The following is a 57,671-nucleotide window of genomic DNA, read 5'->3' as shown; positions in this document are numbered from 1 at the left end:
ACGCCCTTCTCCACGTCGCGTACGGCGAGCACGACCGAGGCCCCGCGCTCGGCGAGCGCCTTGGCGGTCTCGTACCCCAGCCCGGTGTTGGCCCCGGTCACCACCGCCACCCGCCCACGCTGGTCCGGGATGTTCGCCGTCGTCCACGTCTCGCCCATGTCACGCCTCCAGCTATAGTACCGGAAGTATCTTGTACCGACGACGTTAAGATACTTCCGGTACGTTGTCAACGTACCGGGGGTACTTAAGTTAGGCTGGCGGCGTGACATTCCAGCGGGCGCGAACCGAGGAGCAGCGGGAGGTCCGCCGGCGGGCGATCCTCGACGCGGCGTCGGCGATGCTCGACGAGATGCCGGTGGCCGCCGTCACCCTGAACGAGCTCAGCCGCCGGGTCGGCCTGGCGAAACCGAACGTGCTGCGCTACTTCGAGTCCCGCGAGGCGGTGCTGCTGGAACTGCTGGACCGCTTCCTGCGGGAGTGGCTGACGGAGCTGGCGGACGAGCTGGCCGACGGCGTCGACACGAACCTGCCCATGGCCGGGCGGGCGACGGCGGTGGCCGCGATCCTCAGCCGCTCGCTCGCCCGGCGATCGGTGATGTGCGACCTGTTCGGCGCGCAGGGCAGCGTCCTGGAGCACAACGTCTCCGTCGAGGTCGTGGCGCGCTACAAGCGCGCCTCCCTGGACCGCCTCGCGACCATGACCGGCCTGGTGCGGAAGCACCTGCCCGAGCTGGGCGAGAACGCGACGCTGTTCAGCCTCCAGACCATGGTGCTGGCCGGCGCGCTGTCGGCGTACAGCACACCGCCGCCGAGCCTCGCGGCGGCCTACCGGGCCGAGCCCGAACTGGCCCGTCTGCACCTGGAGATGACGGACTCCCTGAACATGGCCCTGACCGCGACCCTCCTGGGCGTGCTGCCCCGCGACTGACCGGCTGCCCCGCGGACCACACGCCCTGCGGGGCAGCCGGATCGTCAGCACCAGGTGAGCGTCGAGTTGACCCGCGTGACGTTGCTGATCGTGTTGTTCGCCCCGCCGCACGGGCTCTGGGTGATGTTCGTGTTGGTGACCGTCAGGTTCTGGAAGCGGATGCCGGACGAGATCGGGAACTCGGTCCGCGAGGCGATCCGCACCTCGCCGCCGCCCGTCACCGTCCCGGACACCCCGGCGATGGTGACGTTGTAGCAGTTCTCCACGAGGATCGAGTTGTTTCCGGTGTTCGAGATGGTCACCCGGTCGACGACCGCGCCGCCGGACTCCGACACGCAGAAGATCCCCCGCCCGCCACCGGACGCGATCACGGTGCCGACCCGGATGTTCGTCGGGTACGAGCTGCCGATCCGGCCGTTCCGGTTGGCCATCCGGAACGCCGCGTACCCGGTGCCGGCGCCGGCGCCCTGCGCGTCGACGGTGCCCACAGTGGCGTTGATCGTGTCGTTGAGCAGCAGACCGGAGTAGCCGGTGTTGCGCGCGGTGACGGTGCCGATGGTCAGGCCGTCCACGCCGTACGTCTCCACGCCGTGCGCGCCGGTCCCCGACACGTAGACGGTGTCGATGCGCACGTTGCGCACCTTGACCGCCCGGTCACCGCCGTGGTTGTCGATCCGCACCCCCAGGCCGCCGGACAGCCGCATGTCGATCTGCCCGAGCGTCAGGTTGTTCACGTTGCGCATGAAGATCCCGTACAGCGGCGCCCCGGTGAGGGTCAGGTTCTGCACCTCGACGTCGGTGGTCCCCCGCGAGTAGACGGGCGCGTAGTCGCCCGACCCCGAGCCGGTCACGTTGATCGTGCCGCAGACCGCGAGCGTCGTGTACGACGGCAGCGACAACCGCGACCCCGCGCCCATCGAGCCGGAGCCGCGCACCACCACCCGCTGCTTGGCGGTCCGGCCGGCCGGCAGCGAGTTCACCGCGGCCTGCATCGCGGCGAGCATGTCCCCGCCCGAGTACACCGTCGACGAGCCGTTACGGGCCGTCCAGGTGCCGCCGTTCAGCACGGCCTCGGCCTGGTAGGAACCGCTGCCACACCCGGTGGACGGCGGCGGCGTGGTCGGCGTGCCGCCGGCGCCCACCCGGACCATCTGCCACTGCTGGTTGGTGCCGTTGAGGTCGGCGTACTGGCTGATCCTGGCGCCGTCGGCGGTCGACCGTTCCCAGACCTCCAGGGCCTTCCCGGAGTGCCTGTTGATCAGGCGGATGTAGCCGCTGTCCGAGTCGAGGACCTGGAACTGCTGGTTGGTGCCGTTGAGGTCGGGCCACTGCCGGAACTCCGCGCCGTCCGCGACGTTCCACTCCCACAGGTCCACCACCTTGCCGCTGTGGCGGGCCTTCAGGCGGTAGTAGCCGCTGCCGGAGGAGACGAACTGGAACTGCTGCCACTCGCCGTCGTTGCGGGACCACTGCTGGATCGCCGCGCCGTCGCTGGTCGAGGTGTCCCGGACGTCGAGGACCTTGCCGCTGTTGCGGTTGACGAGCACGTACCAGGCGCTGGTGTCGATGGTGGCCGCCTGCGCCGGCGGTGCGGCCGCCACGGCGACGCCGGCCACGGCGGCCAGCGCCGCCACCAGGACGAGCGCCAGGCCGGCGCGCCGGCCCCGTGCTGCGCGGGGCAGCGACGTCACTGCGGGGTTGAGCATCGTTCGACCTCCGAGAAGGGGTACGCCGAGTCCGGCGCAGCGGTTGTCGGGTCGCCTACTCCAGGTGGAAGGTGGCGGCGCCCCGGTCCGCGCCGGTGCCCACCGTTTCGAGCTGGAGCAGTCCGTCCCGATGGCGGACGTACCGGCCGGGGTAGTTCTGCGACTCCAGCGAGAGCCCTTCGGCGGCGGCCAGCCCCGGGCGGCGCTGGAAGCTCGCGTCGCCGTCGAACAGGGTCGAGCCGTCGTCGCGTTCGACGTAGAGAGCGAAGGCCCGGTGACGCAGGTAGTAGCCGGGGAAGTTCGTCGACTCCAGCGAGACCGATCCGGCGCCGGCGAGGCCGGGGACGATGCGGAACTGCGAGTCGGCGAGGTTCGTGACGTTCGGCTCGACCCGGGCCCGGTAGTCGTAGTGCCGGATGTAGCTCGCGGTCAGATCGTGTGAGCGCAACCGGACCGGGGTGGCTCCGTCGGGTACGGGGATGCCGAGGTTCGGGGTGCCGTCGGCGTTCCAGTACAGCTTCTGGATCCGGGTCCGCCGGTTCGGGTCGTCGAGCGGGTCGCCGCTGATGTCCCGGTAGTTGCGATCGTGGTAGACCAGGATGTCGCTCTGCCCGTCCTCGGAGACGGTGAAGGAGTTGTGGCCGGGGCCGTACTGGCCGGTGGCGGCGTTGCTGACGAACACCGGAGTGGGGCTCTTGCTCCAGGAGGCGGCGTCGAGCAGGTTCGCGCCGGCCGACGCGGTGAGCATGCCGAGGCAGTAGTTCGCGTCGGTGGCGCTGGCCGAGTACGTGAGGAAGACCCGGCCGTTGCGCTGGATCACCGCCGGTCCCTCGGCCACCCGGTAGCCGCGGGTCTCCCAGTCGTACGCCGGTACGACCAGCCGGGCCACCGGGCCGTTGATCTGCCACGGCTCGGCGCCCATCCGGGCGAGGTAGACGTTGGAGTTGGTGGAGATGCCCGGCTCCTGCTGGGCCCAGGTCAGATACCGCACCCCGTTCACCACGAACGTCGAGGCGTCCAGACTGAACGTGTCCCACGGCGTGGTGATCCGGCCGCGTTCGGTCCACGAGCCGGTCAGCGGGTTGGCGCCGGCGTTCTCCAGCACGTACATCCGGATCCGCCACACGTCGTCGGTCCGCCCGGCGGCGAAGTAGACGTACCACCTGCCGCCTATGAAGTGGATCTCCGGGGCCCAGATGTGGGCGCCCATCTCGCCGCTGGTGTGCCGGCGCCAGATCGTCGTCTCGGCGGCGGTGGCCAGCCCTTGCAGCGTGGTGGCCCGCCGCAGCACGATCCGGTCGTACTGCGGCGCCGTCGCGGTCATGTAGTAGTAGCCGTCGGTGTGCCGGACGATGTGCGGGTCGGCCCGCTGGTTCACCAGCGGGTTGGTGTAGCTCACCGCGGGCGCCGCCTGCGCGGGGCCGGGCACGGCGAGGCCGGCCGAGGTGGTGAGCAGCGCGAGCGCCGCGGCCAGGATCGGCCGCAGACGCCGGCGGGCCGGTTCGACGGTACGGGCCGAGCCGTCGGTCCGGGCCGGTTCGCCGGTACGGCGGCGGGCCGGGTGGAGAAAGTGCCGAGGCGACATCTGCGCCCTCCCAGGTGGCCGGTTCAGTACACGTAGGGCCAGGCAGCGGCGTCGTAGCCGATGCGGTTGACGCCGAGCAGCGACGCGCCGTCGTCGGCGTAGTAGTGGTAGAAGAGGACGTCGCCGTCGGTGTCCGCGAGGACGGCCTGGTGGCCGGGGCCGTGCACGCTGCCGTGCGAGGCCAGGATCTGCGTGCCGCCCCCGGCGAGCATGTCCCGGCCCGCGCGGTCCACGAACGGCCCGGTCGGGCTCGCCGAACGACCGACCATGATCCGGTACGTGCTGGCGGCGCCCTGGCAGCAGCGGTCGAACGAGACGTACAGGTAGTACCAGGAGCCGCGCTTGACCAGGATCGGCGCCTCGATGCCGGGGCCGTAGGCGGCCACGCTGTGCATGGTGCTGCCGAGCCGGCGTCCGGTGGACGGGTCGATCGGGATCATCTTGATGCCGGACCAGAACGAGCCGAAGCTGAGCCACCAGCGGCCCTGGTCGTCGACGGTGAGGTTGGGGTCGATGGCGTTGAAGTCGTCAGTGGTCCGCGACTCGACGACCAGTCCCTCGTGGGTCCAGCTCCCGGAGTTGCCGGTGGGGCTGGTGGCCAGGAAGATCGCCGAGCGGTTGGAGCCGAACGTCGACGCCGAGTAGTACAGGTGGTAACGCCCGTTGCGGTACGACAGGTCGGGGGCCCACAGGTTGCGGGCGCCGCCGGTGTACGTGGTGGTCCACGGCGCGCCACCGGGGAAGACGGCGCCCGCGTTGCGGAAGGTGACCCGGTCGGCGGAGGTCTTCAGCGCGACGTTGTCACCGGTGTGCGCGACGAGGTAGGTGCCGTCGGGCCGCTTGACCACCGTCGGGTCGTGGACGCCGACGTCGCCGGACACCCGGCCGGGCTGCGGGTAGGCCGGCGCCGGGGTGGTGGGCGCCGGGGTGGGCGTGCCGCCGCCCAGCCGGATCAGCTGCCACTGCTGGTTGGCGCCGTCGAGATCGGCGTAGCCGGCCAGCCGGCCACCGTCGGCGGTCGACCACTGCCACACGTCGACGACCTTGTTCCACTGCCGGTTCACGAACCGCACGAACCCGCCGGCGGAGTCCTGCAACCGGAACTGCTGGGTGGCCGACGAGCGGTCGGTGGTCTGCACGAGCTGGGTGCCGTCGCCGCCGGCCGGCAACTCCAGCACCTTCCCGCTGTGCCGCGACCGCACCTTGTAGAACCCGCCGCCGGCGTCCACGAACTGCCACTGCTGCACGGCGAGGTCGTTGCGCGTCCACTGGTTCACCGGCGCGTTCTCCGCCGTCGACCAGTCGTACAGGTCCATCGCCTTGCCGCTGTGCCGGTTCACGACCACGTACGACGCGGACGTGTCGACGGTCGCCGCCGACGCCGGGGGCATCCCGGCCACCACCCCCGCGGCGAGGACCAGCGCCGCCGGGACCACGACCGCCGCCGTACGCGTCCTCCGAGCGGTCCCTGTCACCGAGAACCTCCTGCGCCTGGTCGTCACCGGCCGGCCGTGGCGGCTCGCCTCACCCGTGACGCTCGTGGCAACGGCATTACCTTCAAGTTACGGCAATGTTCTCGTTAACATAGACGGGTGTCAAGGTAATCATTCCGGGGCGGCCGTCGCGTCCACGATGGAGACGGGCGTGCCCAGCTCCACCGTCCGCGACACGGTGCAGAGCCGGTCGTGCGACTGCCGCAGGGAACGTGGCAGCACCTCGCGGGCCCGGTCACCGTCCGCGCCGTCCGGGAACGTCACCGCGAACGTGACGGTGAGGTTCTCCATCCGGTTCCCGGCCTCCGGGTCGCGGATCTTGTCGCCGCTCACCGTGACGGCGAACCGGGTCGGTTCGGCGCGCCGGCTGGTCACGTGGTCGACGTCGACAGCGGTGCAGCCGCCGAGGGCCGCCAGCAGCAGTTCCACGGGCGTGAAGGTCGCGTCCTCCCCCGTACCCATCGCAAGCTCGCCGCCACGGGCGTTGCGCGCCACGTATCTGCCCACGCTGGTGCGCTCGATCTCCACCGACCGGAAGGTGTCGTCACTCATGGGACGAACCTACCGAAAAGTGTTCCGCGAACGTGCGGTACACCGGCGTGCCCGGCAACCCGTCGCGAACGGCGAACACCACGAGGTCGAACCGATCGACCACCCGGAGCGCGTCGGCGAACGCGCCCGCCACCGTGGCCGGGTCGTTCCGGAACACCCCGCAGCCCCACGCGCCCAGCACCAGGGTCCGGTGCCCGTGCACGGCCGCGACCTCCAGTACCCGCCGGGCACGCCGCGCCAGCACCGCCGGCACATCGGCGGCGTGGTCCGGCTGGTTGCGCATGATCGCGCCCAGGTTGGGCGCCGCCGCGGTCAGGAAGGACGTAGTGTACGGCCGGTCGAGCAGGTTGCCCTTGTCGTCGCGGAACACCGGCACGCCCGGGGAGTGGACGACCCGGTCGCTGTACCGCAGGTCCCGCTGCGCCCGGTGGAAGGCGTAGAAGTCCGGCGCCGCGAGCAGGCACGGGTAGAGCGCCGACGAGCGGGCGATGCTCTCCTCCTGCGCCTGCGCCCCGCCCAGGAACCCGCCACCCGGGTTCTTCGCCGACGCGAACACCAGACACGCCGCGCCGGACCCGAGCCGGTGGGCGGCCTGCAACGTCGACTCGTACGTCACCTCCACGGCGCCGGCGCCCGGCTGCGCGCCATCGAGGTGCAGGACTTCGTCCGGCAGGTGCTCGCGAGTGCCGGCGACCGCGGCGCGTACCGCCGCCCCGATCTCGACGTCGTCGCCGGCGTCGTCGCGATAGCGTCCGGCTTCGGCGATCGCGACCGTCTGCCGGGCGATCTCGCGGAGACGGCCGCTCATCCGGCATACCCATCGATGTCGTGCATGATCGGCAATCTAGGCAAGCCCACCCGCGGCGGGCAACCGATTAGTGGCCGCCGGCCGACCCCACGGGCGTCGACCGGGTCCACCCGAGACGCTGCGAGCAGAGCGGGTCGCGCAACCCGTCCCGCACAGGGCATAGTGGCCCGCGGCTCCATCGACCGATGTTGCCCGCTCTCGGCGAAGGTGGTGGGAAGTGACGACGCGCTCACGTGTCCGATGGGCCCGGGCGGCCGCACTGTCCACGCTGGCCGGAGGAGCGCTCGCGGTGCCGGCGGCACCGGCGACTGCCGCGCCGGAGACGGTGAGCATCCTGAGCGTGTCGGCGGAGAACGTGAAACCCCGCGAGACGGTGCGCGTGCAGTTCCGCGTCACCAACAGCGGACGCCGGGCCGAGACGGCCATCGTGGTGGTCGGCGGCGGCCTGCGGTGCACCGCCGGCTGCCGGGCGGAGCCGAAGCTCGGTCCCGGCCAGAGCCAGACCTTCGACGCGACGCTCGTCGCCCCGGAGGCCCGCCCGGGCGAGACCACCGGTCTCAACATCTCGATCGGTGTGCGGCTCGCCGGGCAGAACAGCTACGCCTACAAGATGGTCTACGTCCACGGCCCGGGTGCCTCGCCCACCGGCGGGGCCGCACCGGCGGCCGGGGTGAGTGGGGTCTCCGGCCGGGTCCGCGACGCCGAAGGAAAGGCGATCGGCGGCGCGGACCTGACCATCCGGGACAGCGCCGGTCACGAGTACCGGACGACCAGCAACCGCAGTGGCCAGTTCTCGATCACCTCCAGGGCCGGCCGGACGATCGCCGAGGGATCCATCACGGTCCGCGCGTCCATGGACGGCTACCGCACCGCCCGCGCGACCGTGCGGGGCAGAGCCGGTGACGTCGCGACCGTGCGACTGACCCTCTCCGCGGTGGCGTCGCCCACCACGACCCCGCCGTCGCCCACCGCGGAGGCGAGCCCTCTCGCCGCGGCGGCCGAGGACGCCGTCCCCGGGACGACGCCGCCCACGTTCACGGCCGCCAGTGACGAGGGCGGCAGCACGTCGATGTTCCTCCTGGGCGGCCTGCTGGTCGCCGCGGGCCTGGGCGCGCTCGCACTGGTGCTGGTGCGGCGGAGGAACGCACCGAGTGCGGTGGCGGAGGCGGCCGCTCCCCCGGCGGCCTGGCTGCCGGCGCCGCCCGCGGGGAGCATGGCCGATGCTCCGACGGCGATCCTGCACACCGGGCCGGCCGCCGGCGGCTCCCCGCACTCGTACTCCCCGCACTCGTACGGCACGTCCCCGCAGGGCGGCGGCCACCAGCACGGCTACCGAGGCTGAAGATCGTCGCCGGCCGGGGACTCGCTCCGGTGGCGGCCACTGTACCGGTCGAGTAGGCTCGGGCTATACCGGTCCAGGAGCCTGCCCATTCTCGTTGAGAAGTCTCCTCCGATGAGCCTCTCACGGAGCCGTCGCAACATCGATCCCAGCGACGGCCAACCTCCGATAATGGCGATCCGCGATTCCGCGCGCTCCATGACCACAAGGCTGTCCCGCCAATTCCGTGACCTCCTGACGCGCCCAGGATCGTTTACGGACTTTTAACCGAGCGCCCTACGGGCCGCGCTTTCCGAGCCGATCGGCACCGCCCGACGACGCGCCTCCTCGCTGGCTTGATGCCTGTTCAGGGCCGCTTTGGCCGCCCACGCGACCGAGGACGTAAAAACGGGTTTCGGATCTGTTAACAGCTCGCACTCACGCCGCCGGTTCACATCTTTGAAGATCAGCATGCGCCGACGAAGCGTTGCAGGCCCTCCGGCCACATGCTCTACTGAGCGCAGCCTCAGGCTGAAATCCCGTCGACGAATACCTTCTTATCGGAAGGATAGTGCTTTGACGTTTGTCTATCTGGATTCCGGCGACTCCGAGCAGATACGGGCAGCCGCCGAGGACGGTCTCATCAGAGGTTTCACGACCAATCCCACGCTGCTGCGGCAGGTGACCGACGATCCGCTCCGTCACTGCTCCGAGCTTCTCGGCAAGTACGACCGGCTGGAGGTCTTCTACCAGCCGACCGGGGCGTACGGAGACCTCGAGGCGGAGAGCTGGGCGGCCTGGCGGCTGGACCCGCAGCGGATGACGCTGAAGCTGATGTCGACACCTTCCGGCATCGCGCTGGCCCGCCGGCTCGCCGACGGTGGCGCGCAGGTGGCGCTCACCGCCGCCCAGAGTTCGACCGTCATGATCGTCGCCGAGGCGATCGGGTGCGAGGCGGTCATCCCGTACGTCGACCGAGCCTGGCGGGACCAGCGCACCGAGAGCCACCTGGTGCGCTCGCTGGCGCAGGTACGCCACGGCGCCACCCGGATCATCGCCGCCTCGGTGAAGAACGCCGGCCAGTTCGTGCAGGCGTACCGCGACGGCGCCGACGCCGTCACCGCGCCACTGGACGTCCTGCGTGCCGTGACCGCCGACGCGGCCGCGATCGAGGCGGAACAGGCGTTCACCGCCGAGTACGCCGACACCGCGTTGCCGCTGCCCTGACCGTCTCCGAGAGCGGGGGAGAGAGAAGTGCCGAAGCATGCGTACGAAGCCGTCCTGTTCGACATGGACGGCGTGGTGGTGGACACCGAACGGACGGTGGCCGCGTTCTGGCGGCTCCTCGCCGCCGAGCACGGCTTCACCATCAGCGACGAGGAACTGGAGGAGCACGTGTTCGGCCGGCACGCCGACCACACCCTCAAGGTGCTCTTCCCGGCGATCCCGGCCACCGACCACGGACCGGTGTACGAACGGCTTCGGGTCAACGACCAGACGCTGCGCTACGCGGAGATACCGGGGGCGACCCGCCTGATCGGCGAGCTGCGCGCCGCCGACGTGCCGGTCGCCCTGGTCACCGGCGCGCAGGACTGGAAGGCCACAGCCGTCCTCGCCCAGTTGGGTCTGGCCGCCTCCTTCGACGTCCAGATCCGCGCCGACGACATCGCCGTCGGCAAGCCGGATCCGGGCTGTTACCGGCTCGCGGCTCGGCGCCTGGGCGTCGACATCACCCGCTGTGTGATCTTCGAGGACGCCTTTAGCGGGGTGGCCGCGGCGGTGGCCGCCGACGGCACCTGCGTCGCGATCGGCCCGGCAGTCCGGGCGAGCCGGCTCACCGCCATCGGGGCACTCACCGTCGTACCCGACCTCCGGCAGACCCGCTACGAGCCGGGCCGGTTGCGCGTCGACCCGGTGACCGAGCTGCCCTTCACCCAGGTTCGCGCGCGTACGCCCTGATCCGGCACACCGGCTCCACGCCTCCCCCTTTCCACCGGCGGCGTCGGCCGCCGTGGAACCACCCTGCCCAGAAGGGGCGACATGTCCAGTCTGATCAATGTGCCGACGACGCGCGCGGCATCCTCGCCCGGCGCCGTCGCCGGTTCACCCACCGACGAGGTCCTGCGCCGGTCCCATCTGGTCGGCGGGAACCCGACGCTGACCCGGGCCGGCGGCGGGAACTTCTCCGCCAAGGGCGTCGTCGGCGACGTTCCGGTGCTGTGGATGAGTTCCTGGGGCTGCGACGGCGCCGCCACCACGGCCGAGGACTTCCCCGCGCTGCGCCTGGACGATCTGCTCGAACTGCGCCACGCCGTACCCCTGGACGGTCCCGCCATGGTGGAGCGGATCGCCGCCACCGCGCTGACCGCCGACCAGCGACCGCCCGGCATCGAGACGCTCACCCACGCCTTCCTCCCGGCGGCACACGTCGACCACTGCCATCCCGACGCCGTCATCTCGTTGACCTGCATTCCCGACGGCCGCGAGCGGGCTACCGCCGAGTTCGGCGACGAGGCGATCTGGTTCGACTACCGGCAGTTCGACATGGGCGTGGCGCAGGAGCTGGCCGACCGGGTCGCCGCGCAGCCCGGCTGCCGGTTCGTCCTGCTCGCCAACCACGGCATCTTCACCTGGGCCGACACCAGTGACCAGTGCTACCGCAACTCGCTCGAAGCGGTGGCCCGGGCCCGGCGGGCCCTCGGCGCCGCCGCGCGCGGACGGCCGGGAGACCTCGGCGGGTCCGCCGTGCGGCCGCTGGTCGCCGGCCAGGCGGACGACCTGCTCGACGAACTGCTCCCGGTCCTGCGGAGCGCCATGCGTGAGGACCGGCGTGGCATCGTCCTGAGCACCGACACGAGCCCGGAAGCCGTCCGGTTCGTCTCCTCCGTACGCGGGCCGGAACTCACCCAGGCCGGGCCGGGTTGTCCCGACTCGCTGGTGACAGTCGGCTACCGTCCCCTCGCACTCACCCCCACCGACCTGACCGCACAGGGGGTGCGAGCCGCGATCGAGCGCTACCGCAGCGCGTACGCCGCGATGTTCGAACGTCACGCCGACGCGGCGGCCCGCCGGCACGGTCCCCGCCGTGACCTGCCCCGGGTGGTGCTGCTGCCCGGGCTCGGCGTGGTGGCCGGGGGCGCCGACCCGGCGCAGGCGGCCATCTGCGCCGAGCACTTCGCCCAGACCCGTTCGGTGATCGAAGCCGCAGACGCGGCCGGGGGCTACCGGAGCCTCACCGAACGGCAGGGCATCGCCGACGAGTACTGGCCGCTGATGCGGTTGAAGCCGCTGTTGCGGACGGCACCGGGCCGGCTGGCGGGCTCGGTCGTACTCGTCGCCGGTGCGACGGAGGCGACCGGCCGGGTCGTCGCCGATCTGCACGCCGCCGGCGCGAACGTCGCCCTGGCCGGCGGTGGCGAGCCGTCGCGGCCGGACGTCGTACACCTCCGAGCGCGACTGTCCGCTCCCGACGCGGTCGTCCGCGAGGCGGTGCGCGCCTTCGGCGGCTTCGACGTACTCGTCGATCTCACCGGCGTCGACGACCGCCTGCTCCACGCGGCCGCGGCGGTCTTCGCCCGCCAGGGCACCCCCGGAATCTTCTGCACGGCCGAACCCACCGGTGGCCGTGTGTACGACGGCGAGCACGTCGACGTGCTCGTCGAGGAGGACCTCAGCATGGTCGCCGAACGAATCATCGTCGCGGCCACAGAACCCCCACAGGGGAGTACGGAGGATGCGTCGTGACCGAGAAGACCTACGACACCTGGTCGGGAACACGGGACCTGTTACCGCCGGGGCATGTGCTGCTCAGCTCGTGCTTCGACGCCCACCACACCATCGGTGGCGGCCTGTTCTCGATCGGCAAGACGGTCGAGGTGATCGACCGTGTGTCCAGTACGGGCATGTGTGCCGACGACTCGCTGCTCTACCGGTGCCTGTGGAGCGCCGAGGGCAGCCCTGCCGAACTGGTCGCGTACGACAGCGCCGGGGTGCGGCGGTACCAGCGGCTCGACGACGTCTCCACGCCGCACGACATCCTCTGCGTGAACGACCAGGTGCTGGTGGTCGCCACCACCCAGAACGAGGTGCAGTCGATAGGCCGCGACGGCGAGGTGCTGTGGCGCTGGCGGGCTCCGGGTGAGCCGGACAGCTGGCACCTCAACAGCCTGGCCCGGTACCACGACCGGATCGTCGTCTCCGGTTTCGGACCGTTCCTGCGGCGACGCGGGTGGGACGAGAACGGCAAGCCCTCCACCGGCAGGGTGGTCGCGCTCGACACGGGTGAGCCCCTGCTCGGCGGCTTCCGAGCGCCGCACCATCCGCACTACTCCGACGGGATGTGGCTGGTGTGCGACTCGGCCGCCGGAGAACTCGTCGAACTGCCCGACTCCATCCGGCGTCCCACCCGCCGGCTGCCCCTGCCGGGCTGGCCACGTGGCCTCGCCGTCACCCCGGATCACCTGTACGTCGGCATCAGCCCTCACCGGTACCTGGACTCCTCCGTCGACACCGCGGCGGTGGCGGTCGTCGACCGGGCGCAGTGGAGGGTGCTCGGCGTCATCAAGCTGCCCGCGCGGGAGATCTACTCGCTGGCCGTCGTCCCGGAGGCCCTCGCCGAGGGCGCCCGTCACGGCTTCAACGCCAACAACACCCGGACACACGAGCAGGGCCAGCGCCAGTTGTTCGACCAGCTCGGCAAGCGGCCGCGGCAGCTCTGGGCGGTCGGCGACCACCTCCGCGAGGAGGAGTGCCGGATCACCGTCACGCCCGAGGAGCCGATCTACGAGGAGATCGAGGCGGGCAGCCTGCTGAGCGTCGCCTGCCTGATCCAGAACACCGGCGCCGGGATGCTCACGCCGGCGCCGCCGAAGCCGGTCCGCGTGGTGTCCCGGTGGTACGACGCGGACGGCGAGCCGGTGCCGGGCGCGGTCGCCAAGTCCGCCCTGCCCCGGTCCCTGCCGCCGGAATCGGCGACCCGGGTGCTGGTCCGGGCACGTGTCCCGGAGGAGGCCGGGCGGTACCGGCTGCGGATCACCCTGGCGCAGGACGACGGTCTGGTCTTCGACGAGCTGCACGCGGACAACCTGACCGAGATCGAGTTCGACGTGGTGCCGGACGGCGTACGCGACGACGCGCTGGCCGAGTTCGGCCTGTACCCGTCGGAGGTCCGCACCGCGCGGATGGCGAACACCGTCGAGGAGTTCCTGCACTCACTGCTGCATCACCCCGACGGCGCACCACGCGCGCTCAGCAGGGCGCTGATCGCCGACCGCGGTGCGGCGGCGTTCGGGGACGCGGTCGCCGCCGTCCTGGGTTGCTCCCCCGACTCCATCCGGTACGTGGTGAACCAGGCGCTGGACGGTGCGAGCGACCTGACGCTCACCGGCGCCGAGGCGATCGCGCTGATGATGCACCGGCTCGGCGTCACCGTCGCCTTCACCTACGCCGGCACGTCCGAGCTGGCCCTGTGCGACGCCACTGCCCGGCTCGGCATCCTCCGCAACGGCAGAGGTGACCGGGAGAGCGTCTTCCAGGCCGCCGGCGCCAGCATGTTGCGACCCGGCCACGGTGCCGCCATCGTCCACGCGGCACGGGGCCTGACAAACGCTCTCGGGGCGGTCGGCGCGGCGCGCCGCAACGAGGTCGGCACGCTGGTGGTGGTCGGAATGCCGTCCACCGCCTCCGCGCCGTTCCTGCCTCCGCACGGCGAGCCGCGGCTCATCGAGGCATCCGGCGAGTTCGCCAAGGCCGCGTTCGAACTGGGCCCGGTTCCCCCCGCCGACGCGCCGGCCGAGCGGGCCGCCGCCGCGGCACACCTCGTCGACGTTCTCCACCGGGCCGACCTGGCGATCCGCCAGGCCCCGTGCGGACCGGTGCTGCTCGGGGTACCGCAGGACGTCGCGGAGAGCAGTTGGGTGCCACTGGAGCGTGTGCTGCAGTTCCGGCCGGCGGACCCGCACCGGCCGGTCGACCGGGACACCCTGCGGGAGGCCGCCGCCCGGCTGAGCGGCGCCGGCCGCCCGGTCGTGCTGATCGACGACTACGCGCTCCGGCACGAGGGGATGCGGCCCGCGCTCGCCGCGTTCAGCAGGGCCACCGGCAGCGCGGTGCTCCAGGTCAAGTACCGGCGCGGCCCGATGCTCTTCGAACGCGTCGACGAGACGGAGGTGCCCGGCTTCGTCGGCTGGTACGACCCGAACGACCAGGCGCACCGAAGGATCATGGAAGCGACCGACATGATCGTCACGGTCGAGGACCGCAACATGTATCCCCGCGTCATCGGCGAGCTGCCGCCGGGACCGAAGATCGCCCTGACGTCCAAGCCCGCGGGCGTGCTCAAGAACGGCTACCTCACCGGCGACGACCTCCTCGTCGACGGCGACGTGGTCGGCTCGCTCCACGAGCTGGCCGCAGTGCTCGGTGACCGCAACGGGGCCCCGCGCTGGTACGCCGAGTCGGTCCGGGAGCCGTCCCCGCCGCGCCACGTGGTGCCGACGGCGGCCTTGACGGTCCGCGAAGGACTGGCCCGGGCCGTCACCGCGGTGGCCGGCGAGCAGGACCGCCCGGTCACGTTGGTCGACGACAGCCAGATGTTCGGCGGGTTGCTCGCCGAGGTCTACGACCTGCTGCCGGCCGGAGTCCGGGTGTTCGGCGACCACGGCGGCTTCGTGGGCGGCGGCACGGCCACGGCGACCGGCCTGGCCGTGGGCGAGGCCGGCGTGAGCGTCATCTGCACGGTCGGCGACCAGGGTCTCACCAACGGCATCCAGGGTCTGGTGTCAGCCGTGCAGGAGAACGCGCCGATCACGTTCGTGGTCTGCAACAACGGCGGCAGCGTGTCCCTGCGCAAGCAGTCGCGCGGACAGACGCTGCTGAACTCCGGCTTCCACCAGTACCTCGACAACGCCGCCGGGATGCGGTACGCGGAGATCGCCGAGGTGCTGGGCATGCAGGCACGCCGGGTCGATCTGACGAACTGGCTGGACGGCGAGCACGCGGCGACGCGCCTGACCGACTTCCGGCAGGCCCTGTCGTCGGCCGTGAACCACGCCGGACCGTCGCTCATCGAACTGGTCCTGCCGTCGGACCCGGAGTTCTGGACCGGCGTCTGGATCACCGAGGGCTTCGAACCGCTGGCGAAGCCGGCGGTCAAGGTCGAGGACGCCGCCCATGCGTGAGGTGACTGTCGGTACCGCCGATCTCGCGGCGTACCAGCAGATTCTCGGCCCCGAGCGCAGCACCGCGCTGCGCTCGGGCGCCGAGCGCCTCGCCGGCCTGCTGGGCGGGCGGACGGTGTGGAACGTGAACTCGACCGCCGCGGGAGGCGGCGTGGCCGAGCTGCTGCACTCCCTGGTCCCACTCGCGACGGCGCTGGGTCTCCCGGTCCGCTGGCTGGTGATCGACGGCGATCCGCGGTTCTTCGCCGTCACCAAGCGGCTCTGCACCCTGGTCTACGGTTCACCGGGCGACGGCGGCCCGACCGGGGAGCCGGAGCAGGAGCACTACCGCCGGGTGCTGCGGGCGAACTCCGAGGACCTCGCCGGCTTCGTACGCCCCGGCGACGTGGTCGTCGTGCACGAGGCGCAGCCTGCCGGCCTGGTGCCCGCCGTGGCGGAGATGGGTGCCCGGGTGGTCTACCGGGCGCACACCGGTTGCGACGTGCCGAACGAGAACACCGCGCGCGGCTGGGCCTTCCTCCGCCCGTACGTGGAGAAGGCCGACGCCTCGGTCTTCCTCATCGCCGATCACGTGCAGGGCTGGGCGCCGAACCCGCACGTGATCGCCCCCTCGATCGACCCCTGCTCGCCGAAGAACGTCACGCTGAGCCCGGCGGAGACCGTCGAGGTGCTGCGCGCGGCCGGCGTCCTGTCCGGTGGGAGCGGCAGGCCGGTCACCGTCTCGCGCGGCGGCCCGCCCGTCGAGATACGGCACCCGGTGGTCGCGGTCCGCGACGGCGCCCCGCCCGACGCGGGCGCTGCGATGGTCGTGCAGGTCTCGCGATGGGACCGGCTCAAGGACATGGCCGGGGTCCTCCGGTCGTTCGTCGCCGCCGACGTGCCGGACAGCTACCTCACCCTGGCCGGCTCGGACGTCACAGGCGTCTCGGACGACCCGGAGGCGGCCGAGATGTTCGACGAGTGCCGGCGCGAGTGGGCGCAGTTGCCGCAGCCGATCCGGGCCCGCGTGCAACTGCTGTGCCTGCCGATGACGGACATGCGGGAGAACGCGCTCGTGGTGAACGCGTTGCAGCAGCACGCGACGGTGGTGGTGCAGAAGAGCCTCGCCGAGGGCTTCGGACTCACCGCCACCGAGGCGATGTGGAAGGCCCGGCCGGTACTCGCCAACGCGGTCGGCGGGCTGCGTACACAGGTCGTCCCGGACGAGTCCGGCCTACTGCTGGAGCCGTCCGACACGGCCGGCGCCGCCGCGTCGATCGCCCGCGTCCTCGGCGATCCGCAGCTCGCCGCGCATCTCGGCGCCGGCGCCCGGCGCCGGGTGCGCGAGCACTACCTGCCGGACCGCCACCTGCTGCGGTGGGGCCGGCTGATCGAGAACCTGCTGCCGGAGGGAGGGCGCTGATGCGCCGGCTCGGCAAGAACGGACCCGCCACCTTCGACCTCGGCCTGGGCTGTATGGGCATGTCCCAGTTCTACGGCCCCGGCGACGACACCGATTCCCTGCGGACCATCAACCGCGCCCTGGACCTGGGCGTCAACCTGCTGGACACCGCTGACATGTACGGCCCGTACACCAACGAGGAGCTGATCGGCCGGGTCCTGCGCACCCGCCGCGAGGAGGCGCTGGTCGCCACGAAGTTCGGCAACGTCAAGGACGACACCGGCCGGGTGGTCCGGGTCGACGGCACCCCGGCGTACGTGCGGCGGGCCTGCGAGGGATCCCTGCGGCGGCTCGGCGTCGACGTGATCGACATCTACTGTCAGCACCGGGTGGACCGCAACACCCCGATCGAGGAGACCTGGGGTGCGCTCGCCGAGCTGGTGGCCGAGGGCAAGGTCCGGGACCTGGCCATCTCCGAGGCCGCCGAGGACACGGTGCGCCGGGCGCACGCGGTGCACCCGGTGGCGGCGGTGCAGACGGAGTTCTCGCTGTTCAGCCGCGATCCGCAGCGTGGTCTGCTGCACGCGCTGGACGACCTGGGGATCGGGTTCATCGCGTACGCGCCGCTGGGCCGCGGCCTGTTGTCCGGGCGGTACGACGCCGACGCCCGCTTCCCGGACGACGACTTCCGCAGCGGCCTGCCCCGGTTCACCGGTGAGAACCTGCGGCGCAACGCGGCGACGGTGCGCGGCATCCGGGAACTCGCCGATCGCCGCGGTCTCACAGTGGCGCAGCTCGCCCTGGCCTGGGTGCTGACCCAGGGGCCGGACATCGTCCCGATCCCGGGAACGAAGACCGTCGGCCGGCTGGAGGAGAACATCGTGGCCGCCGACGTACGGCTGACCGACGAGGAGCTGGCGCTGCTCGACGGCATCGCACCGGTCGGCGCCGCCGCGGGTGACCGGTATCCGGACATGTCCGGCGTGGACATCTAGCGGCGCGACGGGAGATCGTCATGGACACCGAGGACTGGTGGCGCACGGCCGTCATCTACCAGATCTACCCGCGCAGCTTCGCCGACTCCGACGGCGACGGCGTAGGCGACCTGCGGGGCATCATCGAACACCTCGACCATCTGAACGGGGCGCCCGGATCGCTGGGCGTCGACGCGCTGTGGCTGTCCCCGTTCTACCCGTCGCCGCAGGCCGACTTCGGCTACGACATCAGCGACTACACGGCTGTCGATCCGGCGTACGGCACCCTGGCGGATTTCGCCGAACTCGCCGACGAGGCGCACCGGCGTGGCATGCGCCTGCTGGTCGACCTGGTCATGAACCACACCTCCGACCGGCATCCGTGGTTCGTCGAGTCCCGGTCGAGCCGGTCGAATCCCAGGCGGGACTGGTACATCTGGGCCGACGACCGGGACGGCGGGCCGCCGAACAACTGGCTCAGCTCGTTCGAGCGGTGCGGGCCGGCCTGGACGCTCGACCCGGCCACGGGCCAGTACTACCTGCACAGCTTCACCCCGCAGCAGCCCGACCTGAACCTGCGCAACCCGCAGGTGCGTGCGGCGATCCGGGACGTGTGGCGGTTCTGGCTGGACCTGGGCGTCGACGGGTTCCGCATCGACGTGGCGCATCGGCTGTTCAAGGACGCCGCGTTGCGGGACAACCCGGAGCCGCTGGCCGCGTACCGGCGACACCACAGTCATCCCGAACTGCGCCAGTTCAACATCGACCTGCCGGAGTGCCACGACCTGCTCCGCGAGCTGCGCGCCGTCCTCGACGGGTACGGGCCCGGCCTGCTGCTGGGCGAGGTCCCGATCAGCGACGACACGCGGCTGGTGCGGTACTTCGGCGCCGACGGCATGCACACCGCCTTCCACGTCGCCTTCTGGGAGCAGCCGTGGGACAGCGCCCGTTTCCGCCGCACGGTCGACGGCCTCTGCGCCCTGGCCGCACCCGACGCGTTGCCCACCTACGCGCTCGCCACGCACGACATCTCCCGGACGGTCAGCCGGTACGGCCTGCGGCAGGCTCGCGTGGCCGCGCTGATGCAGTTCACCCTGCGCGGCCTGCCCTGCGTCTACTACGGCGAGGAGATCGGCATGGCCGACTCCCGTCCGCCACAGGCCCTCGACGTCGACGACCGGGACGGGCAGCGGGTGCCGATGAACTGGGAGCCCACCGGTTCCGGGTTCACTGCCGGCACCCCGTGGCTGCCGTTCGGGCCCGACATCGAGACCGCCAACGTCCGCGTGCAGGACGACGATCCGGCATCGATGTTGAACCTCTACCGCCGTCTCATCCGGTACCGGCGCGACTCCAAGGCGCTGCGGTTCGGCGATTACGAGTCACTGCCCTCGCCGAAGGACACCTACGTGTACCGGCGGCGCGCCGGCGGCGACGAACTGCTCGTCGCGCTCAACTTCGCCGACCGGCCGATCGTGGTGGGTCTCGGCGAGGGCACCGCCCGACTGGAGCTGTCGACCGACGCCGACCGCGAACCGGAGACGGTGCGGCTCGCCGCGGTGTCACTCGGCGCCCTGGAGGGAGTGGTGCTCGGTGTCCGCTGAGCTGGCCAACTGGGCGGGCAACCTGCGGTTCAGGGCCCGCCGGGTACACCGCCCGACGACGCTGGACGAGGTGCGGGCGGTGGTGGCCGAGGCGGACCACATCCGCGCGCTGGGCACCCGGCACTCGTTCAGCGACATCGCCGACACCGCCGCCGACCTGGTGTCCCTGGAGGACATGCCGCCGGTGACGACTGTCGACGCGCGCAACGCCACTGTCACCGTCGGCGGCGGCGTACGCTACGCCGGGCTCGCCCGCGAGTTGCACGCCGCCGGGTTCGCGTTGCCCAACATGGCGTCGCTGCCGCACATCTCGGTCGCCGGGTCCTGCGCCACCGGCACGCACGGGTCCGGCGTACGGAACACGATCCTGGCCGGCGCGGTGCGGAGCCTGGAACTGGTCACCGCGGGCGGTGAGCTGGTCACGGTACGGCGGGACGACCCCGACTTCGCCGGCGTGCCGGTGAACCTGGGCGCCCTCGGCGTCGTCACGAGCCTGACGCTCGACGTCGAACCGGCGTACGAGGTGAGCACGACGGTCTACCTCGAACTGCCGGTCAGGGCCGGGCTGGACCACTTCCGGGAGCTGATGTCGGACGCGCACAGCGTCTGCCTCTTCACCGACTGGGGAGCGCCGGTCTTCAACCAGGTGTGGGTGATGGCACGTACCGACGATCCCCAGCCGAAGTCGCCCGGCCGGGAGTGGTTCTCCGCCACCCCGGCCACCCGCGACCTGCACCCGGTGAGCACCCAGTCGGCCGCCGCGTGCACCGGACAGCGGGGCGTGCCCGGTCCGTGGCACACCAGGCTGCCGCACTTCCGGCCGGAGTTCACGCCGAGCTCCGGGGAGGAGCTCCAGTCCGAGTACGCGGTGCCGGCCGGGCACGCCGTCGCCGCGCTGGAGGCGCTCGGTGAGATCGCCGGCGTGATCCATCCGGTCCTGCAGATCTGCGAGGTCCGTACGGTGGCTGCTGACGAGTTCTGGCTCAGCCCCGCGTACGGGACCGACGTGGTCACCATCCACTTCACCTGGATTCCGGACGCCGACCCGGTACGGCGGACCATCCGCGCGGTCGAGGCGAGCCTCGAACCGTTCCGCGCCCGGCCCCACTGGGCCAAGCTCACCGAGATGCCGCCCGAACGGATCCGAGGGCTGTTTCCCCGCCTCGCCGACTTCCGGGCACTGGCGCACCGGTACGACCCCGGTGGCAAGTTCCGGAACGACTTCACGGACCGGTACCTCGGACCGGCCGCCCGGCGGGGAGGACATGGAGACGGAGGCTCGCGGTGACGCTGCGCGTGTCGCACCTGGACGAACTCGAGGCGGAGAGCATCTTCGTGATGCGGGAGGTGGTGGCGGAGTTCGAACGGCCGGTGTTGCTCTTCTCCGGCGGCAAGGACTCGGTGGTGATGTTGCGGTTGGCGGAGAAGGCGTTCACCCCGGCGCGGATTCCGTTCCCCGTGATGCACGTGGACACCGGCCACAACTTCCGCGAGGTGCTGGAGTATCGGGACGCCCGGGTGACGGCGCTGGGGTTGAGCCTGATCGTGGCCTCGGTGCCGGAGGCGATCGACGCCGGCCTGGTACGCGAGCCGGCGGACGGCACGCGCAACCGCATCCAGACACCCGTGCTGCTGTCCGCCGTGGAGAAGTACCGGTTCGACGCGTTGTTCGGTGGGGCGCGCCGAGACGAGGAGAAGGCCCGGGCGAAGGAGCGGATGTACAGCTTCCGGGACGAGTTCGGGCAGTGGGACCCGAAGAACCAGCGGCCGGAGCTGTGGGCGTTGTACAACGGCCGGCACCATGCCGGGGAGTCGATCCGGGTGTTCCCGCTGTCGAACTGGACCGAGTTGGACGTCTGGCACTACATCGCCCGGGAGAGGTTGCCGCTCCCCTCCATCTATTTCGCACACGAGCGTGAGGTGGTGGAGCGCAACGGCATGTGGTACGCCGTCAACGAGTTCCTGCGCCCCCGGCCGGGCGAGTCCTCCCGGCTACGCCGGGTGCGCTACCGGACGGTGGGCGACGCCACCCAGACCGCGGCGGTGCTGTCGGAAGCGGACTCGGTGGAGAAGGTGATCGACGAGGTGGCCTCGACCCGGATCACCGAGCGCGGCGCGACCCGTGGGGACGACCGGGTCTCGGAGGCCGCGATGGAGGACCGCAAGCGGGAGGGCTACTTCTGACCGCGGGGCCGCACACCACCGGACACCGGACCCCTGATCCGAATGGAGATCCATGGACGTCGCATCAGTGAGTGAACTCTTCGAACACGGCCTCGTCTCGGACCCGGACGCGGTGGTGGAGATCCGCGAGTCGATCGGCGACCCGCACTCCGGGCCCGGTGGGCGTTCGTACCGGGTCTGTCTCGCCGGTGGCCTCGCCTTCGAGGTGCTGTTGGAGCGCGGCCTCGACATCGGTGCCCTGTGGTGCCGCGGCCTCCCGGTCGCCTGGCGTTCCCCCCTGCGGGCCGCCGGACCGGACACCGCTGCCGCAGGTGGCTGGGTGGGCCGGTTCACCGGGGGCATGCTGGCCACCTGCGGGCTGGACAACATCGGCCGCGCCCGGGACACGTACGGCCAGCACGGCACGCATCACCAGACCCGGGCGGTCGACGTGGTCGTACGCCGGACGACAGCACCGGCCGGGGTGGTCATCAGCGGGACCGTGCCGTCGGCCTCGGTCTTCGGCCGGCAGCTGCTGCTCCATCGGGAGATCTCGTCCACCGCCGGCCGGACCGCCGTCACCGTGCGCGACACGATCGTGAACGAGGGCATCACCGCCGAGCCGGTCAGTCTCCTCTACCACCTGAACTTCGGCGCCCCGTTCCTCACGCCCGGAGTACGCGTGCGCACGCCCGCCGGACGCCACACCCTCCGCGACGACGACTCGGACTGGCAGGTCTTTCCGCAACCGCTCGACGCCGTCGGAGAGGTGGTCTGGGAGCACGCCGGCTTCGCCGGTCGGTCCGCCGGCATCGTCGTGCACTCCCCTGCCGTCGGCATGTACGCGGAGGTGACCTGGGACGCCGCCGTCCTACCGCGATGTTTTCAATGGATCTATCCCGCGCGGCGCGGCTGGGCGCTCGCCGTCGAGCCGGCGAACGCGCCGCTCTTCGGCCCGGACCGTGAGCTGCCGCATGCCGGCGCGCCCGTGCTGGCACCGGGTGGGCGGATCGAGGCGGGCTTCACGCTCGCTCTCCACGACGAGAAGCCGCCCCGGTGAACGTCGAGGCCGTGCGATGCCGAGCGGGCCGGCGGGACCGCTCAGCGGGGCGGTGGCGCAGTGCTGTCCCGGACCACCAGCTCGGCCGGCAGCACGTGGTGCTGCGGCACATGCGCGACGCCGGCCCGCGCATCGGCGATCGCCCTGGTGAGAGCGGTGGCCGCGGCCTTGCCCTTGGCTTCGACGTCCTGGTGGACCGTGGTGAGGGCGGGGCGCAGCTGGGCGGCCAGCGGATTGTCGTCGAAGCCGACGACTGACAGATCCCGGGGTACGTCGATGCCGAGGTCGACCGCCGCCCGCAGGACACCGTGCGCGGTCGCGTCGGAGAAGCACAGGACGGCGGTGGGCCGGTCCGGCCGATCCAGCAACAGACGGGCTGCGGCCCGCGGCTCCTCGGGGTTCGCGCCCGGCTGGCGGGCCACGAGCGGAGTGATCCCCGCTTCGCCCAGCACGTCGCACCATCCGAGCAGCCGCTGCTTGGCGGCGTATCCGTCGATCGTCACGTCCGCCGGGTCGATCAGGCCGTGCGGCGGGTGCATGCCGGACATGAGCAGGCCGATTCGGCGGTGGCCCAGGTCGAGCAGGTGCCGGGCGGCGGCCCGGGCGCCGTGCCGGTCCGCCACGTTGATCGTCGTAACGGTCTCCAGTGGTTCCTGGTCGACGTACACCAGCGGCAGCCGGCGGCGGGTCAGGTAGTCGACCGCCGCCGAGGTCGGGTCGCAGGAGTAGATGAGCGCGCCGTCGATGGCGACGTCCCGGGCGGGGATGATGTCCCCGGAGTCCGCGGAGGTCAACAGCGTGAGGGCCAGCCCGGTCGGGGCCAGCCGTTCGGCGATGGCTCCGAAGAAGCTGGTGGCGACGAGGTCGGTGAACGCGAATCGCAGCGAGGACGTGAGCACGATGCCGACCGCGCCGGTGGTGCCCCGGGCGAGGGCACGGGCCGCCGGATCGGGGCCCACGTAACCCAGATCGTGCGCGGCGGCCAGGATCTCCCGCCGCAGGCCGGTGGAGAGCTGGTCGGGCTTGGAGAACGCGTTGGAGACGGTCATCCGACTGACGCCCACGCGGTCGGCGATGGTCTGCAGTGTCACCCGCCGCCCCACGTCGCCACCCCCCGGAGGAGTCCACCGGCCGGCTGGCACCGGCGATCCCAGGCTACCAGCGGCGGGAACGGGCGGCGGAGAGCAGACCAGCAGCCCTGTGCAGCGCTCGGGCCAAGCGGTGACGGCCCGGCCGCGGATGCGGCCGGCACGGGGCGCCGGGACGGGCGGCGGCCTGCTCGTGAGCCACCAGGCGGACCGACAGGACGAGAGCGACGGGAAATTCCACGACATCCTCCAGGTGACCGCGTCGGCGCGCTTCTCTATATCGGTACAGTAGGGCACACTGTACCGGTACAGGAACCCCATGACGGAGAGAAGCCGGCGCTTCGACCCCGCCCGCCGCCTTCGGGGCGGGATCCCCCGAGTCCGCTGGACAGAAGGAGCCGCCATGAGTGACGCCCCCGCCCTCGGCACCGACCAGATCGCCCGGCTCCGCCTTGCGACCACCATGTTCTTCGGCATCGGCGGGTTCCTGTTCGCGGGCTGGACAGTCCGGATTCCCGCCATCAAGGAACAGGTGCACGCGTCGGCCGGAGAACTGGGGCTCGCGCTGCTCGGCATCTCCGGGGCCGCGGTCCTCACCATGATGGTGACCGGGCGGCTGTGCCGGCGCTGGGGCAGCCGGCAGGTGACGATCGCCGCCGCCGCGTTGCTCTGCCTGGCCGTGGTGCCGCCCACCCTGACCCGGTCGCCGCTCGCCCTCGGCCTCACCCTGGTTCTCTTCGGAATCGGCTACGGCGCCATCGACGTCGCGGTCAACAGCGTCGCGGTCGACCTCATCGCCGTGGTGAAGCGGCCGATCATGTCCGGCCTGCACGCGGCGAACAGCATCGGCAGCCTGACCGGCGCCGGTCTGGGAGCGGTGCTGGCGCTGTGGCTCAGCCCGCTCACCCATATGCTGGTGGCCCTGCCGCTCGGCCTCGTGGCGACGTTCTGGTCGGCCGGACTGCTGATGTCGGCGCCGTTGCCCACGGCCCGGCAGCCGGAGATGTCGGCCGTCGCCGACAACGGCCGCGGGCGTGACCTCAGGTTCGTCGTGGTGATCGCCTCCGCGGCGGCACTCTGTGCGGCCTACAGCCAGGGCGCCCTGGACAACTGGGTTCCCCTGCACATCGAGACCGACCTCGACGGAAACTCAGCGGTCGCGGCCGCCGGATACGCCACGGTGGCCGGAACCCTCACCATCGGACGGATGGCCGGAGTACGTCTGATCGAGCGCTTCGGTCACTCCCTGGTAGTCGTCGGCGGCGGAGCCGCGGCGGCCGTCGGCGCACTGGTGATGGCGTTGTCCCCGGTGCTGTGGCTGGTCTTCGCCGGCCTGGTCGTCACCGGACTGGGGTTGTCCAACATCTTTCCGTCGGCCCTTGCGCTGGCCGGGGCGAAGGGAGGCCCGGACGGCATCGCCCTGGCGTCCACGCTCGGCTACGCCGGCATCCTGATGGCGCCCCCGACGATCGGCTTCCTGGCCGACGGCTTCGGGCTGCCGCGCGCGCTCACCCTCATCGCGGCCACTCTGCTGACGGCGGGGGCGCTGAGCTTCGTGGTCCGCCACCACATCGACGGCGCCGGCCGAGCCGACGTCGCCAGGCAGGACGACGGCGCCGGGCAGACCGACGACCGGCCCGTCGCCGGTCCGGCGGTGCGCTGACCAGGACCGCCGGGCCCGGTTTCACCGACGACAGCGGCAACGGTCCAGCGGCCCGCGCTCACGTACCCGCTCCGAGTTGCCGCATCCGACGGTGCCCGATCCACGCCGCCCTGCCCGTCAGGCCCGGCGACCGTGTCATGGGAAGGCGCACCGTGAAGCGGGCTCCCCGCCCGGTCCGGCCCTCGGCCTCGATCGTGCCGTGGTGACTCGTCACGACCTCCTGGAGCAGGGCCAGTCCCAGGCCGTAGCGGCGGTCACCGGCGCCCGCGCCGCGGTGGAACCGGTCGAAGATCCGCCGGGCGTCCGCCTGATCGAAGCCCTTCCCGGTGTCGGCGATGACGATCTCGGCGACGTTCTCGACGGCCCGGAGCGTCACGTCGATCCGGCCGCCCGCGGGGGTGTGGGCCAGGGCGTTCGCGAGCAGTTCGCCGACGACCCGGCGCAGGGCCGACTCGACACCCGGCACCGGCAGCGGGGCGGCGGGGGTGTCCAGGGTGAGGGTGACCTGGCGCTCGGCGGCGCGTTCGGCCTCGGCGGCGAGCGTCGCGCCGATCAGCGAGGTGAGGTCGACCGGCGGGTCCGGTTCCCGGTCGGCGGGAGCGGCGGCGAGACGGGCCGAGAGCAGCAGATCGTCGACGATCTCACCCAGCCGGCGGGTCGTGCCGACCAGTCGGTCCAGGTCATCCAGGTTCGTGGCGGCGCCGTCGTGGCGCGCCCGCCGCGCGATCAGCTGGGCCCGGGTGTGCACCTGGGCGATCGGGGTCCGCAGTTCGTGGCTGGCGTCCGCGACGAAGCGGCGCTGCCGGGTCAGGGCCTCCGCGAGTGGTGCGACGGCTCGACGTCCGACGACCATGCCGGTCAGCACGGCGGCGAGCAGCCCGACCACCGCCGCGAGGCTGAACGCGAGCAGGAGGTGCCGGCGGTCGGACAGCTGGAAACGGGCGTCGAACACCGCCTGGACCACACCGTCGCCGCGGGCCTCGGTGCGTACGTGGTAGGTCGTGCCGTTACGCGTGACAGTGGTGATCTCGGTGGCCCCGGTGGCCGCCACTGTGGCCAGCGCGTCGTGCAACGGGAAGCCCGGTGGTGGCGGGTTCGCGCCGGTGTGCACGGTGGCGCCCTCGTACTCGAAGATCCAGCTGCAGGCGGGCGGGCCGGCGATGGTGCCGTGTTCGGTGCCCCACGCCAGCTCGCGCTGGATCTGCGCGTCCTGGCCCCGGACCAGGACCGCGTAGGAGATGCCGCCCGCCAGCAACAGCAGGGCGCCGATGGTGAGGCCGACGAACAGGCCGATCCGGAGTCGGGTCCGCCGTACGATCGCCTGCTCGACCGCCTCCATCAGAGCGTTCCGAGGCGGTAGCCGAGGCCGTGCACGGTGCGTACCGCCGCACGGCCGAGCTTGCGCCGCAGGTAGTAGACGTAGGTGTCCACTATCGACGCCGCCGCGGCCTCCTCGAAGACCTTGCGGCGCAGCACCGCGCGTGGATGTACGGTGCTCGGCCGGGCCGCCAGCACGCGCAGCAGCTCGAACTCGCGGGTGGACAGGGCCACGCGGGTGCCGTCGGGCAGCACCGCTTCCCGTGGCCCCAGGTCGAGCAGACCGGCGCCGATGCGCAGCACGTCGGTCGACTCGGGCTTACGCCGGCACAGCGCCCGCACCCGTGCGCTCAGTTCGTCGAGGTCGAAGGGCTTGACCAGGTAGTCGTCGGCGCCCGCGTCCAGCCCGGCGATCCGGTCGTCGACGGTGCCGAGCGCGGTGAGCATCAGGGTCCGGGACGGGACCGCCCGGGCGCGCAGCCGGGCGACCAGGTCGAGGCCGTCGAGCGCCGGCAGCATCCGGTCGATGACCATCACGTCGTACGAGCGGGTCAGCCCGAGATGCAGCCCGCGCTGGCCGTCGAAGGCCCGGTCGACCAGGTAGCCTTCATGACCCAGCGTCTCGGTGAGCATCTCGGTCAGATCCGCGTCGTCCTCGACCAGCAGCAGCCGGTTCGATCTTCCGCCCCGCATATGTTAACGATCCCATAGATGAAGACCGATGGAAGCATCGGTATTTGCATCTTCAACTATCTGAAACCGCCAGCGCGGGCGTGCGGACGTCGTCGGGCCGTTGCGCCTCCCGGCGCTCGATCCAGCTCAGCGCCGGCGTCGTCATCAGCGTGGTGACCAGCGCGACCAGCACCAGCACGGTGAACAGGGACGGGTTCACGATGCCCGCCTCCAGTCCCACGTTCAGCGCGATGAGCTGCATCAGGCCGCGGGCGTTCATCAGCGCGCCGACCCGCAGCGCCACACCCGGCGGCTCGCCGCGGAGCCTCGCCGCCGCCCAGCAGGCACCGAACTTGCCGGCGATCGCCACCGCCACACAGGCCAGCGCGAACAGCAGCACCGGCAGGGAACCGAGCAGCCCGAACTCCGTGCGCAGACCCGAGTAGGTGAAGAACAACGGCAGGAACAGCGTCGCGGCGACCGGGGTGAGCGTGTCCACGACCCGGTCGGTGTTGTCGGTGCGGGGCATCACCACGCCGACCGCGAACGCGCCGAAGACCGCGTACAGCCCGATCTCGTCGGTGTACCAGGCGACCAGGAACAGCAGGGCGACGGTGCCGAGCAGCCGGGCGCGGTCGTTGAGTGCGCGGTGGGTCATCAGCGCGGAGGTGACCGTACGCCCGCCGAGCCAGAGCAGCAGTCCGAACAGGACCGCTCCACCGGCGGTGACGAGGGCGGGACCGGCCTCGCCGGAGGCGAAGGCCAGGACGGCCGCCAGCATGATCCAGGCGGCCATGTCGTCGATCGCGCCGCTGGCCAGGGAGAGGGTGCCGTGCCGGGTGCCGGCGTGCCCGTGTTCGGTGATGATCCGGGCCAGCATCGGGAACGCGGTGATGGCCAGCGCGACGCCGACGAACGCGGCCGAGACCCCGAGTGACGTCCCGTCGGCCCGGATCGGCACCGCGCCCGCCGTCACCAGGACGAGCAGCACACCCAGCACGAGCGGCGCGGTGACCCCGGCCAGTGAGATCACGCCGGCGGTGCCGGCGAGCCCGGTGACCCGGTGGGCGCTGAACGCGTACCCGGCCTGGAACATGAACAGCACCAGGCCGACCTGACCCACCACGTAGAGGACCGGCAGCAGCGGGGCCGGGAACAGGGCGTTCTGCACGTCCGGCAGGAGGAGCCCGAGCAGCGACGGGCCCAGCAGGACGCCGGCGAGCATCTCGCTGACCACGGCGGGCTGGCCCGCCTTGCCGAGCAGCCAGGCGACCCCCTTGCAGAAGATCAGGATCACTGTGACAGCGATGAAGAATCGCGGCGCCAGCTCCGTTGGTGTCATCGGACAGCCCTCTCGAAGTAGTCGGTGCACAACCGCTGCCGGCGGGCGTCGATCACCATCCAGGTGCCGAACACCAGTTGCCGGACGCTGCGGCCCACGTCGGCCCACCGGTCCCGCGACCGCATCGCGGCCAGCCGCAGCCGCCCCGGGCCGGTGCACCCGGCCGGAGTCAGATACGCCGGGCCCCGGCTGGGCAGCGAGCGGGTGTGTGAGGCCGAGGAGGTCAGGACGTACCGGCGCAGCACCTCGCGGGTCGCGGCGCGCATCATCACCGGCGCGACGCCGCGGGCCGGGCAGGCCCGGTTCGCAGTGACCCCGTACGGGATGAAGTGCGCGTCGCCACGCTTGAGCGTCAGCCACCGGTCCGGATCGAACCGGTCGTCGCCGGCGGCTCCGCCGCGGTGGAACGCCAGGTAGTTGAAGAGCAGTACGGTTCCGGCCGGCAGGGACACGCCGGTGGGCAGCGTGATCGGCGCCGACGTGATCCGGTGCGCCACGCCGAAGAGCGGATGCACCCGCAGCGTCTCGTCGATCACCCGGTCCAGCGCCTCGTCGTCGTCGAGTCCCCGCTGGAGCGCGGGACGTGTGGCGAGGGCGAGCAGCACGTGCGCCATCGCCTCGGACATCTGCACCACGGCGGTGTTGAAGAAGGCGCCCTGGAGATACCAGGCCGTCTCCCGGGTGGTGAACGGCGGCGGCAGCGTCACCGGGCAGGTCCCCGCCTCGATCCGGTCGTGCAGATACCCGGTCAGCCGGTCGCGCCGCCGCATGTGCCGCAGGCCGGTGCACTTGAGCCCGTTGACCACGTCGTCGGCGTTGGCGACGATCAACGCCCGGGCATCAGGGGGGCACGTCTCGCCGAAGACGAGTTCGTAGTAGACCTCGGCCCAGACCGGCATCATCAGATCGCGCAGCCGGACGTGGCTGGTCCGGCCGGCCGGTAACCGGTCGAGCACCCGCCGGGTGGCGGCGGTCGCGAGGTCGTCGCAGCGCCCACGCCGTACCGCGAGCACCCGCCGGGTGGTGGCGGCCACGGTCCGGTAGCGCTCCCCCGGCTCCAGATGCTCCTGGTGCATGTGCGGTCCGGGGGCCAGCCAGTACCAGAACAGGTCCGACAACCCGGCTCCCCGGCTGCGCCCGTCCGCCGCCGGATCGGAGTACACCCGCTCGAAGTGCTCCATGCCGACGGTGGGGCCCGGCACCGGTACGCCCTCGACGCCGTTGACCTTGATGAACACCCACTCGCGCAGCCGGACCACGGTGCGGGGAAGCCAGTGCGGGACGGTCCACGCGATCCCCGCCAGGACCAGCAGGACGATCAGGACGCTCATCCGCATGCCACCGTGGCGACCAGGTCACCGCGCAGGTCGGCCGGGCCGGTGACGCCGGCCAGCGCCAGCGCCCGGTCGAGGTCGGCGTGCAGCAGGTCGAGCACGTGGCGTACCCCGGCGGCGCCGCCCACCGCGAGCCCCCACAGCACCGGGCGGCCGACCAGCACCGCGCTCGCGCCGAGCGCCAGCGCCACCAGGACGTCGGTTCCCCGGCGGACGCCGCCGTCGAGCAGCACCGGCAGCCGCCCGCCGACGGCCTCGACGACGGCCGGCAACGCGTCCAGGGTGGCGAGCGCCCCGTCGAGCTGCCGGCCGCCGTGGTTGGAGACCAGCAGACCGTCGAGACCGTACGAGACGGCCAGCGCCGCGTCCGCGGGATGCAGCACCCCCTTCAGCAGGATCGGCAGCCTGGTGACCTCACGCAGCCAGGTGATCCGGGCCCAGTCCAGCCCGGCGTCCATCCCGATGTCGCGCACCCGGCCGCTCGCGTCGCGCATGTTCTCGCAGACCATCCCGGGCGGCAGGTCGGCGAAGCCGTGCCGCAGATCGCGTTCCCGCCGGCCGAACACGGGCGAGTCGACGGTGACGACAAGAGCCGAGCAGCCGGCCGCCTCCGCCCGCCGTACCACCGATGCGGTGAAGTCGAGGTCCGCCTGCGGGTAGAGCTGGAACCACAGCGGCCCGCCGGCGGCGGCGATCTGCTCGACCGGCCGGGTGGCCGCCATGCTGACCACCATGATCGTGCCCGCCTCGGCGGCGGCGCGTGCGGTGGCCAACTCGCCCTCGGGGTGGGCCAGCCGGTGGAACGCGGTCGGCGCGATCAGCACCGGCATCGAGATCCGCGTGCCGAGCAGCGAGATCCGCAGGTCGCGCCGGCCCGCGCCGCGCAGGACGCGGGGCACCAGGTAGCGCCGGGCGAACGCCGCCTCGTTGGCGCGGACGGTGCGTTCCTCACCGGCCCCACCGGTGAAGAAGTCCCAGTGCACCGGGTCCAGGCGGCCCCGCGCGTCGGCGGCCAGCTCGGCCAGGTTCAGCGCCGGGCCGTCCAGCGCGGTGCCGTCCAGCGGACGCATCTCAGCCCTCGACGCCACTCAGGCAGCGGTCGACGAACGCGACCAGCGGGACGACGTGGGTCTCCGGCCGATCCCACCGGTTCTCCAGGTTCTCCGCCAGGTGGTGGGTGGCGACGACCCGGCCCGCCCGGTGGTGGCGGACGACCGGATGCAGGTAGGCGGCGTCGTGGGCCTGACCGGGGACGTCCTGGGCGACCCGGCTGACGGTGACGTCGAACGGATCCACCTGATCGTGCTCGGGGCCGTACTCGAGGGTGACGACGAAGGCGTCCGTGTAGTCGTGGTCAGCGGTACGCAGGCCGGTGCCGGTGAAGTACTCGACCGGCACCTCGTCGTGGTAGCGCGCGTCGGAGCCCGCCACCGTGACCACGTCGGCGAGGAAGCCGAACTGCTGCCACAGGGCGGAGGTGCGGTTGACCCGCGCGACGACGGCGTCGGTGATCAGCGCCGGGGTGGCGTCGAGCTTCTCCGCCGGCCACGGCGTGTCCCCGTACCGTCGCTCCAGGATCCGGTGCAGCGCCCGGACGGCGTACCGGAAGCCGTGGATGAACCCGCTCGTCGAGCGTTTGAAGTCCCGTTCCTGGCTGATCGTGCCGGCGAAGTAGAGGCCGGGTACGTTCACCGACTCCCACTCCGGGGTCTGCGCCGGGAAGCGGTCCCGGATCGCCAGTTGCGGACGGCAGGTGTCGTCGAAGATGGACGCGTCGAAGGCGAACCCGGTGCAGGCGAGCACCCGGTCGTACCGCAGTTCCTTGACCACCTCGTCGGCGCGGGTGAACGAGAACGTCACGGTGAAACCGGCGCCGTCGCGCTCGATGCGTCTGACGTCGCCGTCCAGGATCGCGTTCGCCGACTTCAGCTGGTAGGTGTCGAGGAAGTTGTTGTTCACCGCGCGCAGGTGCCCCACGTAGTGCGTACGCCAGGCCATCCGAACCGAACTCGGCCCGGCCAGGTGGATCAGCTCGGTGGTCTCCATCAGGTTGTCCGCGGTCTCGAACGCGGAGTTCCCCTTGCCGATGATCAGCACCTTCTGGTCGAGGTAGTCGCGCGGGTCGACGGACATCTCCGCGTACTGTTCGGCGAGTTCCAGCCCCGGGACCTCCGGCCGGTACGGCTTGGAGACGCCGGTGGCGACGATCAGCCGGTGCGCCCGGAAGACCTCCTCCCCCGCCTGGACCTCGAACAGTCCGTCGACCTTGCGGACCGACGTCACCCGGGAGTCGTACCGGACCCGCGCCCCCGTCTTCGCGGCGAAGTCCGCCAGGTAGCGGACCATCACGTCGGCGTCGGGAAAGTACCGCTCCGTGTAGCCGGTGAACCGCAGCGCCGGGTCGTCGCTGAGCAGTGAGTTCCAGTCCAGCCGCAGGTTCAGCTCCGGGTCGTCCGAGCCGGTGTGCGGCTTGTTGATGGAGATCAGTTGCCGGTGGCGGGGAAAGGTGGCGAAGAACGCCCCCGGGATGTCCGCCTGTTCCAGGACCAGATAGTCGCGCTTGCCGTCGGCCTCCAGCAGAGCCGCGAGTTGCAGGCCCGCCGGCCCGGCCCCGACGATCAGGTAGTCAAGCGTCATGTGCGCCCACTCTCAGGAGAAAGAAACGGAGAAATCCGCGATCACGTCGGCCGCGCGGCGCACGTCACCGTCAAGCGGCCGGTCCGGGTCGACCGGCGGTACGGCCGCGGCCACCGCGGCGAGCGCCCCGGCGCAGCCGGACGCGGTCGGCGTACGCGCACCCACGTACGCCGCCTGGCGCAGCCCCAGCGCGAGCGACCCGACGACGAGATGCAGCAGCCGGGCCTGGTCCAGCGCCCGCAGCGCGGCCTGGGTGCCGAGCGGGACGACGTCCTGGTTGTGCAGGTTGGTCGGCACGCTCTGCATGCTCGCGGGCATGGTGTCCCGGCGGATCTCGGTGACCAGCGCGGTCGCCGCCAGTTGCACGCCCTGGAGCCCGTGCTGCTGTCCCGGGCCGGCGGCCAGCATCGGCGGCAGGCCGCCGTTGCGGTTCGGGTCGACGAGCAGATCCAGTTGCCGTTCGGCGAGGTTGCCGACCTGCGCCACGACCATCGACAGCACGTCGGCGGCGAACGCGGCCGGCTGCCCGAAGAAGTTGCCGCCGTGCACCACGAGGTCGTCGTCGGGGAAGAACAGCGGGTTGTCGGTGACGCTCGCGAGGTCGGCCGCCACCACGGCGTCGACGTGGCGCAGGGCGTCCTCGGCCGCGCCGAGCAGTTGCGGCGTGCAGCGGATGCTGTACGGCTCCTGCAGCGGACGCCCGCCCGACGCGACGAGTCCGTCGCTGATCCTCCGCATCCGCGCGCCCACGTCGATCGCGCCCGGATGGCCGTACGCGGCCAGCAGCCGGGCGTCGAGGAACTGCGTGTCGCTGCCGAGCAGATCGGCGAGCAGGCAGGTGAGCACCTGGACCGCCCGGTGGCCGGCGCGGGCCGCGTGCAGCGCCAGCGCTGTCGCCGCTGTGGTCAGGGATGTGCCGTTGACCAGGGCGAGGGCGTCGCGGCCGTCCAGTGGCAGCGGTTCGAGCCCGGCCAGCTTCAGCGCCTCGGCCGCGGGCATCCGTACCCCGTCCAGGTAGGCGTGGCCGCGACCCCGTAACGCCTGGGCTGCCGCGCCGAGCGGAATCAGGTCACCGCTGGCGCCGACCGAGCCCAGCCGGGGCATCGCGGGGACGAAGGTGGTCGCGAGCACCGCCGCGAGGGCGTCGATCACGTGCGGGGACACGCCCGACGCGCCGCGGGCCAGTGAACCGGCCCGCAGCAGCAGCGTCGCGCGGACCACCTCCGGGTCGAGGTCCGGGCCCTGACCGGCGCCGAGGTGGGCGAGCGTGTTGTCGGCCTGGTCGCGCAGGTCGGCGCGGCCCGCGTACCCGACGAGGGCGCCGAAGCCGGTGGTGGCGCCGTACACCGCGCGGTCGCCGCCGAGCACCGCGGACAGGAACGTACGGGCGGCCGTGACCCGGTCGCGGACCTGCGGTCCGACCACGACTTTGATCGGGTCACGGGCGGCGCGGAGATCCGCGATCCGCAGTGGGACATCGAGGTCCACCTCTGTCGTCATGCGATCGGACCCTAGAGACGAATTCTCAGAACGCTCTGAGATCGAGTCGCTACGTTGCGGCGCATGACGCTCGACTATCTGATCATCGGAGCCGGACCGGCCGGGTTGCAGCTCGCTCACCTGCTCGAGCGCGACGGCCGCGACCATCTGGTCCTGGAGGCCGGCCCGACGCCGGGCACGTTCTTCACCACCTATCCCCGGCACCGGCAACTCATCTCGATCAACAAGGTCTGGACCGGCTCCGACGACCCGGAGTTCAACCTGCGCGCGGACTGGAACTCACTGCTCACCGACGATCCGGCGCTGCTGTTCAAGAACTACAGCCGGCGCTACTTCCCGGACGCCGCGGACCTGGTGCGCTACCTCGCGGACTTCGCCCGCGGCCTGCGGGTCAGGTACGACACCCGGGTCACCCGGGTCGCGCGCGACGGCGACCTGTTCACCGTCCACGCCGGCGACGACACCCTCACCGCCCGCCGCGTCGTCGTCGCCACCGGCGTGTCCCAGCTGTACGTCCCGCCGATCGACGGCGCCGAACTCGCCGAACGGTACGACACCGTCAGCGTCGACCCGGACGACTTCACCGACCAGCGCGTCCTCATCATCGGCAAGGGCAACTCCACCTTCGAGACCGCTGACGCGCTCGTCGAGACCGCAGCCGTCATCCACGTCGCCGGCCCGCACTCGGTCAAGCTGGCGTGGCAGTCGCACTACGTCGGGCACCTGCGTGCGGTGAACAACAACTTCCTCGACACGTACCAGCTCAAGTCGCAGAACGCGGTCCTCGACGGCACCGTGGAACGGATCGCCCGGCGCGACGACGGCGGCTACCGGATCGACTTCCGGTACGCCCGCACGGTCGAGGCGATCCGGCAGATCGACTACGACCGGGTGATCCTCTGCACCGGATTCCGGTTCGACGCGAGCATCTTCGACCCGTCCGCCCGGCCCCGGCTCGTCATCAACGACCGCTTCCCCGAGCAGACCTCGGCGTACGAGTCGGTGAACGTCCCCGGCCTGTACTTCGCCGGCACCCTCACCCAGCAGCGCGACTTCAAGCGCTCGACCAACGGGTTCATCCACGGCTTCCGGTACGGCGTGCGGGCCCTGCACCGGATCCTCGACGCCCGCCACCACGACACGCCCTGGCCGGCCACGCCACTGGAGGTCACGCCGGAGGCGATCACCGACGCGATCATCGCCCGGATCAACCGCACCTCGGCGCTGTGGCAGCAGTTCGCCGTCCTCGGCGATGTCGTCGTCGTCTCCGGCGACACCGCGCGATACCACGAGGAGGTGCCGGTCGCGTACCTGCACGACGGCGGCCTTGGCCCGGAACCGTTCGCGTTCGTGGTCACCCTGGAGTACGGGCCGGACCACGACCAGGTCGACCCGTTCGACATCACGGTGCCGCGGATCGCCGAGAACGACGCCGCGCACGCGCACGACGCCAGCTACCTGCACCCGGTCGTCCGGGTGCACCGCGGCGGCCGGGTCGTCGCGGTGCACCACCTCGCGGAGAACCTGGAGAACCACTGGAACCTGCCGGACGTCCACCACCAGCCGCTCGTGCTCTTCGTCAAGGGCGTCCTCTCCGATGCCGGCTGAGGTCTGGCCCCAGCCCGTGCTGGACCTGCTCGCCGCCGGCGACGACCGGCCGGTCTTCGAGGAGGGCGACCGGACCGTCACCACCGCCCAGCTGTACCGGATGGTCCGTCGCATCACCGCCGGCCTCCGTGCCGCCGGCGTCGGCGTCGGGGTCGGGGTGGCCCTGCGGCTCGGCGTCACCGCGGAGGCGTTCGCGACGATCATCGCGGCGTTCGCGGTCGGCGCCCGGGTCTCCGGGATCCGCCCCGACCTGAGCCCGGCGCACCGCGCCTGGCAGCTCGGCGGCACCACGCTGCTGGTCGACGACGCGCGGGCGGCCGAGCTGGCGCGGACCCCCGACGACGGAAGGCCGCTGATCGCCGCCGGACGCCCGGACGACGTCGCCCGGATCATCTGGACCAGCGGCAGCACCGGCAGCCCGAAGGGCTGCGCGCAGACGTACGCGGCGATGAGCGCGGCCTGGGCGCCGTACCCGGATCGCTGGCCGCCGGCGGTCGCGGACCTCGCCACCCGGCTCCAGCGCTATCTCGTCTTCGGTTCGCTCAGCAGCCAGGTGATGCTGGAGTACGGCATCCTCACCCTGGCCGCCGGTGGCACCCTGGTCGCGGCCCGGCCCCCCGGTTTCCCGGGAATGATCGCCCGGCACCGGGCGACCGCGAGCGTGATCACCGTGGGCAAGCTGAACCAGCTCGTGCGGGACCAGCGCACCGATCCGGCCGACCTGAGCAGCCTGCGGGCCCTGCTGGTCTCCGGCTCCCCGCTCCCACCGGGCCGGCTCGCCGAGGCGCTCGACGTGCTCGGCCCCGTCGTCTTCCACGGCTACGGCCAGACCGAGACCGGCATGATCACAATGGTGACGCCGGCGGAGATGCTGGCGTCCCCGGCCGCGCTCGCCTCGGTCGGCCGGCCTCCCCCGGTGACCACGCTGTCCATCCGGGACGCCGACGGCCGTCCCGCCTCCGAGGGGGAACTGTTCGTCCGGACACCGGCGCAGTCGGCCGCCTACTGGAACGATCCGGTCGAGACCGCCGAGGTGTTCGTGGACGGCTGGGTCCGCACCCGCGACCTGGCCCGGCTGGACGGCGACGGCTACCTGCACCTGCTCGGCCGGATCCGGGACGTCGTCATCGTGCAGGCCAACCTGGTGTACGCCGGCCCGATCGAGCGGATCCTCGCCGCGGACCCCACTGTCGCCGAGGCGTACGTCGTCGGCCGTCCCGACGACGTGACCGGGGAGGCGGTGCACGCGTACGTGGTGCCGGCCGCCGGTTGCGTGCCGGACGCCGGGCGGCTGCGCGCGCTGGTGGCGGAGGCGCTGGGCGAGGCGTCGGTCCCGCAGAGCATCCAGCCGATCGAGCGGGTTCCGGTGGCGCCGAGCGGTAAGCCGGACAAGCGTGCCCTGGCCTACATGACGATCAGGTGAGCCGCCGGATCCTCGCGCGGTGCCGGCTCACACCTACGTGACGCGGTAGGCGGTGTAGCGCACCCGGTCGGCCTCGCGGATCGCCGACGCCACGAAGACGCACTGCTCCAGCACGGCCAGCGCGGGCACCGACGTCTCCAGTCGTACGCCCAGCCGGAAGTAGTACTCGGCCGGGTCGACCTCCTCGCCGCGCAGCAGCGCGTCGAGGACCTCCGGGCGTCCGCTGCGGACGCCGAACGTCCGGATGTAGACGTGACCGCCGTCCGCGGTGCGCGCCGAGTAGCGCGTGTCGATCTCGATCGCGCCGTCGGGGCGGACCACCTGCCAGTCGGCACCGCCGGGAAGGATGTCGGCCTCGAACAGGCCGGTGACCCGGCCGCCGACGATCGGCACGACGCGACGGTGGCCCGCGCGGGTCGTCCCGTGGTCCTCCAGCGCGCCGAGCCGGGCCTCCACCTCGAACGCGGCCTCCAGACCGGGAACCGGTAAGGCGCGCAACGGCCCCGGACCGGCGGGTCGGCGCGTACTCATGGGGTGTCCTTGGTCTGTGCGAGGGCGTCGCGCAGGCGTTCCAGCGCGGGCACCGCGGCGGCGAGGGCCGCCCGGTCCGCCGCGGGCAGGGTGGCCGCGGCGCGGGCGACCAGGTCTCCGCTCGCGAGGTCGAAGCGGTCGAACAGGTCGAGGGCCTTCGGGGTGGCGAGGACGTCGACGTGGCGGTGGTTGCCGGGACGGGGACGGCGCTCGACGAGACCCTTGCCCTCCATCGTGGTGAGCAGGTTGCTGACCGTCGAGCGGCTCAGGCGGAGCCGTTCGGCCAGCTCACCGGGACCGGAGACGGTGCCCCGGGGCAGGGCCCGCACGATCTCGATCTGCGCGTCCGGGATCTCCGGCAGGTGCTCGGCGGCCCGGGCGGCGGCGAGCAGCGTGCGGCGCAGCGGTGAGATCACCGACGCCAGTCGCGCGGCGTCCAGCTCGGTCGCTTCCGAGCCGGTCACGGCAGGACGCCCGAGAAGACCGTCGGCGTCAGGGAGGCCCGTTCGTTGAGGTCGGCGGGCAGGAAGCCGGCCGCCTTCTTGTACCCGGTGGCGATCTCGGTGAGCTCCTCCGGCGGGATGACGTCGTGGATGTGGTCGAACCCGTCCGGCGCGCGCTCGCGGGCGAGCACCATCACCTGTTCCGGGCCCTGCCGCCGGTTGCTCAACACGAGCGCTGTGGTCGCCGGACGCCGATCCGCCTCGTAGGCGCCGAGCGCCTGCCCGACCGTCGGCGCGGTGGCAAGGTGGAAGGCGAGGGTGCGCGCGTCCAGGATCGCCTGCGACGCCCCGTTGGAGCCGTTCGGATACATCGGGTGCGCCGCGTCGCCGAGCAGCGTGGTGTTCCCGTGGGTCCACGTGTCGATCGGGTCGCGGTCCACCATGGGGTATTCGAGGATCTCGTCGGCGGCGGCCAGCAGTTCCGGCACGTCGAGCCACGGGAAACGCCAGCCCGCGAAGAGCGCGACGACCGGCGCGGGGTCGACCGCCCGGTTCCAGTCCGCGTTCGGCCCGGCGAAACCGGGCCCGCGCCGCTCCGCGACGACATTGATCAGGCCGGCGCCGATCGGGTACGCGACGAACTTCTGCTCCGCGTCCCCTGCCATGATCATGGTTCGCCCGTCCAGGAATCCGGGCGCCCGAGCGGTGCCCCGCCACAGTGTCAGCCCGTTCCAGATCGGCGGCCCCTCGCCGGGCTGATGGTGCCGGCGCAGCTCGGAGTGGATGCCGTCCGCTCCGACGATCAGGTCGCCCGCGACGCTCGCCTCCCCCGCTGCGGTCTCGAAGCGGGCGACGCCGTCCCGGACGCCGACGAGCCGGTGCCCGGTGCGCACCGCGTCGGCCCCCAGCCGTTCCCGCACGGCGGTGAGCAGTTCCATCTGGAACCGGCCGCGGTGCACGGAAAGCTGCGGCCAGCGATATCTGGCGTCCAGCCCGCGGGGTTCGCTCCAGATCTGCTGACCGTGCCGGTTGTAGTACGCCAATGTGCCGGGGGCGGCGCCGAGCCTTTCCACGCGTTCACCGAGACCCAATTCGGTCAGCTCTCGGACGGCGTGCGGAAGCAGATTGATCCCGACGCCGAGTGGGCGCAGCGCGGCGGCGCGCTCGTAGACGGCGATGTCCCGGAAGCCGGCCCGATGCAGGCTGAGCGCGGTGGTGAGGCCACCGATACCAGCGCCCACGATCACGATCGCCAAGTCGTCGCTCCCTCCGCCGCCGCACCACCAACCACACAGTTTGGTCACAAAATCGTCACGCGTCAAGACGTATTCACATCGAGGCCGACCACTCGTCCCGCATTGCGATTCGCCTTATCGGAATTCTTGACAATCAATCATCTCTGCATGACGCTGATCGACGCGGTCGGATGGTTCACCTCTCCTCGCCGGCCCTCACTCCTCCGGATGCACCAGCGCTTCGCACGGAAGGGCTCGTCCATGAAGAAGGTCACCGCCCTCGCTGTTCTCGCCGGCCTCACGATCGCCCTGACCGGCTGTACGGACTCCGACGCCACCGATCCGTCCCCCGGGGCGAGCGGCGACCTGCGGAAGGTCCGCGTGGCGGCGCTGCCGATCAGCGAGACCGCCGCGCTGTGGGGTGGCATCAAGGCGGGCATCTTCCGGGAGCAGGGGCTCGACGTGGAGGTGGTGCCCGCACAGGGCGGCGCACAGGCCATCCCAGCGCTGATCAACGGCGACATCGACTTCGCCATCGGTCAGCCGTTCGGCCCGTTCCGTGCCGACCTGCAGAACCTCGGTGTGGTGATCATCGGGAACTACGCGTCGTCCTATGCCGACGGTGACGACATCAACGCCGTGGTCGCGTCGGCGAAGTCCGGCATCACCCGGCCGGCCCAGCTCGCGGGGCGCAAGGTGTCGGTCAACAGCCTGGGCGCGGCCGGCGACGTCACGATCATGGCGGCGGTCGAGAAGGACGGCGGCGATCCCGCCAAGGTGAAGTTCGTCGAGGTGGCCTTCCCGGACGCGCCGGCCCAGCTCGCGGCCGGCAACATCGACGCCGCCTGGGTGACCGAGCCGTTCATCACCCAGATGCGCAAGCGCGGTGACGTTCTCGTTGTCGCCCCGTACCAGGCCACCGTGCCCGGGCTCACCACCCTGACGACGATCACGTCGAGCAAGCTGAGGGACTCCGACGCCGAGCTGGTCGCGGACTTCTCGGCGGCGATGAAGAAGACGCTCACCTGGGCCAAGGATCCGGCGAACGAGAAGGACCTCCGACAGGCCATCAAGGACAACCTCGAGCTTCCGGAGCCGGTGGCGGACTCGGTACGGCTCCCGGCGTTCGGGTGGGAGCTCGACCGGGCCGGCCTGGAGCAACTGGCGACGCTGGCCCAGAAGTACCGCGTCCTCGACCGGCGACCCGACTTCGACCGCCTCATCCAGCAGCAGTAGCCGGCCGATGCGCAAGATCCTGCTGGGCGCCGCCGGTCTGCTGGGGTTCCTCGTCGTCTGGCAACTGATCCCGACACTGGGGCTGGCCGACCCCCACGACCTGCCGTACGCGACGGACGTGTTCGGGTGGCTGTTCCAGGAGGTCCGCGACCTGGCGTTCTGGCGGCGGCTCCGGCTCACCATGACGTCCTGGGCGATCGGCCTGACACTGGCGACGCTCGCGGCCCTCGCGCTGGGGACCGTGGTCGGGATGGTGCCGTTCCTGCGTCGCGCGACGCACACGACAGTCGAGTTCCTGCGGCCGGTGCCGTCGGTCGCGCTGATCCCCCTCGCCGTGCTGATGTTCGGCCTGCAGATGCGCGCCGCGCTCGTCATCATCGTCTACGCGGCGTTCTGGCAGGTGTTCGTGCAGGTGATCTACGGCGTCGCCGACGTCGACACCGTCGCCCGGGACACCGCGCGGAGCTTCGGCCTCACCCGCGCCGAGCGGCTGCGCTACCTCGTCCTTCCGACCGCCCTGCCGTACCTGATGACCGGGCTGCGCCTCGGCGCGGCCGTCGCACTCATCCTGGCCGTCACCGCGGAGATGGTGATCGGCAACCCGGGCATCGGGCGCATGATCGAGCTGTCCCGCTCCTCCGGGGACGCCGTCGGCCTGTACGGCCTCGTCGTGGTCACCGGGGTCCTCGGCCTGCTGGTGAACGTCGTGTTCCGCTTCGTCGAACGCCGCTCGCTGGCCTGGCACCAGTCGGTGCTCGCCGACGAGGCGGCCCGGTGACCGCCCTCGGCGCGGGCCGGGCCCGTCCCCGCGACCTGGGCGTCCGGGTCGCCGAGAACGTGCTGTTCGCGGTCGGGCTTCCCGTCCTGGCCGTGGGGCTCTGGGCCGTCTGGTCCACCCGGTCGACGAACCGTTTCCTCGTCGGCCCCCGCGCCCTCCTCGACGCGTTCCGGCAGACCTGGATCGGCCCGGCGTTCGTCGACGACGTCCTGCCGAGCCTGTACCGGCTCCTGATCGGCCTGTTCGCGTCGGTCCTCCTCGGCGTCGCCGCCGGCGTCGTCATCGGCCGGCTCCGCCCGTTACGCGAGATCCTCGAACCACTGCTGGAGTTCTTCCGCGCGATTCCGCCACCGGTGCTGATTCCGGTCGCCATGCTGCTGCTCGGCATCACCGACACCATGAAGGTCGTCGTCATCGTGTCCGGCGCGATCTGGCCGATCCTGCTGAACACTATCGAGGGCGTCCGGGCGACCGACAGCGTGATGATGGAGACCGCGCACTCGTTCCGGATCTCCCGGTGGGACCGGCTGTGGCTGCTGATCCTCCCGGCGGCGAGTCCGCGCATCATGACCGGCGTACGGCAGGCGCTCTCGGTGGCCCTGATCCTCATGGTCATCTCGGAGATGTTCGCGTCGTCCGCCGGTCTCGGCTACCGGATCGCCTACTTCCAGCGGAACTACCTCATCGCCGAGATGTGGAGCGGCATCCTGCTGCTCGGCCTCATCGGCGTCTTCCTCGCCGTGGCCTTCGGTGTCGTCGAACGCCGCGTCCTGCGCTGGTACCACGGAATGAAGGAGGTCAACCGTGGCTGACGGGAGCCCCCTGCTGAGGGTCGAGCACCTGCGGAAGGTGTACGCGTCCGGCCGGGGCGAGGTCGAGGCGATCGGGGATCTCAGCTTCACGATGGATCCCGGCGAACTGCTCTGCATCGTCGGACCCTCGGGCTGCGGGAAGACCACGCTCCTGAAATGCCTGGCCGGGCTGCTCCGGCCCACCAGCGGCCTCGTCGAGATGGAGGGATCGCCGGTGACGGGCCCGAGCCCGGCGATGGCGGTGGTCTTCCAGGAGTACGGCCGCAGCCTGTATCCGTGGCTGACGGTCCGGGGCAACGTGGAGCTGCCGCTTCGCCACAAGAAGCTGTCCCGCGCCGAACGTGCCCGGGCGGTCGCCGACGCCCTCGACGCGGTCGGCCTGCCGCAGTCGGCGCGCAGCCATCCGTGGCAGCTCTCCGGCGGGATGCAGCAGCGGGTGGCGATCGCCCGCGCCATCGCCTACCAGCCGGACGTGCTGATCATGGACGAGCCGTTCGCCGCCGTGGACGCGCAGACCCGCGCGGACCTGGAGGACCTCGTCCGCGAACTGCACCTGACCCGTGGCATCTCCACCGTGTTCGTGACGCACGACATCGACGAGTCGGTGTATCTGGGCCAGCGCGTGCTCGTCCTGTCGAACGCACCGACCCGGGTGCAGGAGGACCTCGTGATCGACCTCCCGCGGGAGCGCGATCAGCTCACCACCCGGGCTCTGCCCCGGTTCACCGAACTGCGGACCCGCGTCTACGAGCAGATCCAGCGGGCCAAGCGCGGGCCGATCGCGGCGCCGCGGCCGGCGCCGTGACTGTGCCTCGCCGGTCCCGGCACAGGGTCACGTAGCCCACGCGTACGGGCGCGGGCCGGTGGTCCCGTCCTCGCGGGTCCATCGGCCATGCCCGCATCGATCGCCGCAGATCTATGTTCGGGGTGACGGACCGATGGAGGGCGGAAGCATGATCGGCACCCTGGTGGAGAACGGCCTCACGGCGCTGGCCCGCTACGACTCCTACGGCCAGGAACAGATCGACGAGATCGTGAAAAAGGCGTCGGTGGCCGCGCTCGGCCGGCACGCCGAACTCGCGATGCTGGCGGTCGAGGAGACCGGCCGAGGCGTGTTCGAGGACAAGGCGGTGAAGAACATCTTCGCCTGCGAGCACGTCACCAACCACATGGCCGACATCCGTACCGTCGGCGTGATCGCGCAGGACGACATCACGGGCATCACCCAGATCGCCGAGCCGGTGGGCGTGGTGGCCGCGGTGACGCCCGTGACGAACCCGACCTCGACCACCATCTTCAAGGCGCTGCTGGCCCTCAAGACCCGCAACCCGGTGATTTTCGCCTTCCACCCGGCGGCGCAGCGCTGCAGCGCGGAGGCGGCCCGCACGGTCCGCGACGCCGCCGTCGCCGCCGGAGCGCCGGAGCACTGCATCCAGTGGATCGACGAGCCGTCGGTGGCCGCGACGAACGAGCTGATGCGGCATCCCGCGGTCTCGGTGGTCCTGGCGACCGGTGGCAACGCGATGGTGCGGGCCGCCTACTCCACCGGCAAACCGGCGCTCGGTGTCGGCGCCGGCAACGTCCCCGCGTACATCGAGGCGTCGGCCGACGTGGCCCGCGCCGTCAATGACGTGGTGCTGTCCAAGGCGTTCGACAACGGCATGATCTGCGCCTCCGAGCAGGCGGTCGTCATCGACGACGCGATCCGGCCGGCGGCCCTCGCCGAGTTCCGGCTACTGCACGCCCACATCGCGACGCCGGAGGAGAAGTCGCTGCTGGAGAAGCTGCTCTTCGGCTCCGGGAAGCTCAACCCGGACGTGGTCGGGCAGCCGGTGACGTGGATCGCCGAGCACGCCGGCTTCCCGGTCGCCCCGGACACCTCGATCATCCTGGTCCCGGTCGACCGGGTCGGCCCGACCGAGCCGCTGACCCGGGAGAAGCTCTGCCCGGTGCTCGCCCTGCTGCCCGCCACCGGTCACGACCAGGCCTTCGGGTACGCCGAGCAGATGGTCGAGTTCGACGGTCTGGGTCACAGCGCCGTCATCCACACGCGGGACGCCGACCTGGCCGAGGCGTACGGCCGCCGGGTCAAGGCCGTCCGGATCATCTGGAACGCACCGGCCTCCCAGGGCGGCATCGGCGACATGTACAACGCCTTCCTGCCGTCGCTGACGCTGGGCTGCGGAAGCTACGGCCACAACTCGGTGTCGCACAACGTCACTGCGGTCGACCTCATCAACATCAAGCGGGTGGCCCGGCGGACGAACAACCTGCAGTGGTTCAAGGTTCCGCCGAAGATCTACTTCGAGCCGAACGCGATCCGCTACCTCGCCGACATGCCCGACGTGCACCGGGTCACCGTGGTGACCGACCACACCATGACCAGACTGGGGTACGTGGACCGCGTGCTGTCCGTGCTGCACCGCCGCCGCGAGCAGGTGGCCCTGCAGATCATCGACGACGTCGAGCCGGAGCCCAGCGTGCGCACGGTCGACCGGGGCGCCGAGTCGATGCGCTCGTTCCGCCCGGACACCATCATCGCGCTCGGCGGGGGTTCGGCGATGGACGCCGCCAAGGTGATGTGGCTGTGCTACGAGCACCCCGAGGTGGTCTTCGCCGATCTGCGGGAGAAGTTCTTCGACATCCGCAAACGCGCCTTCAAGTTCCCCACCCTCGGCGCGCTGGCCCAGCTCGTCTGCATCCCGACCACCTCCGGCACCGGAGCCGAGGTCACCCCGTTCGCGGTCATCACCGACACCGCGTCCGGTAAGAAGTACCCGCTCGCCGACTACGCCCTCACGCCGAGCGTGGCGATCGTCGACCCGGTCCTGGCCGCCGACCTGCCGGCGGTGGTCACCGCGGACAGCGGCTTCGACGCGCTCACCCACGCGATCGAGTCATACGTGTCCGTCTACGCCAACGACTTCACCGACGGCCTGGCTCTGCACGCCGTCCGGCTCATCTTCGGCAACCTCGCCCGGGCCGTCCACCAGGGCGCCGCGGACCCGGTGGCCCGCGAGAAGATGCACAACGCCGGGACGATCGCCGGCATGGCGTTCGGCAGCGCCTTCCTCGGCATCGTGCACGCCATGTCGCACACCCTGGGTGCCACCTTCCACGTCGCACACGGGCGCACCAACGCGATCCTGCTCCCGCACGTCATCAGGTACAACGGCACCGTGCCGGGCAAGCTCACGGGCTGGCCCAGGTACGAGACCTACCGGGCGCCGCAACGCTTCGCCGACATCGCCCGTACCCTCGGGCTCCCCGCCGCGACCGACGCCGAAGCGGTGGAAGCCCTGGCCACGGCGATCGAGCGCCTTCGCGACGAAGTCGGCATCGAGCCGTCGTTCGCGGCAGTCGGCGTGGACGAGCGGGCCTTCCTTGCCGCGCTGCCGCAACAGGCGCTGAACGCGTACGAGGACCAGTGCGCCCCGGCCAACCCCCGGATGCCGATGCTCGGCGACATGCAGGAGCTGATGCGCGCCGCGTACCACGGACCGGCGACCGCCGGCTGACGCGGCGGTGACCGCCGCTTCGTCCAGGAGGGAGAGGTCATGAACGGAACAGTGCTCCGACGGCCCGGGCGATGGCTCACCTGGGGAGCCACGGCGGCCGAGGTGGACGCGACGCTGCCCGGTGACGAGTTCCTCGCCGATCCGGACATCGTCTCCACCCGCGCGGTCACCGTCGACGCGCCACCCGAGGCGGTCTGGCCCTGGCTCGTGCAGATGGGCAGCGGTCGCGGTGGCGCCTACACATACGACTGGATCGAGAACCTGTTCGGGCTCGACATGCACAGCGCCGACCGGATCCTGCCGCAGTTCCAGCAGCTCGCCGGCGGCGACGAACTACCGCTCGGCAGGAACGGGCCGGCCATGCGGGTCGAGATCCTCGACCCCCGCCGGACGCTGGTGTTCCGGTCCGCCGACGGCGCCTGGGTGTGGGGCTTCCACCTGCGACGGTACGGCGCGGGCACCCGGCTGATCAGCCGCAACCGAATCTCCCTGGCCGAGCGTCCGGGGCCGGGCCGGGCCGCGTATCGAATGGTGATGGAACCGGGCAGTCTGGTCATGGAGCGCCGGATGCTGCTGGGTATCAAGCAGCGCGCGGAACGAACGTCATGAATGTGCCCGGCAGTGCGCGGCGGTCGCCGGCGAGGGCCGAAGGTCCCGCGGCTTCCGGCCTGCGGCCCCCCGCGGCCGGGCGCCGCCGGGCCTAGGCTGGGTCCGGACAAGACGAGATCAGTGGAAGGAAGCACGGTGACCGCGGTCGAATCCGAACTCCGTACGCTCGCCGAACTCGACGACACCGAACTCGCCCGTCTGGACGCGTGGTGGCGGGCGAACAACTACCTGACCATCGGTCAGATCTACCTGCAGGGCAACCCGCTGCTGCGCGAGCCCTTGTCGGCTGAACACATCAAGCCGCGCCTGCTCGGCCACTGGGGAACGAGCCCCGGCCTGTCGCTGATCTACGCGCACGTCTCCCGGCTGATCCGGCATACCGGCCAGCAGGCGATCTACCTGGCCGGTCCGGGTCACGGCGGGCCGGCGCTGGTGGCCGCCGGCTACCTGGAGGGCACCTACAGCGAGATCTACCCGGACGTCAGCCAGGACGAGGCCGGGATGCTGCGCCTTTTCCGGCAGTTCTCCAGCCCTGGCGGTATCCCCTCGCACGTGTCGGTGACCACCCCGGGTTCCATTCACGAGGGCGGTGAGCTGGGCTACGTCCTGGTCCACGCGTTCGGCGCGGTCATGGACAACCCGGACCTGCTGGCCATCGCGGTGGTGGGCGACGGCGAGGCCGAGACCGGGCCCCTGGAAGGCTCCTGGAAGGGCGTGTCCTTCCTCAACCCGGAGCGCGACGGCGCGGTCCTGCCGATCCTGCACCTCAACGACGCCAAGATCTCCGGTCCCACCGTGCTGGGGCGCAAGGACCCCGAGGAGGTACGCCACCTGCTGCGGGGCCACGGTTACGACGTCATCGAGGTCGAGGGCTCCGACCTGCCCGGCATGCACCACCGCTTCGCCGCCGCCCTGGCCACCGCCTGGACGAGGATCCGCGACATCCAGACCGCCGCCCGTGACGGCTCCTGGGACGGTACGCGTCCGACCTGGCCGCTGATCGTCCTGCGGTCGCCTAAGGGCTGGACCGGGCCGGACGCCGTCGACGGGGTCACCGTCACCGGGACGTGGCGCTCCCACCAGGTGCCGCTGTCCGGCGTCAAGGACAATCCGGAGCACCTCGCGCTGCTGGAGCGCTGGCTCAGGTCGTACCGTCCAGAGGAGCTGTTCGACTCCACCGGCGCGCCCGTGGCGCTGGTCCGGGACCAGGCCCCCGACGGCGACCTGCGGATGAGCGCCAGCCCGCACGCGAACGGCGGGGTGCTCACCCGGGACCTGGACCTGCCGGACTTCCGTTCCTACGCGATCGAGGTGCCCCAGCCGGCGCAGCAGCGGGCCGAGTCGACGCGCAAGCTGGGCGAGATGATGCGCGACATCTACGCCCGCAACGCCGACCGGTTCCGGTTGTTCTGTCCGGACGAGACGAACAGCAACCGCCTCGGCGGCGTCTTCGACGTCTCCGACCGCGCCTTCATGGAGCGGGTGACGCCGGACGACGTCGCGGTCAGCCGCGACGGCCGGGTCATGGAGGTACTCAGCGAGCACAACTGCCACGGTTGGCTGGAGGGCTACAACCTGACCGGCCGGCACGGCATGTTCGCCACCTACGAGGCGTTCGCCATGGTCAGCGCCTCGCAGACCGTGCAGCACGGCAAGTGGCTGCAGGAGGCCAAGCACCTGCCGTGGCGCGCGAAGGTGCCGAGCCTCAACGTGCTGCTGACCTCGACGGCGTGGCGCAACGACCACAACGGCTTCTCCCACCAGGGCCCGGGCCTGATCCAGGTGGTGCTCACCCAGCGCGGCGACGTCGCCCGGGTCTACCTGCCGCCGGACGCCAACACCCTGCTGTCGGTGGCCGACCACTGCTTCCGGTCACGGTCGTACATCAACCTGATCGTCATCGACAAGCAGCCGCAGTTGCAGTACCTCTCCATGGACGAGGCGATCGAACACTGCGCCCGCGGCGCGGGGATCTGGGAGTGGGCCGGCACCGACGACGGCACCAGCGACCCCGACATCGTCCTCGCCTGTGCCGGTGACGTCGTCACCATGGAGACGGTCGCGGCGGCGCAGATCCTGCGCGACCGGCTGCCCGGTCTGAAGGTGCGCGTCGTCAACGTGGTCAACCTGATGACCCTGGTCCGGCCAAAGGACCACCCGCACGGCATGAGCGAGACCCTGTTCACCGAGCTGTTCACCGACGACGTCGACGTGGTCTTCTCCTTCCACGGCTACCCCGGCGCGATCCACCAGCTCGTACACGGCCGCCCGGACGCGGACCGGTTCCGCGTGCGCGGCTTCATCGAGCAGGGCACGACCACCACCCCGTTCGACATGACGGTGCGCAACAAGGCGTCGCGGTACCACCTCGTGATGGACGCCATCAACAACGCCAAGCGTCTGCCACGCGGTGCGGCGGACCTCAAGGCGTGGTGCCGCAGTCAGCTCGACCGCCACGAGGCGTACGTGGTGGAGCGCCTGGAGGACATGCCCGAGGTCCGCGACTGGGCCCTCGGCGACTGGGCCGCACGCGGCTGAGGCCGATGCGGACGGTGGCGCCGACCGGCGCCACCGTCTCGTCCTTCGGACGAGTGGCCGCGGAGTGGCCGCACCGTCCGCGCGGGTCCGTCGTCAGAGGACGCGCGTACGGCGTGCCCCGGACGCAAGGCCCGCGATCGGGCCCACGGCGCCGTCCCGGTCCGGCTGCCGGAGCTCGCCCGTGAGGTCGACGTCCATGACGGCGGGGCTGCCGTCCGCCTCCTCGAAATCCGCGTCGGCGCACCGGACCCGCTCCAGGTCCCGGCCGGTGACCACACCGACACGTGCCTGGTCGAACGCCTCGGGAAGATCGGTGACGAGCCAGACCCCGTCGCCCTCGACGACGACCGTCGCCCTCGCGGCGCCCAGCACCCGGGGCTCCCGCTCACCCTCGAACGGGCGGGCGCTTGCGGCGTAGGCGTTCGCGCGGGCGTACACCGGTTGTCGCACGTCGAGGTACTTCTGCTGGTCGCTGGGCGGCTGGTCGGCGAGGCGGGCCAGGTACTCCTCGAACGACGCGGGATGGCCGTCGTATCCGGCGGTGCCGGCCAGCGCCGGCCCCTCGCCCTCCGCGCCCGCTCCGTAGGCCGTGCCCGGGTCGCCGCCCACGAAGAGGTTCCCCACGTACCTGTCGTCGCCGCCGTAGATCACCGCGTACCCGGCGACCTGGGTGCTGTGCGGCCGGTGGTACGGCGTGGCGCGGTCCAGCACCGGCTCCAGCCGCACGGTGCCGCAGATCAGGTTGCAGACGAAGGCACCCCCCTGGCTGAACAGCTCCAGCGCGGCGGGCGAGCCGAAGATGTTGTGCTCGACCAGGTAGGGGCCGTGGCTGACCTCGACGAAGAGGTCCCGGCAGTTGTCGTGGTAGACGTTGCGGGAGAGCCGGGTGCCCTGGGCCTGCCAGTCCAGCCAGGTGCCGAGCGAGCAGTCGTGGATCCGGTTGTGCCTGATCACCACGTCGATGGCGGCGTGCAGCTTGATGCCGGCGATCTCGTACCCGTAGAACTCGCGCTTCACGCCGATGCGGTGGATGTGGTTGTCCTCGATCGTGGAGAACGCGCATCCGAGGTGCCCGACTATCGCGTTCTGGCCGCAGTCGTAGATCGTGTTGCGGCGGATCACGTGGGAGCCGACGTGCTCCCGGTCCCACCCGATCTGGCGGGCCGCGAAGACCGACTCCAACTGGTACTGGTAGCCCGGCTTGTCGCCGCGGAGAGCCGAGTGGTTCTGCCCGGTCGACCCCTCCTTCCCGATTGAGATCGCCGAGCACTTGGCGTCATGGATCACGTTGTCCTCGATCACCCACCCCTTCGCCCAGTTCGGCCCGATCAGGCCCGGCTGGTCGGCGGTCGGCGGCGCCCACGGGCTGGCCGCGTGCGCCAGCTCGAAGCCGCGGACGGTGATGTAGTCCAGGTGCGGCTGTTCCGGGTAGAAGACGCTGCGGCGTACGTTGATCTCCACCAGCTCCGTGTTCGGGTCGGCGCCCTGGAAGTTGGCCCAGATCGTCGTCCGCTCACCGACCTCGGCGTACCAGACGAGCCGGGTCTGGTCGGGGTCGCCGACCGGACGGGTCAGCCTGGTCCAGTCGTCGACGAGCTCGGTGCGCCGGGGCGGGTCGTCGACCTCCGCCCGGCTCGCCACCTCGAAGAAGCTCAGGCCGTTCAGATAGACGTCGCCGAGGTGCCTGCGTGGCGCGCCCTCGCGATACACGATCCAGTCGCCGGCCACCTCCTGCGCGAACGGGTTGAACGAGCCGAACAGCGAGTTGTCGACGACCGCCCGCCATACCGTCCCGCCGAGCGGCTCCCAGCCCGTGACACGTTCCGATCCCTTGATCACCACGTGCTCGCCGGGCGCCGGCTCGTAGGTGATGCGGCGGGAGTCGCTGAGACCGCCGTAGCGCGGCTTCACCCATTCGCGGTACTCCCCCGCGTGCACCACCACCGTGTCACCGGGCTGCGCGACGCCGGCCGCCCGGTTGATCGTCCGGAAGGGCCGCTCGGCACACCCGTTGGCGCGATCCGAACCGCTGGTCGCCACATGGAATACGGATGCCATCCGGGGAGCCTTCCTTGTCGGTTGATTGAGATGCCTTCGGCGCAGCGGCCGGCGCGTCCGCGCCCGATCATGTCCACACCGGCAGGTCGATCGCGGACGGGTGGGCGCCGTCGTGGGAAATCTCCTGCTGCGCCCGTACCGTGGTGGTCGCCGTGGCGGCGGGTTCGCCGGTGCCGGGATTGCGGGCGTAGCGCGGATGCGCACCGGAGCTGACCTGCACAGCGATGCGGTGGCCGGCGGCGAAGCGGTGGAACGCCGGCCACAGCGGCACGTCCAGCTCGACGTAACCGTCGCCGTCGGGCCGCGGGTCGGTCGCCGCGGTGCCGACGCCGCCGATGCGGCGGATGCCGTCGCACACGGTCATCGAGCGGCCGTCGGGGTGCACGTCGCAGATCCGGATGAACACGTCCGCGCTGGCTGCCGTCGAGCGGAACCGGACCCGGGCGACCGGCTCCCCGGCGAGGACGACGGCGTGGTCCAGCGGTGGACTGCGGAAGACCGCCACGTCCGTACGGCGTTCGTGGCCGCTGTTGTCGACCGGCCCGGGGGCCGGGCCCAGGCCGGGGCCACCGAGTGCGGGTGTGGGCCGGTCCGGGTCGTAGGTGTAGCGGGTGCTGCCCCCGCCGGGGGCGGCCGGGTCGAGCAGCCCGTACGGATGCAGGTACCACCGCTGCGCGGCCGTGCCCGGCGGCGGCCACGCGGGCAAGTCGCGCCACTGCTCCGCGCCGGTGAGGAAGGCGCGCACGGGCGCCGGCCGGACCGAGGGCGCGCCGGCGAGGTGTTCCTTGAGGAACGCGACCGACTCGGCGAGGAACGGGCTCTGCTCGCTGCTGTGGCCCCACGGGCCGATGGTGAGCCGCGGCGGGCGACCGGCGGCGGCCAACTGGGCGTAGTTGCGCAACTGCCAGGGCAGGAAGATGTCGTACCAGCCGGTGGACATGTACACGGGTGCGGTGACCTCGGGCACCGACGCGGTGTGCGACTGCCCGGTCCAGTAGTCGTCGGTGAGCCTCTCGTGGGCCAGCCAGTCCTGGTACCAGCTGATCGGGTGGCCCGCCACGGCCGTGTCACCGTGGGACAGGGGCAGGACGTCGAAGGCTTCGGCCAGCTTCCGGTCCGGCCGCCGCGCGAGCCGCGCCCGGACCAGGGCGCCGCGCATGCCCCGCAGGGCCATCAGGCGCGACCAGCCCAGCGAGCCGCCCAGCGAGAAGGCGCCGTTGTTCCAGGTGACCGCGCCGAAGTCGGCCATCGTCACGTTCAGGCACAGGGCATCGGGGGCGTTCCCGGGATCGTCCCGGCACATCCGTCCCGCCACGGCCCACTGGGTGTAGCCGAGGTAGCTCTCCCCGTACGTCGCGACGGTGCCGGTGAACCAGGGTTGGCGGCGTACCCACCGGTGGGTGGCCATGCCGTCGCGCTGCTCGTCGAGCTGCGGCCGGAAGTCGCCACCGGAGCCGCCCGTACCGCGGCAGCTCTGCACCAGCACCGTGAACCCCTCGCCGGCCAGCGCCGGGGCGTGGGTGAGTGAGCCGTGCCGGCCGTACGGCGAGCGGACGACGATCGTGGGCAACGGCGGTTCCACCGCGCCGGCCGGCAGGTAGAGGTCGGCGACCAGCTCGACGCCGTCGTCCATCGGCACGCGCAGCCCGCGCCGCACGGTGAAGGCGTACGGAGGCTCCGTGGCCGCGTGGCGACGGGCGCGGCGGAGCCGCCCGGACAGTCGGCGGCGCAGGCTCCTCATCACCTCATCCTCGGTTCCGGCGGTGATCAGGCATACGACCGGCTTGCCCGACGCGGTTCGCGACATCGACACTCATGCCGTGCCTGTACGAGAAGGAGCGGAAATGGAACCGGAGCCCGCGTACGGCGAGTCCCTCAGCTACCGCAACCCGATCCTCCCGGGCTTCTGGCCCGATCCGAGCATCTGCCGCGCCGGTGACGACTACTACCTCGTGTGCTCGAGCTTCGAGTACTTCCCCGGTGTCCCGATCTTCCACAGTCGTGACCTGTTCGGCTGGCGCCAGATCGGCAACGTGCTCGACCGCCCTGGTCAACTCCGGCTGCCCGCCGACACGCTTGCCTCGCGGGGCGTCTACGCGCCGACGATCCGCTACCACGACGACCGGTTCTGGGTCGTCACGACGAACGTCACGCTCGACCGGCACCTGATCGTCACGGCGACCGATCCCGCCGGCCCGTGGTCGGATCCGGTCTATCTGGACCTCCCCCACGTGGACCCGTCGCTGGCGTGGGACGACGACGGCAACTGCTGGATGACGGTGTCCGGGGTCGAGTCGTACCGGATCGACCCGCGTACGGGAGAGGTCTTCGAAGGGCCGGTGCCGATGTGGTCGGGAACGGGTGGCCAGTACCCCGAGGCACCGCATCTGTTCCGGGTCGGCGACTGGTGGTACCTGCTCGTCTCGGAGGGTGGCACCCACACCGGCCACGCGGTGAGCGTCGCCCGCGCGCGCTCGCCGCGCGGGCCGTTCCAGCCCGGGCCGGCCAATCCGATCCTGACGCATCGCGGCACCGACCGGCCGGTGCAGGCGACCGGACACGCCGACATGGTCGAGGCCGCCGACGGCACCTGGTGGATGGTCCTGCTGGGCATCCGCCCCAGGGGGCAGTGGCCGCCGTACCACGTCCTGGGGCGGGAGACGTTCCTGGTGCCGGTGCGCTGGGTGGACGGGTGGCCGGTGGTCGATCCCGTCTCGTGCGGGACCGGCTCGGCGGGGACGGGCCGGTGGGACGACCGGGACGACTTCGACGACGAGCGGCTGGGGGCACAGTGGATCTCTCCCCGTGACCGGCCCGCATCCGCCTGGTCGCTGACCGACCGGCCGGGCTGGCTGACCCTGCACGCGACCGGCGACAGCCTCGACCGCAGTGGCGCCACCGTCGTCGGCCGCCGCCAGCAGCACCACGACTGCCGGGTCAGCGCACGCGTCGATCCCGGCTCCGGCCGCGCCGGCCTGACGATCAGGATCGACGAGGCCCACCACTACGACCTGGAACTCGCGCGGGGGCAGGCTCGGGTCATCGGCCGGGTCGGGCCGTTCCGCCAGGTGTTCGGGGAGTGTCCCGTGCCGGCGGGGGCGGTGACAGTGGCACTGAGCACCCGGACAACCGACGTGCTGCCCCCGACCGTCACCTCGTCCGACGATCTCGCACAGGCGGGCCTCGTGGGCGTCACGGCTGCCGGCAGCGACACGATCCGGTTCGAGGTCGAGACCGGCGACGGCTGGTCGTCCCTGGCGGAGCTCGACGGACGCTACCTGTCCACCGAGGTCGCCTCCGGGTTCACCGGCCGGGTCATCGGCATGTACGTCACCGAGGGAACCGCCGCATTCGACTGGTTCGACTACCGGCCGGCCGGATGACAGACCGGCACGGGACCTCACCCCTTGAACGCGCCTTCCATGATTCCCTGCACCAGGCGGCGTCCGACGAAGACGAACAACACCAGCAGCGGAATGGTGGCCAGGAAGGAACCGGACATCGCCAGGCCCAGGTCGATGTCCCGGTTCTGCTGCAGCGCCTTGATGGCGATCTGGACGGTGTAGTTCTCCGGTGACTTCAGGACGATGAACGGCCACAGGAAGTCGTTCCACGCGTAGACGAACGTGAACAGCCCCAGCACGTACGCCGCCGGGCGGACCAGCGGGAAGGCTATCCGCCAGAAGATCTGCCAGGTGGTGGCGCCGTCCACCCGCGCGGCCTGCATCAGCTCGTCGTCGATGGTGCTGCCGATGTGCTGGCGCATCCAGAAGATGCCGAACGCGCTCACCAGCCCGGGAACGATCACCGCCTGAAGGGTGTCCACCCAATCCAACTGGGAGATGATCAGGTACTGCGGTACCACTGCCAGCTGCGCCGGCACCGTCATGGTCAGCACGACGATGAGGAACAGCGTGTTGCGGCCCGGGAAGGACAGCTTGGCGAAGGCGAAGCCGGCCAACGCGCAGAGCACCGCCTGGCCCACGGCGATCGTGCCGGCGACGATCAGGCTGTTGAGCAGGGACTGCACGAACGGCACGATGGTGAAGACCAGCTCCGCCAGGTGCAGGAAGTTGCCACCGGGTGTGAGGGTCGGGGGAAGCGTCGTCGCGGTGGCGGAGTCCGTCGTCGCCACCACGAACATCCAGTAGAGCGGGAAGACGCTGGCGAGCGCCATGAGGGTGAGCAGGGCGTACACCGGGATCGGGACGCGGTTGGCCTGGCGCCGCCGGGCCCGCCTGGGCGCGGCGGTCGGGGGTACGGGCTTCATGGGCGCTCCGAACGGATGCGGGTGGCCAGCAGATAGTTGAGTCCGGAGAAGGCCACCACGATGACGAAGAGCGCGACGCCGACCGCCGCCCCGTAGCCGAAGTGGAACTGCCCGAAGGACTGCTCGTAGAGGTAGAGGGTGACGGTCTGGCACTGCCGTGCCGCCCCGCACGTGAGTCCGCCCACCGGGTTGACCAGCAGCGGCTCGGTGAAGACCTGCAGCCCGCCGATGGTCGACGTCACGACGGTGAACGCGATGATCGGCCGCAACGAGGGGATGCTGATGTGCAGGAACTGTTTCCAGCCGTTCGCGCCGTCGGCGGCGGCGGCCTCGTACAGTTCCCGGGGCACCGCCTGCAGCGCGGCGAGGTACAGCAGGGTGTTGTATCCGGTCCAGCGCCAGGCGATCATCGTGGCGATCATGATGTGGCTGCCCCACAGCGACGCCGTGAAGTCGATGTGCTCGAAGCCGAGCAGCCCGAGAAACCAGTTGATCATGCCGTAGTCACGGTCGAACATCTGGGCGAAGACGATGGTCGTGGCCGCCACCGAGGTGACGTAGGGAACGAGCACCGACATCCGGAACAACGCGGCCAGCCGCAGCCGCGCGTGGTTGAGCAGGTGCGCCAGGCCGAGCGCCAGGAGCAACTGCGGCACTGTCGAGAGCACCCAGATGCTGAACGTGTTCCGCAGCGCGCCCCAGAAGCGCGGGTCGTCCAGCAGCTCGGAGAAGTTGTCCAGCCCCACGAAACGGTGCTCGCCGATGGGATCCCAGTCGAACAGCGAGATGTAGAAGGTGAACAGCAGCGGAAAGAGGCCGAAGATCAGGAACAGCACGAAGAACGGCGAGATGTACGCGTACGGCGCCAGGAACTCCCGTACGCCCTGCTGGATCCGCCGGTTGCGAGCGGGCCTGCGGACGTCCGGTGGGACCGGGGCCGGGCCGAGCATGGTGGTCAAAGCGTCACCCTCCCGATGGGCGGCGGCCGGGCTCGTCCCGGCCGCCGCACTCAGCCCTCCGTCATTCGCGTACGGCGTTCTTGACGTTTGTCAGCGCGGTGTCCCAGGCGTTGGCCGGGTTGACCTTGCCCTGCTCGACGCTGGTGAGCGTGTTGAGGAACTCGGTGCCGATGGGGCCGTCCTGCGGACCGAAGTAGAAGGGCTTGATCCCCAGCACCGACTGGGTGTAGATCTTGCCGATCGGCGCGTTGCTGAAGAACGGGTCGGTCTTCCCCACCAGCTGCGGGTCCGTGTAGACCGACGGGGTGGTGGGCAGCGACCCCTGCATCAGGAAGTGGTCCAGCTGGCCCTTCGGCGACTGCATCTCGGAGATGTAGTTCCACGCCGCCTTCGCGTTCTTGGCGCGCTTGGGGATGGCGAGGAAGCTGCCACCCCAGTTCCCCGAGCCACCGGGAATGGTGGCGATGTCCCACTTGCCGTTCGTCTCGGGGGCGTTCGTCTTCATCTGGCTGAGCATCCAGGACGGTGAGCACACCACCGCGTAGTCGCCCTTCTTCATCGCCGCGGTCCAGCCGGACGAGAACGACCCCTGCTTGGCGGAGATGCCCGCGTCGAAAGCCTTCAGCGTCACGTCGAACGCCGCCTTGACCTGCTCGTTGTCGTAGTCGAGCTTGCGGTCGGCGCTGTAGTAGCGCTGGCTGCCCTGGTTCACCGCCTGGAAGAAGACGCTGGTCGGCGTGTTGTCCACGAACGGCTTCCCGGTCTTCTGGACGTACTGCTTACCGACGTTGATGAACTCGTCCCACGTCGGCCAGAGCTTGGCGACCTCGTCTCGGTCGGTGGGCAGGCCGGCCGCCTTGAACAGATCGGTACGGTAGGCCACCGCCAGACCGCCGACGTCGGTCGGCACACCGATGATCTTGCCGTCCTTGGTCGTCGACTGCGCCATCACCCAGTCGAGGTAGTTGCCCTTGATGTCGTTCGCGCCCAGTGTGGTGAGGTCGACGAAGTTGTCCGGGGACTGCATGAACTTCGGCAGGTCGTCGGCCTGGATCAACACCAGGTCGGGCACCTTGCCGCCGGCCAGCGCGGCGGTGAGCGCCTGCGCGGTCTCGGTCGTGCTGCCCACCTCGGTGAGCTTGACGCGCACATCGGGGTGCGCCTTGGTGTAGACGTCGACGTCGGCCTTCTGGTTGATGTTGGCGAACGACCAGAACTCGAAGGTCTTCGAGTCGGATTCGCCGTCTGATCCCCCACAACCGGCAAGGAGGAGCGCGGCGGCGGCGATGACTGCTGTGGCGGTGGTCCGGACGCGTTTCAACGGCCCTCCAGCGGTGTGATCGTGAGCAG

General features: G+C 71.3%; 45 protein-coding genes (1 of these 45 running past the window's edge). 23 read left to right on the top strand and 22 right to left on the bottom strand.

The genetic code is table 11. The features are described 5' to 3' along the window. On the bottom strand, positions 1-158 hold the beginning of the coding sequence (locus tag F8279_RS07990) for an SDR family NAD(P)-dependent oxidoreductase (protein ID WP_151499528.1). Its footprint begins 781 nt before the window's first position; only the first 158 of its 939 coding nucleotides appear in the window; its start codon is at positions 156-158; its stop codon lies off the left edge, out of view. Positions 159-262: 104 nt separating this feature from the next. On the opposite strand from F8279_RS07990, the gene F8279_RS07985 reads away from it, so the two are divergent. Continuing rightward, a complete protein-coding gene (locus F8279_RS07985) occupies positions 263-928 on the top strand; it encodes a TetR/AcrR family transcriptional regulator (protein ID WP_091425016.1) in 666 nt (221 codons plus the stop codon). 44 nt (positions 929-972) lie between these two features. Here the strand turns inward: F8279_RS07985 and F8279_RS07980 are convergent, their stop codons facing one another. The 5 genes from F8279_RS07980 to F8279_RS07960 form a co-directional block, all read right to left on the bottom strand. Then, positions 973-2,634 carry an RICIN domain-containing protein gene (locus F8279_RS07980; protein WP_091425014.1) on the bottom strand — a complete coding sequence of 554 codons (1,662 nt, stop codon included), beginning with the start codon at positions 2,632-2,634 and terminating at the stop codon, positions 973-975. A gap of 55 nt (positions 2,635-2,689) precedes the next feature. Beyond that, positions 2,690-4,219: a family 43 glycosylhydrolase gene (locus F8279_RS07975; RefSeq protein ID WP_091425012.1), complete on the bottom strand. Its 1,530-nt coding sequence runs from the start codon at positions 4,217-4,219 to the stop codon at positions 2,690-2,692. Between the two features lie 23 nt (positions 4,220-4,242). After that, positions 4,243-5,694, bottom strand: a complete 1,452-nt coding sequence (locus tag F8279_RS07970) for a family 43 glycosylhydrolase (protein WP_151499527.1) — start codon at positions 5,692-5,694, stop codon at positions 4,243-4,245. A 129-nt stretch (positions 5,695-5,823) separates the two neighbouring features. Further along, on the bottom strand, positions 5,824-6,264 hold the full coding sequence (locus tag F8279_RS07965; RefSeq protein ID WP_151499526.1) for an OsmC family protein: 441 nt from the start codon (positions 6,262-6,264) through the stop codon (positions 5,824-5,826). After that, positions 6,257-7,072, bottom strand: a complete 816-nt coding sequence (locus tag F8279_RS07960; RefSeq protein ID WP_151499525.1) for a TIGR02452 family protein — start codon at positions 7,070-7,072, stop codon at positions 6,257-6,259. Before F8279_RS07960 ends, F8279_RS07965 begins: the two co-directional genes overlap by 8 nt. A 217-nt stretch (positions 7,073-7,289) precedes the next feature. Between F8279_RS07960 and F8279_RS07955 the strand changes: the two genes are divergently transcribed. From F8279_RS07955 to F8279_RS07905, 11 genes are all read left to right on the top strand, one after another. After that, positions 7,290-8,414 (top strand): carboxypeptidase-like regulatory domain-containing protein, encoded by a 1,125-nt coding sequence (locus tag F8279_RS07955; RefSeq protein ID WP_151499524.1) that lies wholly within the window; start codon positions 7,290-7,292, stop codon positions 8,412-8,414. A gap of 552 nt (positions 8,415-8,966) precedes the next feature. After that, a complete protein-coding gene (locus tag F8279_RS07950) occupies positions 8,967-9,617 on the top strand; it encodes a transaldolase family protein (RefSeq protein ID WP_192580651.1) in 651 nt (216 codons plus the stop codon). A gap of 27 nt (positions 9,618-9,644) precedes the next feature. Next, a complete protein-coding gene (locus F8279_RS07945; RefSeq protein ID WP_151499522.1) occupies positions 9,645-10,349 on the top strand; it encodes an HAD family phosphatase in 705 nt (234 codons plus the stop codon). Between the two features lie 81 nt (positions 10,350-10,430). Further along, positions 10,431-12,134 (top strand): class II aldolase/adducin family protein, encoded by a 1,704-nt coding sequence (locus tag F8279_RS07940; RefSeq protein WP_151499521.1) that lies wholly within the window; start codon positions 10,431-10,433, stop codon positions 12,132-12,134. Further along, positions 12,131-15,568 (top strand): DUF4915 domain-containing protein, encoded by a 3,438-nt coding sequence (locus F8279_RS07935; protein ID WP_151499520.1) that lies wholly within the window; start codon positions 12,131-12,133, stop codon positions 15,566-15,568. Before F8279_RS07940 ends, F8279_RS07935 begins: the two co-directional genes overlap by 4 nt. Further along, on the top strand, positions 15,561-16,970 hold the full coding sequence (locus F8279_RS07930) for a glycosyltransferase (RefSeq protein ID WP_151499519.1): 1,410 nt from the start codon (positions 15,561-15,563) through the stop codon (positions 16,968-16,970). Before F8279_RS07935 ends, F8279_RS07930 begins: the two co-directional genes overlap by 8 nt. Beyond that, positions 16,970-17,944, top strand: coding sequence for an aldo/keto reductase (locus tag F8279_RS07925; RefSeq protein ID WP_151499518.1), 975 nt, complete (start codon positions 16,970-16,972; stop codon positions 17,942-17,944). The genes F8279_RS07930 and F8279_RS07925 overlap by 1 nt, the downstream gene beginning before the upstream one ends. Before the next feature lie 20 nt (positions 17,945-17,964). Continuing rightward, positions 17,965-19,527, top strand: coding sequence for an alpha-amylase family glycosyl hydrolase (locus tag F8279_RS07920; protein WP_151499517.1), 1,563 nt, complete (start codon positions 17,965-17,967; stop codon positions 19,525-19,527). Then, positions 19,517-20,815, top strand: coding sequence for an FAD-binding protein (locus tag F8279_RS07915; protein ID WP_151499516.1), 1,299 nt, complete (start codon positions 19,517-19,519; stop codon positions 20,813-20,815). Before F8279_RS07920 ends, F8279_RS07915 begins: the two co-directional genes overlap by 11 nt. Beyond that, entirely contained in the window at positions 20,812-21,711 is a 900-nt protein-coding gene (gene cysD / locus F8279_RS07910; RefSeq protein WP_151499515.1) for a sulfate adenylyltransferase subunit CysD, read from the top strand. Before F8279_RS07915 ends, cysD begins: the two co-directional genes overlap by 4 nt. Positions 21,712-21,778: 67 nt before the next feature. Continuing rightward, entirely contained in the window at positions 21,779-22,750 is a 972-nt protein-coding gene (locus F8279_RS07905) for a DUF4432 family protein (RefSeq protein ID WP_192580650.1), read from the top strand. Between the two features lie 41 nt (positions 22,751-22,791). Here the strand turns inward: F8279_RS07905 and F8279_RS07900 are convergent, their stop codons facing one another. Further along, a complete protein-coding gene (locus tag F8279_RS07900; protein ID WP_225853188.1) occupies positions 22,792-23,841 on the bottom strand; it encodes a LacI family DNA-binding transcriptional regulator in 1,050 nt (349 codons plus the stop codon). 400 nt (positions 23,842-24,241) lie between these two features. Between F8279_RS07900 and F8279_RS07895 the strand changes: the two genes are divergently transcribed. Further along, on the top strand, positions 24,242-25,501 hold the full coding sequence (locus F8279_RS07895; RefSeq protein ID WP_151499513.1) for an MFS transporter: 1,260 nt from the start codon (positions 24,242-24,244) through the stop codon (positions 25,499-25,501). Between the two features lie 58 nt (positions 25,502-25,559). On the opposite strand, the gene F8279_RS07890 is transcribed toward F8279_RS07895, so the two are convergent. Genes F8279_RS07890 through F8279_RS07860 form a run of 7 tightly spaced genes read right to left on the bottom strand, consistent with a single transcriptional unit; the run spans position 25,560 to position 34,303 of the window. Continuing rightward, on the bottom strand, positions 25,560-26,840 hold the full coding sequence (locus tag F8279_RS07890; RefSeq protein WP_225853187.1) for a HAMP domain-containing sensor histidine kinase: 1,281 nt from the start codon (positions 26,838-26,840) through the stop codon (positions 25,560-25,562). Further along, positions 26,840-27,511, bottom strand: coding sequence for a response regulator transcription factor (locus F8279_RS07885; protein ID WP_151499511.1), 672 nt, complete (start codon positions 27,509-27,511; stop codon positions 26,840-26,842). The genes F8279_RS07890 and F8279_RS07885 overlap by 1 nt, the downstream gene beginning before the upstream one ends. Before the next feature lie 52 nt (positions 27,512-27,563). Continuing rightward, the gene (locus tag F8279_RS07880) at positions 27,564-28,832 is read right to left on the bottom strand and encodes a cation:proton antiporter (protein ID WP_151499510.1); all 1,269 of its coding nucleotides are present in this window, start codon (positions 28,830-28,832) and stop codon (positions 27,564-27,566) included. Next, positions 28,829-30,163, bottom strand: coding sequence for a cytochrome P450 (locus F8279_RS07875; RefSeq protein WP_225853186.1), 1,335 nt, complete (start codon positions 30,161-30,163; stop codon positions 28,829-28,831). Before F8279_RS07875 ends, F8279_RS07880 begins: the two co-directional genes overlap by 4 nt. Next, positions 30,160-31,236: an alpha-hydroxy acid oxidase gene (locus tag F8279_RS07870; protein ID WP_151499508.1), complete on the bottom strand. Its 1,077-nt coding sequence runs from the start codon at positions 31,234-31,236 to the stop codon at positions 30,160-30,162. Before F8279_RS07870 ends, F8279_RS07875 begins: the two co-directional genes overlap by 4 nt. 1 nt (position 31,237) lies before the next feature. Further along, positions 31,238-32,803 carry an NAD(P)-binding domain-containing protein gene (locus F8279_RS07865; protein ID WP_151499507.1) on the bottom strand — a complete coding sequence of 522 codons (1,566 nt, stop codon included), beginning with the start codon at positions 32,801-32,803 and terminating at the stop codon, positions 31,238-31,240. Positions 32,804-32,815: 12 nt separating this feature from the next. Beyond that, positions 32,816-34,303: an aromatic amino acid ammonia-lyase gene (locus F8279_RS07860; RefSeq protein WP_151499506.1), complete on the bottom strand. Its 1,488-nt coding sequence runs from the start codon at positions 34,301-34,303 to the stop codon at positions 32,816-32,818. Positions 34,304-34,366: 63 nt separating this feature from the next. On the opposite strand from F8279_RS07860, the gene F8279_RS07855 reads away from it, so the two are divergent. Both F8279_RS07855 and F8279_RS07850 read left to right on the top strand, forming a co-directional pair. Next, positions 34,367-35,911, top strand: coding sequence for an NAD(P)-binding domain-containing protein (locus F8279_RS07855; RefSeq protein WP_151499505.1), 1,545 nt, complete (start codon positions 34,367-34,369; stop codon positions 35,909-35,911). Then, positions 35,901-37,334, top strand: a complete 1,434-nt coding sequence (locus F8279_RS07850) for a class I adenylate-forming enzyme family protein (RefSeq protein WP_151499504.1) — start codon at positions 35,901-35,903, stop codon at positions 37,332-37,334. The genes F8279_RS07855 and F8279_RS07850 overlap by 11 nt, the downstream gene beginning before the upstream one ends. Before the next feature lie 33 nt (positions 37,335-37,367). Here F8279_RS07850 and F8279_RS07845 read toward each other — a convergent pair whose 3' ends face one another. Genes F8279_RS07845 through F8279_RS07835 form a run of 3 tightly spaced genes read right to left on the bottom strand, consistent with a single transcriptional unit; the run spans position 37,368 to position 39,555 of the window. Next, positions 37,368-37,865 (bottom strand): DUF3237 domain-containing protein, encoded by a 498-nt coding sequence (locus tag F8279_RS07845; RefSeq protein WP_091424950.1) that lies wholly within the window; start codon positions 37,863-37,865, stop codon positions 37,368-37,370. Continuing rightward, positions 37,862-38,329: a MarR family winged helix-turn-helix transcriptional regulator gene (locus F8279_RS07840; RefSeq protein ID WP_091424947.1), complete on the bottom strand. Its 468-nt coding sequence runs from the start codon at positions 38,327-38,329 to the stop codon at positions 37,862-37,864. The genes F8279_RS07845 and F8279_RS07840 overlap by 4 nt, the downstream gene beginning before the upstream one ends. Continuing rightward, positions 38,326-39,555 carry a flavin-dependent oxidoreductase gene (locus F8279_RS07835; RefSeq protein WP_225853189.1) on the bottom strand — a complete coding sequence of 410 codons (1,230 nt, stop codon included), beginning with the start codon at positions 39,553-39,555 and terminating at the stop codon, positions 38,326-38,328. Before F8279_RS07835 ends, F8279_RS07840 begins: the two co-directional genes overlap by 4 nt. A gap of 156 nt (positions 39,556-39,711) precedes the next feature. Here F8279_RS07835 and F8279_RS07830 point away from each other — a divergent pair, with 156 nt between their 5' ends. The 7 genes from F8279_RS07830 to F8279_RS07800 all read left to right on the top strand — a co-directional run bounded on the left by F8279_RS07830 (position 39,712) and on the right by F8279_RS07800 (position 49,034). Beyond that, entirely contained in the window at positions 39,712-40,779 is a 1,068-nt protein-coding gene (locus F8279_RS07830) for an ABC transporter substrate-binding protein (RefSeq protein ID WP_225853185.1), read from the top strand. Between the two features lie 7 nt (positions 40,780-40,786). After that, entirely contained in the window at positions 40,787-41,557 is a 771-nt protein-coding gene (locus F8279_RS07825; protein ID WP_091424942.1) for an ABC transporter permease, read from the top strand. Next, the gene (locus F8279_RS07820; protein ID WP_091424940.1) at positions 41,554-42,369 is read left to right on the top strand and encodes an ABC transporter permease; all 816 of its coding nucleotides are present in this window, start codon (positions 41,554-41,556) and stop codon (positions 42,367-42,369) included. Before F8279_RS07825 ends, F8279_RS07820 begins: the two co-directional genes overlap by 4 nt. Next, positions 42,362-43,174, top strand: a complete 813-nt coding sequence (locus F8279_RS07815; RefSeq protein WP_091424938.1) for an ABC transporter ATP-binding protein — start codon at positions 42,362-42,364, stop codon at positions 43,172-43,174. Before F8279_RS07820 ends, F8279_RS07815 begins: the two co-directional genes overlap by 8 nt. A gap of 148 nt (positions 43,175-43,322) precedes the next feature. Next, positions 43,323-45,887, top strand: coding sequence for a bifunctional acetaldehyde-CoA/alcohol dehydrogenase (gene adhE / locus F8279_RS07810; RefSeq protein ID WP_225853184.1), 2,565 nt, complete (start codon positions 43,323-43,325; stop codon positions 45,885-45,887). A gap of 39 nt (positions 45,888-45,926) precedes the next feature. Then, on the top strand, positions 45,927-46,496 hold the full coding sequence (locus tag F8279_RS07805) for an SRPBCC family protein (RefSeq protein WP_151499501.1): 570 nt from the start codon (positions 45,927-45,929) through the stop codon (positions 46,494-46,496). Positions 46,497-46,631: 135 nt separating this feature from the next. After that, on the top strand, positions 46,632-49,034 hold the full coding sequence (locus tag F8279_RS07800; protein ID WP_225853183.1) for a phosphoketolase: 2,403 nt from the start codon (positions 46,632-46,634) through the stop codon (positions 49,032-49,034). A 93-nt stretch (positions 49,035-49,127) separates the two neighbouring features. Here F8279_RS07800 and F8279_RS07795 read toward each other — a convergent pair whose 3' ends face one another. Together F8279_RS07795 and F8279_RS07790 are read right to left on the bottom strand one after the other, a co-directional pair. Continuing rightward, positions 49,128-51,092: a right-handed parallel beta-helix repeat-containing protein gene (locus tag F8279_RS07795; protein ID WP_151499499.1), complete on the bottom strand. Its 1,965-nt coding sequence runs from the start codon at positions 51,090-51,092 to the stop codon at positions 49,128-49,130. A gap of 67 nt (positions 51,093-51,159) precedes the next feature. Beyond that, a complete protein-coding gene (locus tag F8279_RS07790) occupies positions 51,160-52,833 on the bottom strand; it encodes a CocE/NonD family hydrolase (RefSeq protein WP_192580649.1) in 1,674 nt (557 codons plus the stop codon). A gap of 103 nt (positions 52,834-52,936) precedes the next feature. On the opposite strand from F8279_RS07790, the gene F8279_RS07785 reads away from it, so the two are divergent. After that, the gene (locus tag F8279_RS07785) at positions 52,937-54,475 is read left to right on the top strand and encodes a glycoside hydrolase family 43 protein (protein ID WP_151499497.1); all 1,539 of its coding nucleotides are present in this window, start codon (positions 52,937-52,939) and stop codon (positions 54,473-54,475) included. A gap of 17 nt (positions 54,476-54,492) precedes the next feature. On the opposite strand, the gene F8279_RS07780 is transcribed toward F8279_RS07785, so the two are convergent. The 3 genes from F8279_RS07780 to F8279_RS07770 form a co-directional block, all read right to left on the bottom strand. Further along, positions 54,493-55,362 carry a carbohydrate ABC transporter permease gene (locus F8279_RS07780; protein WP_091424924.1) on the bottom strand — a complete coding sequence of 290 codons (870 nt, stop codon included), beginning with the start codon at positions 55,360-55,362 and terminating at the stop codon, positions 54,493-54,495. After that, on the bottom strand, positions 55,359-56,312 hold the full coding sequence (locus tag F8279_RS07775; RefSeq protein ID WP_091425301.1) for a carbohydrate ABC transporter permease: 954 nt from the start codon (positions 56,310-56,312) through the stop codon (positions 55,359-55,361). Before F8279_RS07775 ends, F8279_RS07780 begins: the two co-directional genes overlap by 4 nt. A 70-nt stretch (positions 56,313-56,382) precedes the next feature. Further along, entirely contained in the window at positions 56,383-57,642 is a 1,260-nt protein-coding gene (locus tag F8279_RS07770; protein WP_091424922.1) for an ABC transporter substrate-binding protein, read from the bottom strand. Positions 57,643-57,671: the final 29 nt, after the last annotated feature.

The organism is Micromonospora sp. AMSO1212t (genome assembly GCF_008868145.1).
Taxonomy (GTDB): Bacteria; Actinomycetota; Actinomycetes; order Mycobacteriales; family Micromonosporaceae; genus Micromonospora; species Micromonospora tulbaghiae.
This window is presented reverse-complemented; position numbering and strand designations above follow the sequence as displayed.

Coding starts and splice junctions, on each gene's coding strand:
- F8279_RS07980 (WP_091425014.1), bottom strand. CDS start 2,634: ATGCTCAACCCCGCAGTGACGTCGCTGCCCCGCGCAGCACGGGGCCGG.
- F8279_RS07975 (WP_091425012.1), bottom strand. CDS start 4,219: ATGTCGCCTCGGCACTTTCTCCACCCGGCCCGCCGCCGTACCGGCGAA.
- F8279_RS07965 (WP_151499526.1), bottom strand. CDS start 6,264: ATGAGTGACGACACCTTCCGGTCGGTGGAGATCGAGCGCACCAGCGTG.
- F8279_RS07960 (WP_151499525.1), bottom strand. CDS start 7,072: ATGAGCGGCCGTCTCCGCGAGATCGCCCGGCAGACGGTCGCGATCGCC.
- F8279_RS07940 (WP_151499521.1), top strand. CDS start 10,431: ATGTCCAGTCTGATCAATGTGCCGACGACGCGCGCGGCATCCTCGCCC.
- F8279_RS07930 (WP_151499519.1), top strand. CDS start 15,561: ATGCGTGAGGTGACTGTCGGTACCGCCGATCTCGCGGCGTACCAGCAG.
- F8279_RS07925 (WP_151499518.1), top strand. CDS start 16,970: ATGCGCCGGCTCGGCAAGAACGGACCCGCCACCTTCGACCTCGGCCTG.
- F8279_RS07920 (WP_151499517.1), top strand. CDS start 17,965: ATGGACACCGAGGACTGGTGGCGCACGGCCGTCATCTACCAGATCTAC.
- F8279_RS07895 (WP_151499513.1), top strand. CDS start 24,242: ATGAGTGACGCCCCCGCCCTCGGCACCGACCAGATCGCCCGGCTCCGC.
- F8279_RS07890 (WP_225853187.1), bottom strand. CDS start 26,840: ATGGAGGCGGTCGAGCAGGCGATCGTACGGCGGACCCGACTCCGGATC.
- F8279_RS07885 (WP_151499511.1), bottom strand. CDS start 27,511: ATGCGGGGCGGAAGATCGAACCGGCTGCTGCTGGTCGAGGACGACGCG.
- F8279_RS07880 (WP_151499510.1), bottom strand. CDS start 28,832: ATGACACCAACGGAGCTGGCGCCGCGATTCTTCATCGCTGTCACAGTG.
- F8279_RS07875 (WP_225853186.1), bottom strand. CDS start 30,163: ATGAGCGTCCTGATCGTCCTGCTGGTCCTGGCGGGGATCGCGTGGACC.
- F8279_RS07870 (WP_151499508.1), bottom strand. CDS start 31,236: ATGCGTCCGCTGGACGGCACCGCGCTGGACGGCCCGGCGCTGAACCTG.
- F8279_RS07865 (WP_151499507.1), bottom strand. CDS start 32,803: ATGACGCTTGACTACCTGATCGTCGGGGCCGGGCCGGCGGGCCTGCAA.
- F8279_RS07860 (WP_151499506.1), bottom strand. CDS start 34,303: ATGACGACAGAGGTGGACCTCGATGTCCCACTGCGGATCGCGGATCTC.
- F8279_RS07855 (WP_151499505.1), top strand. CDS start 34,367: ATGACGCTCGACTATCTGATCATCGGAGCCGGACCGGCCGGGTTGCAG.
- F8279_RS07850 (WP_151499504.1), top strand. CDS start 35,901: ATGCCGGCTGAGGTCTGGCCCCAGCCCGTGCTGGACCTGCTCGCCGCC.
- F8279_RS07845 (WP_091424950.1), bottom strand. CDS start 37,865: ATGAGTACGCGCCGACCCGCCGGTCCGGGGCCGTTGCGCGCCTTACCG.
- F8279_RS07830 (WP_225853185.1), top strand. CDS start 39,712: ATGACGCTGATCGACGCGGTCGGATGGTTCACCTCTCCTCGCCGGCCC.
- F8279_RS07825 (WP_091424942.1), top strand. CDS start 40,787: ATGCGCAAGATCCTGCTGGGCGCCGCCGGTCTGCTGGGGTTCCTCGTC.
- adhE (WP_225853184.1), top strand. CDS start 43,323: ATGATCGGCACCCTGGTGGAGAACGGCCTCACGGCGCTGGCCCGCTAC.
- F8279_RS07805 (WP_151499501.1), top strand. CDS start 45,927: ATGAACGGAACAGTGCTCCGACGGCCCGGGCGATGGCTCACCTGGGGA.
- F8279_RS07795 (WP_151499499.1), bottom strand. CDS start 51,092: ATGGCATCCGTATTCCATGTGGCGACCAGCGGTTCGGATCGCGCCAAC.
- F8279_RS07790 (WP_192580649.1), bottom strand. CDS start 52,833: ATGAGGAGCCTGCGCCGCCGACTGTCCGGGCGGCTCCGCCGCGCCCGT.
- F8279_RS07785 (WP_151499497.1), top strand. CDS start 52,937: ATGGAACCGGAGCCCGCGTACGGCGAGTCCCTCAGCTACCGCAACCCG.
- F8279_RS07780 (WP_091424924.1), bottom strand. CDS start 55,362: ATGAAGCCCGTACCCCCGACCGCCGCGCCCAGGCGGGCCCGGCGGCGC.
- F8279_RS07775 (WP_091425301.1), bottom strand. CDS start 56,312: ATGCTCGGCCCGGCCCCGGTCCCACCGGACGTCCGCAGGCCCGCTCGC.